This is a genomic window from Bradyrhizobium sp. WSM3983 (assembly GCF_000473045.1).
Lineage (GTDB): Bacteria > Pseudomonadota > Alphaproteobacteria > Rhizobiales > Xanthobacteraceae > Bradyrhizobium.
The window spans coordinates 1-55,492 of sequence record NZ_AXAY01000043.1 but is presented as its reverse complement, the minus strand read 5'-3'; the positions used below and the strand labels follow the sequence as shown (position 1 = coordinate 55,492).

Sequence of the window (55,492 nt, the reverse complement as noted above, 5' to 3'; positions counted from 1 at the left end):
TGTGGGCAGTGCGGAACGGCGTATCAGATCATGGCCATGCCGCCGTTGACGTGGATGGTCTGGCCGGTGACATAGGCTGCTTCGTTCGAACTCAGGTAGACGGCGGCTGCTGCAATGTCCTCGGGCGTCCCCAGACGGTTGGCCGGAACCTTGGTCAGAATCGTCTCGCGCTGCTTGTCGTTGAGCGCATCCGTCATCGGCGTCTTGATGAAGCCGGGCGCGATGCAGTTCGCGGTGACGCCGCGCTTGGCGTATTCGGCGCCCAGCGTCTTGATCATGCCGATCAGACCGGCCTTCGACGCGGTGTAATTGCCCTGCCCGGGATTGCCGGTGACGCCGACCACCGATGTGATGGCGATGATGCGGCCGAAGCGCTTGCGCATCATCAATTTGGTGGCGGCGCGCGCCAGGCGGAAGGTCGCGGTCAGATTGACGTTGATGACCTCGTCCCAATCCTCATCACGAAGCTGAACGAACAGATTGTCACGCGTGATGCCGGCGTTGGCGATGAGAATGTCGACCTGACCCATCGCAGCTTCCGCGGCCGGCACGAGCGCCTCGACCTCGTCGGCCTTGGAGAGATTGCAGGGCAGCACGAGGGCGCGCTCCCCAAGCTTGCCGGCCAGTTCGTCCAGCACTTCCTTGCGCGTTCCAGATATCGCAACGGTGGCGCCCTGCGCGTGCAGAGCCTGCGCGATCGCGCCGCCGATGCCGCCGGTCGCGCCGGTGACAAGCGCCTTTTTGCCAGTCAGATCGAACATCGAGTACTCCTCTACCCCTGCTTCGCAGCGGCCAATGCATCCTTGGCGGCGGCAATGTCGTTCGGACCGCCCACGGCAACGCCGATAGCGCCGTCCGCAATACGCTTGACGAGTCCGGTCAGCACCTTGCCCGCGCCAATCTCGAAGAAGCGGGTGACGCCCTGTCCCGCCATATAGGCAACCGACTCGCGCCAGCGCACGGTACCGGTAACCTGTTCAACCAGGCGGCGGCGGATTTCGTCGGGATCGGTGATGGCGCTTGCCAGCACGTTCGAGACCAGCGGCGCGGCCGGCGCCTTGATCGTGACCTTGGCCAGCGCCTCGGCCATGGCGTCGGCGGCGGGCTGCATCAGCTTGCAATGGAACGGCGCGGACACCGGCAGCAGCATGGCGCGCTTGGCGCCCTTGGTCTTGGCGATCTCGACGGCGCGGTCGACCGCGGCCTTGTCGCCGGAGACGACCACCTGCCCACCACCATTGTCATTGGCGGCCTGGCAGACCTCGCCCTGAGCCGCCTCCTTGGCGACCTCCATGGCCGCGTCGTAATCGAGGCCGAGCAACGCGGCCATGGCACCGGCGCCGACCGGCACGGCTTTTTGCATTGCGAGACCGCGGGTGCGAAGCAGCCGCGCGGTGTCAGAAATCGACAGGCTGCCGGCCGCAGCCAAGGCCGAATATTCACCGAGCGAGTGTCCGGCCACGAAGGCAGCGTCCCGCGCCACGGAAAACCCGGCTTCAGCCTCCAGCACGCGCAGGGTGGCCACAGACACGGCCATCAGGGCCGGCTGGGCGTTTTCGGTGAGCTGAAGGGTTTCGGCCGTACTACCCCAGATCGTGGCCGTCAGCTTCTCCCCAAGCGCGGCATCGACCTCGTCGAACACGGCACGCGCCGCCGGAAAGGCGTCGGCCAGGGCCTTGCCCATGCCAACCGCTTGGGAACCCTGCCCCGGAAATGTGAATGCTGCCGTCATCGGCGCTCCCTGGATCGCTCGAGCCGCGTGCTTCGAGAACCCGGCAGCCGTTGACGTCCGGCCCGAGCCTTGGTTCCCGACCATGCTCCGAAAGGGGCCGTAGACACTGTCCGGGCCCGGAATGTCAAGCCAAGATAGGAACTTCGGCCTGCATTCAACCAGGGATTTGGCCCTAGAATCCACCGTTGGTCTGGTTGGCGTCGACTGACGCTCCGGCCTGCGCGCGGCGCGCGCTGTTCACCAATTGGCCAGGACGATCATCCCGATCGGGTTTCGCCGTAGCAAGCCGCAGCACTGCGGCGTAGTTCGGCTGCACCTCCATCCGCTCGGCATGCCGGCTCTCGCTGAGCAGGCGATGAACTTTCGGCAGATTGTAGCAGGGTACGTAGAACAGCAGATGATGCTCGAGGTGGTAGTTCACGTAGTACGGCGCGATGAACAGGCGCTCGAGAAAATTGGCGTGCGTGGTGCGCGTGTTGCGCAAGGGATCGCTGCTGTCGGGCACGACGGCGTGCTCGGCGATGTTGCGGATGCGGGTGATGACCATCATCCAGGTCAAGAGCGGCACCAGCCATAGCAGCGGATAGGCCCACCACACGCCGGCCGACGTGAGCGCTGCGAACATCGCGGCGTTGACGAGGCATTGCGGGCCGAGCTTGTCCCGGAAATGCGCGGCGCGTTGCCGCCACGGCCAGTCCTTCGGACCGAGCGCGTTGAGCAATTGCGCCTTGCGCTGCTGGTAGCCGGTCTGCCCGGTGATGTCGCGAATGAACTTGCGGCGATAGCTCAGCCTGGTGATCGGAAACGGCGCCGACAGCACGAGATCAGGATCATCCTCCTGCTGGGTGCGTGCATGATGCTGCAAATGATAACGCCGATAGCTGCGCGTCTCCGCAAAGAGCGGATAGGCGCAAAGCCATTGGCTCAGGGCCAGATTGGTCTTCTCGTCCGCGGACAGGCAGCCATGCGCACCATCATGCATGAGGATCGCTAAGCCCAGCTGGCGCGAGCCGATGATGGCGACGGCGAGAATGTAGGTGATCGGATTGGGCCACCACGCGACCAAGGCGATGGCGCCAATGATAAGCGTCCAGGCGTGCGCGATCATCGCGACGCCCTTCCAGGTCACACGCTGGCGCACGTCAGCCAGTTGATCGTCGGTCAGGAAATCGCGGGCACGCATGCGAAGCGCGGTCATGACCTACCCCTCCTCGTTCGATTGACTTGATACGTCGCGCTCGTCGACGAGACGCAGGCGCGCAGTGTCGCCTGCGGATTTTGCCTGCTCGCCGAGCACACGCAGCATCTCGGCGCAGAGTACCTCTGGCGAGCGGCCCATGGCGTAGCCTTCGAGAATGATTCCGATGGCGACCGCCCAGAACCGTCGCGAGCTTTCGTCGGGCGCGCGCAGCGAGCGCCAGCGATGGCGGGCCACCTGACCCGCATAGGCGCGCGCGCCTTCGCCGTGCAGGCGCTCGATGGTGCGCTCGACCAATGGCGCCAGATCCTGGCGCCGCCGCGTCAGCGTCAGCGCCTCGGCGAAGAAGGGGATCGAATCGCTCGCGGTCACGGTCTCGGCCAGCGCGCGGGTGTATTCCCGCGGCGTGCGCGCTTTCAGCGCCGCCTGCTCGGTCGCGCGCGCCAGATACAGCAGATCGCGGCAGGCGCATTCGACGAACAGCGCCTCCTTGGTGCGGAAGTAATAGGTGATCTGGCTCGGGAACGCGTCCGCCGCGGCTGCGATATCGGCGATCGCGGTGCCCGACAGCCCCCGCTCCCGGAACAGCGGGCTGGCGGCATCCAGCAGCAGGGAACGCATCTTGCGTCCGGCCGAACGCGTTGCCCGCGCGGCATGTTTGGGGTCGCCAGCGGCCTCGATCGGCTCCTGGGTCGACTTTTCCACCATCGGATCCTTTCTCTGATTTATTTGTATGATATACAAACAAATAAATCAAGCCAGATATGGTATGGGAGGACTGGTCTCCACCCCTCCGGAGCCGCCCGGGCCGAAAACACGGCCCTCAAACCTTGCCAAGCCGGCCAAAATCCGTATAACGCGGGCATCCGCAGACCCCGGCCGGGAGCTGAACGGACGGTCTCAGCAAATCATTCTTGATTTTGGTGTGGCAGGGCCAGTCGGCCCGTCGTCCCGTGTTTCCGCCTTCTGAGCTTAATCCCAGAGTCCTTTCCGAAGGTCTCTTAAGGGCTTGACGCCGGGCAATGCGCTAACACGAGGAAAGGACGACAATGGCTCTCTATGAGCATGTTTTTCTCGCGCGCCAAGACGCGAGCACGCAGCAGGTCGAAGAGCTGACTGCGCAGATGACCGGCATCGTCGAAGGTCTCGGCGGAAAGGTCACCAAGACCGAGAATTGGGGCGTTCGCTCCCTCACCTACCGCATGAACAAGAACCGCAAGGCGCACTTCGTGCTGCTCAACATCGACGCGCCCTCCGCGGCGATCGCCGAGATCGAGCGCCAGGAGCGCATCAGCGAAGACGTGATCCGCTATCTCAGCGTCCGCGTCGAAGAGCTCGAGGAAGGTCCGTCTGCGATGATGCGCAAGGCCGATCGCGATCGCGAGCGTGATGACCGTGGCGGTGGATTCCGCGATCGTGAAGGCGGCGGCTTCCGTGGCGACCGCGAAGGTGGTTTCCGTGGTGGTGATCGCGACGGTGGTGGCTTCCGCGGCGATCGCGGCCCGCGCCGTCCGCGCGAAGACGCTGAAACCACGACGGATGGGGAGTAAGAACAATGGCTGAAGCTGGTGCACGCCGCCCGTTTTTCCGTCGTCGCAAGAGCTGCCCGTTCACGGGCGCGAATGCTCCGAAGATCGACTACAAGGACTCCAAGCTCTTGATGCGTTACGTCTCCGAGCGCGGCAAGATCGTGCCGAGCCGCATCACCGCGGTGTCCGCGAAGAAGCAGCGTGAGCTCGCCCGCGCCATCAAACGCGCGCGGTTCCTGGGCCTGCTGCCCTACGTCATTCGCTAGCACGACCAACTCGACCGGCGGCAGTCGAGCCGCCGGTCGTCATCCGAATTTCTGTCAGGCCACGCCGATACACGACGTCTCGATTTGGCCATGGCACCTCTCGATTCGCCGGCGCGGCCATCCCCGCCCACCGGCGGAGGATCGCAGCGTTGCGTGCGCCCTGATCTGCGTTGGCGAGATTTGAATCGGAGAGCCGCCGTTTGGGCGGCTTTTCTTTTGGAGGTTCGCCCAAACTCGATTCTACCGGTGGTCTCTGATCTCGCATCCCTGGCCTGCGTCGCTCCGCATGCGCCCGCCAGGCCGGCCTCGCCGGCACACCAACTCTTGTTGGATCATGGCCTGCGTGGGACTAACGGCGAGGGATTCGCAGGGGCCCTTGGGCTTTGCCAAGCGGGCAAAAGGCGGGTCAGGCCAGGGCAAGCTGCGATCCGCGAATTCGTCCTGCAGTCTCGCCTCGCTACTTGCGGCGCGGAAAGCAATGCTTCTGTCGCGCCGCGCAATTGACAGGAATTCCATCGACAAAAATACTGCGCATCTGGCCGATCTCGAGCCGACCAGATTGAATGGAGGCAGAATGCGCACCGGTTTTCTAGATGACGTCAGGATTTTCGCGACCAAGATTCTCACGGTTGCCTCGTTGAAACATGCGGCAACGACGTTGTTCATTTCGGCGATGCTGGTGAACGTATCTGCGTCACCGTCCACAGCCTCGACCTGGGACAACCAAACCCTGACCTTCAACTACTACTTTCCGAATTACGGAAATGTATTCCCGGGAAGCCCGATTACCTTTGTTGCCGACGGGTCACTACACCTGAGCACGTTCGCCAACCTTTTTCCGGCGACGTTCTCGGTCGTCGGGATTGGACCCGATGAGGTGCAGATCAGCTACGACTACCCGATAGCCAACTATCCGAATGGCGCGGGGCTGGGCGTCTTTCCGTTCAACGGATTCAACATTTCGGGTCCGAATGGACTGTCGCCGATCATCTCCGCGTTCGTGGATTCAAACAGCAACGTGACCGGTTTGACCGATTCCGATATCGGCTTCACGGCCAACTCGGTCTCGGTCAATCTGGCAGGAGTCGTCTTTCCGCCCGGCTCCGCAGGTCTCATCGACATCCAGTTTGCACGCGCGGTGCCGGAGCCGTCGACCTGGGCCATGATGATGCTCGGATTCTGTGGCTTCGGTTTTCTCCTCCATCGCCGCAGGAGCTCAGCGTTGGGCGCAGCCTGATCTTCGGCGCTCAACGCCAGCCAGCAGAGAGACCGCCTGCAGGCGGTCTTCCCCCGGGATCGCGGTGATTGGGCGTTGAACATCCGGACGAAAGCAGATAGAAGGCCGGCATTGGTTTGGGGCTCCCCGCGGGGAGCCTCATTCGTTTGCGACTGCCGCGAGGTAGTTCGCAGGGCTGAGCGAGCTGAGGTTTCTGCTACGGTTTCTGCTACAGAGCATTGACCGATCTGCATAAGCCACTGATAATACTAGCGGTTCCGCTGGTCTCGCTCTAACCGCTCGAAGGGAGCGGGACAGCTGATGATGGTATTTGGACTGATAGCCCTGATCGCCGGCGCTGCGTCGGCCCTGATGTTCGCCTCGATCGTGTCGGGCGCGCTGATCTCGCTCGTCCTGGTTTACCTCGCTCCGCTGCCGCTCATGCTCGCCGCCATCGCCTGGGGACCGCTCTGCGGCGCACTCGGTGGCCTCGTCGCGACGCTCGTCATCGCTGGCGCGCTCAGCCCGCCCCTCGCCCTCGGCTACGGTCTCGCGTTCGCGCTGCCGGCCTGGTGGCTTGGCCATCTCGCCATGCTGGGAAGACCCATGGCTGGCGGCATCGCGAGCACCGATGCTGCTTCGCCCCAGGTCGAATGGTATCCGCTTGGACGTATCCTGCTCTGGATTGCGGCGCTGGCGACGCTGCTGACCGCTGGATCTCTGTATTCGCTGGGAAGTGATGCATCGGCCATCAGCGACGCGATGCACCGCGGCTTCGCCAAAATTCTTTCACTGGTGAGCGAGACGACCGTTACGGAGAGTGATCCCCGCGTCGGCCTGATGGTCGCGGTCATTCCGGTTCTGGTCGCCGCATCGCAGATGGCGACGCTGACCTTGAATCTCTGGCTTGCCGCCAAGGTCGCAGCTGTTTCAGGTCGGCTGCATCGGCCCTGGCCGAACCTCAGCGGCACCAGCTTGCCGCCGATGACCCTGGTGGCACTCTGTGTTGCGCTTGCCTTCAGCTTCTTCAGCGGGATGATTGGCATTCTCGCCGTCGTCGTCACGACGGTTTTGATGATGGCCTATGCGCTGGTCGGCCTTGCCGTTCTGCACACCATCACGCGCGACCTCGCCAATCGTGGCATTTGGCTCGCTACCGCCTACGCCATCGTCTTCATGTTTAGCGTGAGCCTCATCCTGCTGACCGCCCTTGGGCTCGCGGACGCCGTGTTCGGCTTCCGCGAGCGCTTCCTGCGCAACCGGCAACCGCCGCCATTGCCGACATCTTAAGTCCAACCCGAAAACTCAAAACCCAGAGCACTTCAAAGGAGAACGAATATGGAAGTCATTTTGCTGGAACGCGTGAGCAAGCTCGGCCAGATGGGCGAAGTCGTGAAGGTTCGCGACGGCTATGCCCGCAATTTCCTGCTCAAGCGCGGCAAGGCGCTGCGCGCCACCGCCGACAACCGCGCCAAGTATGATGGCATGAAGGCCGACCTCGAGGCGCGCAACCTCGAGAGTAAGGGCGAGGCAGCCAAGGTTGCCGAGAAGATCGAAGGCAAGAACATCATCGTGATCCGGCAGGCCTCGGAAGCCGGTCAGCTGTTCGGGTCGGTCAATGTGCGTGACATCGTCATGGCGTTCGAAGCCGACGGCGTTTCACTGTCCCGCCCGCAAGTCCAACTCGACGCACCGATCAAAACCATCGGCAAGCGCAGCATCACGGTTGCCGTCCACCCCGAGGTCGAAGTCGAGATCACCGTCACCGTGGCGCGCAGCCAGGACGAGGCCGAGCGCATCAACCGCGGCGAGGACATCTCCACCCGCAACGAAGACCGCGACGCGGCCGCCGAGGCGATTGCCGCGGCCGGCGAGTTCTTCGATCCGGAAGCCCAGCACGACGAGGTCGAGCCGGCTCCGGCTGCGGAAGAGACCGAGAAATAAGCCTCGCCTTTACGCAGGCTGCGAAGCCCGGCTGCCTCAGGCAGCCGGGCTCTTCGTTTTTGCGCGGGATTATCGGCTTATCGCGAGATCGGCGGCGTCGGCGGACCGGAGGACTCGGCGGGTGCAGGTGACGGCGCCGTGGCGGGTGCCGACGGTGCCGGTTCTGCCGGCTTGGCCGCCGGTTCGGAGCCGGGCGCGGGCTCGGCCGGTTTGGAAACGGCCGCTTCCGCAGGCTTGGGCGCAGCCGGTTCAGCCGGCTTTGCGGCCGCCGGCGGGGCCGGCGTCACCTGCGGCACCGGATCGGGGCGCAGCGCCGGCGTCTCGCTGCCGCTGCTCGGCTCGACCTTGGCGCTCTCAGGCTTGGCCTCTGCCGGCTTCTCGGCCGGCTTAGCGCTGTCGGGCTTGGATTCGTCGCGACCGGAATCGACCTTGGCGCTCTCGCTCTTTGGTTCAGTCTTGGAATCGACCTTGGGCTCAACCTTCGGCGCGGCTGCGTCGTCCGTCTCCGGCTTGCCGCGCTTGCTCATGCGCTTGCCTTTGCGGCCCTGGAGCGGCTGTTCGGTAACGGCCTCGGGCTTTGCGCCTTCCCTGGCGCCCTCCTCGCTCGGCCGCGCCGCCCGCTTCTGGCGGCCTTCAGGCGCCGGGCTGGCAGCGCCCTCGCCCTCCGGCTTGGCGGCCTCCTGCGAGCGCTGGCGGCGACCCTGATGCTCTGACGACTGCCCGGGATTCGTGTTGGCGTCCTTCTCCTTGGCGCCGTCCTTCTTGTCCTTGCCGTCCTTGCCACCATCCTTGGACTGGTAGCGGGCGTCCGTGGCACCGTTGGAGATGAGGAACGAGGCCAGCACGCCGGCCATGTCCGGGCTGGTGGTGTAGTGCTGTCGCAGGAAGCCCGGCAGCGAGCCCGGTGCCACCGTCTTCAACAGACCTCGCGGGCTCTTGTGGCAGGCATTGCAGGTCTGCGCGAAGATCTGGGAAGGGGCCTTGCCGGCCTCGAGGTTCGTCGCCTGCGCGAGAGCGGCATCGGTGGCTCCGAAGCCAATCAGGAGCAGCACCGTGGCGAGGCTGAGCGCTCGGCTCGACATTCCCATCATCTCCATTGAAATCCGAAAGAGCAGCCGGCCTCCGGCGCGGCGCGGGTCACCTTTTAGCCGATTGCGCTGCGAATGGAAGCGCACTCGTCAAGCATGTGATCCCGCGATTTTCGAATATCGGGTTTGATCACAACGCATTAGCGGGACGGGAATAAGCTTCCTAGATTTACATGCGAACGCATGGGAACAATATCGTCTCCCAAGTGTGAATGTGTGACGGCCGGGTTGTTCGCTTCTTTTCGGGTTCGCTCGAGAGGTGTGTGTCGATGGACCGCTTGTTGCGTAAATTCTTGTCTCAATTCATCCGCCGCGGATCGATGACGGTGACCACGGCAGGCGGAACGAAGTTCACCGTCGGCGACGGCTCCGGCGAGCCGGTCGAAGTCCGCTTCGTCACTAACGACGCACAAAGGAGGGTCCTCATCAATCCCGAGCTCGGGCTTGGCGAGGCCTATATGAACGGCGAGTTCGTCGTCGAGCGGGGCAATATAGCTGATGCCCTCGCGATCGTGCTCGATCAACCCGACCTGTTGCCGCAATGGGCAAAACCATGGTGGCACCTGCGCTATCTCGTCCGGCACCTGCGGCAGTTCAATCCGCGGGGACGCGCGCGCAGCAACGTCGCGCATCACTATGATCTCGATGCGCGGCTCTATTCGCTCTTCCTGGACGCCGACAAGCAATATAGCTGCGCCTATTTCGAGACACAGGACGCCACACTCGACGACGCGCAACTGGCCAAGAAGCGCCACGTCGCCGCGAAGCTGCTGGTCAAGGGCGGAGAACGCGTGCTTGACATCGGCTCGGGCTGGGGCGGGCTCGGCCTCTATCTCGCCGAGATCGCAGGCGCCGACGTGACCGGCGTGACGCTGTCGACGGAGCAGTTGCAGATTGCGAACGCGCGTGCCGCCGAAAAAGGCCTGACGCGACAGGCGCGCTTCCTGCTCCAGGACTATCGCGACATCGAAGGCCCGTTCGACCGCATCGTCTCGGTCGGCATGTTCGAGCACGTCGGAGCCATATTCTACGACACTTACTTCAAGCGCTGCGCCGAACTGCTCAGCGATGACGGCGTAATGCTGCTGCACTCGATCGGCCGCTCGCAGGGGCCGGATTCGACCAATCCCTGGATCGCAAAATACATCTTCCCCGGCGGCTACATCCCGTCGCTATCGGAGGTATTGCCGGCGATCGAGGACGCAGGCCTCCTGGTCTGCGACATCGAGATACTGCGCCTGCATTATGCCGAGACGCTGAAGGCCTGGCGCGAGCGCTTCATGGCGCGGCGCGAGGAAGCCGTGCAGCTCTATGACGAGCGCTTCGCGCTGATGTGGGAGTTTTACCTCGCCGCCTGCGAGATGACGTTCCGCAAGCAGGGTATGATGAACTTCCAACTCCAGCTCACCAAGCGCCAGGGCGTGGTCCCCATGACCCGCGACTATATCGCGCACGAAGAGGCCCGGCTGCGCGCCCTCGAGGGCGGCGCCAGGCCGAAGCTGAAGCTTGCTGGTGAATGAGTTCTAATGACGCAGGGTCGAAATCGACGAGATCCGGCAAGACGCCGGTAACGCTAGCTGGGCCCGGAATGCCGCGAGGGTTTCAGGTGCGACCGGAAGACGCCTCTGCTCAGGCTGCGCGACATGCTCCATGGCGGCAATGAGCCCGGACAGCCAGAGCCGGCTACCGGCGTCGCTTCGCCAAACCTGTAGCCGCCGTTCTGGCCGCATCGCTTGCCTCGTCTCCCTAGTGGCAGATTACGGGAGACAATCCCCTACCCGCCAGTCCTGTTCCGGAGGTACCCCGAAAGAATCCGGGGAGATGTGATCTGCTTCACATTAAGTCTGGTCGGTCCTGGCCTAGACCGTCGCGATGAGCAAAGAGACCCAAACCTCATTCGACGTGCAGGACGACCTCCGCACCGATTACGCCCTGATCGCCACCGGCGTCGGCGCGGCCCTGGTTGCGCTGGTCTACCTCCTGCTGGTCTGAAACCCGCGCCGAAAGCGGCTAGCGTGCGTCATTTCGCGCGCTCTTTGATAGGTCTGCGCCTCAATCCATAAGGTTCACGGCGTCCGGATTTTTCCGTGGTACGGTCGCGGCCACTTCCAGCGCCGGGCGAGTTCCGCAAAAATCCGTCAAGCGCGGCGCATGCTGCGACCGCTAATCATCCACCATTTTTAATGATCGGTTGATAGCGACGAGCTTTTGCTTCCGCTTCGGGCTGCGTCGGCGCTTTATCCCGGCCCCGCATCCGCCCCAGAAAATTGCTATCGCTCGACCATGGCCCTGACTGATTCGAACGTCCTCAAACTTGCGCCCGAGCCCGGAACTCCCGCGTATCGGAGCGCGCCACACAATATCGAGGCGGAACAGAGCCTTCTGGGCGCAATCCTGGTCAACAACGATGCCTTCTACCGTGTCTCCGACTTCCTGGAGCCAAAGCATTATTTCGAGCCGTTGCATCAGACCATCTACGAGACCGCCGGCAGCTTGATCCGGATGGGCAAGATCGCCACGCCCGTCACGCTGAAGACGTTCCTGCCTGCCGACACCGACGTCGGTGGCATGACCATCGGCCAATACCTGGCGCGGCTCGCGGCTGAGGCGACCACCATCATCAACGCCCAGGACTATGGGCGTACCATCTACGATCTTGCGCTGCGTCGTGACCTCATCGGCATCGGCGAGGACATGGTCAATGTCGCCTATGACGCACCGGTCGATTTCGCGCCGCGGGCGCAGATCGAGGACGCCGAGCGCCGGCTCTACGAGCTCGCCGAGTCCGGCCGCTATGACGGCGGCTTCCAGAAATTCTCGCAGGCGTTGGCGGTCGCGGTCGACCTGGCAGCAAAGGCGTTCCAGCGTGACGGCAAGCTGTCCGGCATCTCGACGGGCATGCGCGACCTCGACACCAAGATGGGCGGCCTGCAGCACTCCGACCTCATCATCGTGGCCGGACGCCCCGGCATGGGCAAGACTTCGCTGGCGACCAACATCGCCTACAACGTCGCCAAGGCCTATGTCGGCGAGCTCCAGGCGGACGGCACCATGAAAGCCGCCAATGGCGGCGTGATCGGCTTCTTCTCCTGCGAAATGTCGGCCGACCAGCTCGCCACGCGTATCGTGGCCGAGCGCACCGGCATTTCCTCCTCCCACATCCGACGCGGCGGCATCTCGGAAGCCGATTTCGACAAGATCCGGGAGGTCTCGATCGAGCTGCAATCGCTGCCATTCTATGTCGACGCGACCGGCGGCCTGTCGATCGCGCAGCTGATGGCCCGCGCGCGCCGGCTGAAGCGACAGAAGGGCCTCGATCTCCTCGTGATCGACTACATCCAGCTGCTCTCCGGCTCAGGCAAGCGCGCCAGCGACAGCCGCGTGCAGGAAATCACGGAGATCACGACCAGCCTGAAGGCATTGGCCAAGGAGCTCAACGTCCCCGTGATCGCGCTGTCGCAGCTCTCGCGTCAGGTCGAATCCCGCGAGGACAAGCGGCCGCAGCTCTCCGACTTGCGTGAATCCGGATCAATCGAGCAGGACGCCGACGTCGTGCTGTTCGTTTACCGCGAGGAATATTACCTCGCAATGAAGGAGCCGCGCCCGGGCACGCCGGAGCACGAGAAATGGCGCCTTGACATGGACCTTGCGTACGGCAAGGCCGAAGTCATCATCGGCAAGCAGCGCCACGGCCCGACGGGCACCGTCGATTTGGCGTTCGAAGCCTCGGTCACGCGGTTCGGCGACCTCGCGCCGGACAGTCAGCTGCCGGCTCGCAGCGGCAACGACTACTGAGTTCCTTGAACCGGACCTGCCTCTTGCGTAAAACGGCGCCATGACAATGGCGTCCGACCCGAACATGATCCCGCAATCCGGCCTTCTCTCCGCGGAGGCCAATCAGGCTGCCGCGCTCACTGCTTACGGCGGCGTGCTCACCGTCGATCTCGACGCCATCATCGCCAACTGGCGCAAGCTCGAGAAGACCGCCGTGCCGGCCGAGTGCTCGGCGGTGATCAAGGCCGACGCTTACGGCTGTGGCACCGCGCAAGTCGCGCAGGCCCTGAACAAGGCCGGCTGCAAGACCTTCTTCGTCGCCACCATCGAGGAGGCACGCACCGCCCGCGCGGCGGTGCCGGACGCCACGATCTACGTGCTCGGCGGCTATTTCCAGAACACCGGCGAGCACTACGCCAAGATCAACTGCCGTCCCGTGATCGGCGATCTCAACGAGCTCGCCGAATGGGACGTGTTCTGCCGCCGCACCGGCTGGTCCGGCGGCGCCGCTATTCACATCGACACCGGCATGAACCGGCTCGGGCTGACGCTTGCCGAGGCGCAGGCCATCATCCCCCGCATCAATGCCGGCGATCACGGCATCACGCTGGTGATGAGCCATCTGGTCTCGGCCGAGCAGCTCAACAGCCAGATCAATGCAAAACAGCTGGCGGCCTTCCGCGGCATCGCCAGCGAATTCTCCGGCGTGCCGGCGGCGCTGGCGAATTCCTCGGGCATTTTCCTCGGCGCGCCCTTCCAGTTCGACCTGGTACGGCCGGGCGCCGCGCTCTACGGCGTCAATCCGACACCCGAGGCCGACAATCCGATGCAGCCGGTGGTCGATCTCAAGGCGCGCATCGTGCAGATCCGCACGATCGAGCGCGGCGAAACCGTCGGCTATGGCGGCACCTGGAGCGCACGTCGGCCGACCAAGCTCGCGATCGTCGCGGTCGGCTATGCCGACGGGTATTTCCGCGCCGCCAGTTCCAATGACGGCACCCGCGGCGCCGAGGTGATCGTTGCCGGCAAGCGCTGCCCGGTGGCGGGCCGCATCTCGATGGACCTGATGGCGATCGACATCACCGATCTGCCGCCGAACGCCGCGCGTCGCGGCCACATGGTGACGCTGCTCGGCGATGGCATCACCGTCGACGAGTTGGCACATCATTTCGGCACGATCGGCTATGAGGTGCTGACCAGCCTCGGCCACCGCTACGCCCGTGTCTACAAGGGCGGCAATGTGGTCGAGCCGCTGACGAAGCCGGAGCCCGCGCAGGCGGCCGAACAGCCGCACTCCCCGCCGCCGGTCGAGCAGCCGGCAAGTCCGCCGCCGCTACCGAGCTGAGCTGTCAGCCGCTTACTTCTTCTTCCTGCTGTCCAGCGCTGCCTTGCAGGTCGTGCTGAGCTGATCGCGCTTGCCGTTGAGGCAGGCCACGATGCCGCCGCCGGGCGCGATGCCGGTGCAGAATTTGTCGTAGTCCGCCTTGCATGCGCCGCGTGGATCGGCCGATTGTGCGGAAGTCGCCCCGGAGAGTGCGACGATGAAGGCGATAGCGGCAAAGCTCAACTTGGGCATTGTATCTCCGGTGTCGGGACGTACGAGGCGATCAGATCTACATGAAGATTGCGACATTCAACATCAACAACATCAACCGCCGCCTGCCCAATCTGCTCGCATGGATGCGCGCGGCCAAGCCGGATGTCGTCGCACTCCAGGAGTTGAAGGCAAGTGATGGCGAATTTCCGGCAGCGGCAATCGAAAAGGCCGGTTACGGCGCAGTCTGGCGCGGACAGAAGACCTGGAACGGCGTCGCAATTCTCGCCCGCAACGCCGAGCCCGTACTGACGCGCGACCGGCTGCCGGGACGACCCGACGATCACGAAGCCCGCTACATCGAGGCCGCCGTGCGCGGCGTCATCGTCGCCAGCATCTATCTGCCCAACGGCAATCCGCAGCCGGGACCGAAGTTCGACAACAAGCTGGACTGGCTTGCGCGGCTGAAGCGCCACGCGAAAACCTTCATCAAGCAGGACCTGCCCGTGGTGCTCGCCGGCGATTACAACGTCGCGCCGACACAGATCGACATCTACCCGACGCGCTCATGGGACAAGGATGCGCTGATCCAGCCGAAGAGCCGTGCAGCGTTCGCATCGCTCGTCGAGCAAGGCTGGTGCGATGCGATCCGCGAGTCGCACGGAGACAAGCGCATCTACACCTTCTGGGACTACAAGCGAAACCGATGGCCGCGCGATGCGGGCCTCAGGCTCGATCATCTGCTGCTCAGCCCCGCCCTCGCCTCACGCCTCGCCCAGGCCGGCGTCGACAAGGCTGCCCGAGGTGAGGACGGCGCCAGCGATCACGCGCCGGCGTGGGTGGTGCTGCGATAGATCAGTGCTCACCACAAGTTCTTGCCGTCGATCATGTTGACCGGCACGGCCTCCAGATCGAAATCGTCGAACAGGCGCGCGTTCACTGCGATCTTGGGCTTGTCGAAATCGGGCTTGCCTGTCGACCAGTCCGGCGACTCCGAATAGGTGCCGCAGCCGCAATTCGCGCAGAAATGATGTTTGACCGTGCGGCTCCCCCAGAGATAGGTCGCGACGTTGTCGGCGGGCGACAGCAGGCGAAACTGCGCCGGCTTGTAATAGGCCCATAGCGCGCCGCGCTTGGTGCAGAGCGAGCAGGTACAGCGCGTCACGCTCGAAGGCGCCTCTGTCACCTCGAATACCGTCTCACCGCAATGACAGCTTGCCTCGATCGGCATGACCCGCGCCCCGTTTTGTCAGGAGGTGGTCGTAGCCCTCCCCTGCTGCCAACATGCTGTCAGCAGCACGGCTACCCTTGCACTCCAGATGGCGCACGCTCTTGCGAGCGGGGCCAACAAACATGAAAACAACCCCATGCACAGTAGCCGACCTCTGTCAGATCAATACCTTATGCGGTTCCCGCGAAGGGCGATTTGACTCGTCGGGCAAGACAGCGGCACCCTACCCTGCCAGCACCCAAGAATCACATCTCGATCCCTTGGCCTTTCTCTTCGTCCTCAGCGTCGGCCTGATCGCAGGCACCATTTCCGGCATCGTCGGCACGGGCTCGTCGATCATGTTGATGCCGGTGCTGGTCTATGCCTATGGGCCGAAGGAGGCCGTGCCGATCATGGCGGTCGCCTCCGTGATGGCAAACTTTTCGCGCATCCTGGCGTGGTGGCGCGAGGTCCACTGGCGGGCCTGCCTGGCCTATTCGGTCACGGGCATTCCTGCTGCGGTGCTGGGCGCACGGACGCTGCTCGCCCTGCCCTCGCACGCCGTCGATCTCGCCATCGGCATCTTCCTGATCGCGATGGTGCCGGTGCGGCACTGGCTGGCGCGGCACGATCTCAAGGCCAATCTCTGGCATCTCGCGATCGGCGGGGCCATCATCGGCTATCTCACCGGCATCGTGGTCTCGACCGGCCCGCTCAGCGTGCCGCTGTTCCTGTTCTACGGCCTTTCCAAGGGGGCCTTCCTCGCGACGGAAGCGGCTTCCTCCCTCGGCCTCTACTTCGCGAAATCGGTGACCTTTGAACGCTTCGGCGCGCTGACGCAGGAGGTCTTCATCAAGGGTCTGGTCGCAGGCTCCTCGCTGATGGCCGGCGCATTTGTCGCCAAGCGCTTCCTGCTGCACCTGAAGCCGGAGATGTTCCGCCTGGTGATGGACGCGATCATGGTCGCGGCCGGGCTCTCCATGCTATGGAACGCCACGCAATCCTCCTGACACCGACTCACTTTCGATGGCCAAGAACACGCTTTCCTTCGTCTGCCAGAACTGCGGCGCGGCCTATAACCGCTGGCAGGGCAAGTGCGAGTCCTGCGGCGAGTGGAATACGCTTGCCGAGGAGGACACGAGCGGCAGCGTGCCGGTCTCGATCCGCTCCAAGCGCAAGGGGCGGACGTTTGCGCTCGAGAGCCTGTCCGGCAAAACCCAGGACGCCCCGCGCCTCTCGTCCGGCATGACCGAACTCGATCGCGTCACCGGCGGCGGCTTCGTTCGCGGCTCGGTGCTGCTGGTCGGCGGCGATCCCGGCATCGGCAAGTCGACACTGTTGACGCAGGCGACCAGTCTGATGGCGCGCGCCGGGCACCGCATCGTCTACATCTCCGGCGAAGAAGCCATCGCCCAGGTGCGGCTGCGCGCCGAGCGGCTCGGGCTGTCGGACGCGCCGGTACAACTCGCCGCCGAGACCTCGGTCGAGGATATCGTCTCGACATTGTCCGAAGGCGCGGTCCCCCGGCTGATCGTGATCGACTCGATCCAGACCATGTGGACCGACACGGTGGAATCTGCGCCCGGCACGGTCACGCAGGTGCGTGCCTCGGCGCAGGCGCTGATTCGTTTCGCCAAGAAGACGGGTGCGGCCATTATCCTGGTCGGCCACGTCACCAAGGACGGCCAGATCGCGGGCCCCCGCGTCGTCGAGCACATGGTCGATGCCGTGATGTCGTTCGAGGGCGAAGGCTCGCAGCAATTCCGCATCCTGCGCGCCGTGAAGAACCGCTTCGGTCCGACCGACGAGATCGGCGTGTTCGAAATGACCGGCCTCGGCCTGCGCGAGGTCACTAATCCGTCGGAGCTATTTCTATCCGAGCGCGATCTTGGCACGCCCGGCACCGCAGTCTTCGCAGGCATCGAGGGCACGCGGCCCGTTCTGGTCGAATTGCAGGCGCTGGTAGCGCCGACGTCGCTCGGGACCCCACGCCGGGCCGTGGTCGGCTGGGATCAGAGCCGGCTCTCGATGGTGCTGGCGGTGCTGGAAGCCCATTGCGGGGTCAAGCTCTCCGGCCACGACGTCTATCTGAATGTCGCCGGCGGCCTGCGTATCCACGAGCCGGCAGCCGATATGGCCGCCGCGGCCGCGCTGGTGTCCTCCCTGGTTAATGCGCAGTTGCCCACCGATGCGGTCTATTTTGGCGAGATTTCGCTTTCCGGCGTCATCCGCCCGGTGGCGCAGACCCCGGCGCGGCTCAAGGAAGCGGTCAAGCTCGGCTTCAAGCGCGCCGTGCTGCCCGAATCGGCCCGCGGCGGCGATGCTGGCGGTGACGCCGGACTGACCCTGAACGCGGTCAACAGCCTCACAACCCTGGTCGCTGAAATCGCCGCCAGGGGCTCCCGCCGCGGCGACTCGAGCGCGCCAGCGGAGAAAAATGCCACACCGGCAAGATTCCGCCGTGGAGAGGGGTAGCTGGAGGTGACGTCAAGCGTCCCCACCGCTATACAGCCGTCACAAAAGCAGCATGGGATTGCGTGGTTGCGGCCTTGCCGGAAGCACCGTCTGCCCCTCTTTTAGGGCGGCGGCCAAACACCGATTCGCTGAGCACCCTTTGAGAGTACGAGCGGACCAGACCAGCCGATGCCAGTAACACTCCTCGACCTGATCCTGCTCGGCGTGATGCTGATCTCGGGCCTGCTTGCCATGGTCCGCGGCTTCATGCGCGAAATCCTCTCGATCGCAGCCTGGGGCACGGCGGCGATCGTGACCCTGTACTCCTTCTCCAAGCTGCTGCCGACCGCCAAGACCTATTTCAACAACGACACCGTCGCCAGCGTGGTCGTGGTCGCCGGCGTGTTCGTCGGTACCCTGGTCGTGGTCTCCGTGATCACGGTCCGGATCTCCGACATGATCCTGGATTCGCGCATTGGCGCGCTGGACCGCACCCTTGGGTTCCTGTTCGGGTTGGCGCGCGGGCTCTTGATCGTCGTGGTGGCTTTCCTGTTCTTCACCTGGCTGGTGCCGGACAAGCAGCGCCCGGACTGGGTCACGGGGGCCAAGTCCCGCGTGGTGCTCCAGGGAACCGGCGATTGGCTGATGTCCCTCTTGCCGGATGATCCCGAGAACACCATCTTGAAGAGATTCAAGAAAAACAAACCAGATGATGATCAAGCTGATACCGAGCAGCAGCCTTCGGGCAGTGGCGACGGATACAGTAAACCTGCTCGTGACAGTCTGAAGAAGCTGATCGAGAAACCTGCGGCGCGTTGATTTAGCCCTAGAGAGAGGCGCGGACGAGATGCGACACCCTGACCAGGACGCCCACACTGAACTCGATCCCGGCTCCGCCGCGCTAGAGCTTCAGGACGACCTGGAGGGAGATACGCTGCGCGAGGAATGCGGCGTATTCGGCATCTACGGACACCCGGACGCCGCCGCCATCACGGCGCTCGGCCTCCACGCCCTTCAGCACCGCGGCCAGGAAGCTGCCGGCATCGTCTCCTACGACGGCAGCCGCTTCCACTCAGAACGCCGCCTCGGCCTTGTCGGCGATACCTTCTCCCGCCGCGAGGTGATCGATCGCCTGCCCGGCAACATGGCCGTCGGCCATGTCCGTTATTCCACCACTGGCGCGACCATCCTGCGCAATGTGCAGCCGCTGTTCGCCGAGCTCAATGCCGGCGGCCTCGCCGTCGCCCACAACGGCAACCTCACCAACGGCCTGACGCTGCGCCGCGAGCTCGTGAAGCACGGCGCGATGATGCAGTCGACCACCGACACCGAGGTGATCCTGCATTTGGTTGCACGCTCCAGGCGCGCCCGTTTCATCGAGCGCTATATCGACGCGCTGCGCGAGATCGAAGGTGCCTACGCGCTGGTCTCGCTGACCAACAAGAAGCTGGTCGGCGCGCGCGATCCGCGCGGCATCCGTCCGCTGGTGCTCGGCGAGCTCGACGGCTGCCCGATCCTGACCTCCGAGACCTGTGCGCTCGACATCATCGGCGCGCGCTTCGTGCGCGACATCGAGCCCGGCGAAGTCATCGTGTTCGACGAGAGCGGCCAGGACATCCACAAGCCGTTCCCGCCGATCGCGCCGCGGCCCTGCATCTTCGAGTACATCTATTTCTCCCGTCCAGACTCCATCGTCCATGGCCGCTCGGTCTACGAGGTGCGCAAGGCCTTCGGCGCGCAGCTCGCACGCGAGAGCCATGTTCCGGTCGACGTCGTCGTGCCGGTGCCGGATTCCGGCGTGCCCGCCGCGGTCGGCTACAGCCAGCATTCCGGCGTGCCGTTCGAGCTCGGCATCATCCGCAACCACTATGTCGGCCGCACCTTCATCCAGCCGACGCAGGCGATCCGCGAATCCGGCGTGCGCATGAAGCATTCGGCCAACCGCGCCGCGATCGAAGGCAAGCGCATCATCCTGATCGACGACTCCTTGGTGCGCGGCACCACGTCGAAGAAGATCGTGCGCATGATGCGCGATGCCGGCGCCAAGGAAGTCCACTTCCGCCTCGCCTCGCCGCCGATCCTCTATCCCGATTATTACGGCATCGACCTGCCCGATCGCGGCGGCCTTTTGGCCGCGACGCATTCGCTGGAAGAGATGCGCGAGATCATCGGCGCGGACTCGCTCGCGTTCCTGTCGATCGACGGCATGTACCGCGCCATGGGCGAGCCCGGCCGCGACCCGGCCAATCCGAAATTCTCGGATCACTGCTTCACCGGCGCCTATCCGACCCACCTCACCGACCAGACCCAGACCGAGCCGCAACCGCGGCAGCTGTCGCTGCTGGCGGAGGCGAGCTAGGCTGTCGTCCCGGCCTAGTGCGCAATTGCGCACGGGAGCCGGGACCCATAACCACAGGCTTGTGTGGTTCGAAGACGGTCGCCATGACTATCTTCATCCAATCACAACCGTCACGGCGTATGGGTCCCGGCCTTTGCCGGGACGACCCTGGATAAATCCGTTCTATGACATCTCCCCTCGCCAACCGCATCGCTCTCGTCACCGGCGCCTCGCGCGGCATCGGCTTTGCCACGGCACTCGCGCTGGCCAAGGCCGGTGCGCATATCGTTGCCACTGCGCGCACGCAAGGCGGCCTCGAGGAACTCGACGACGAGATCCGCAAAGTCGGCGGCAGCAACGCTACGCTGGTCCCGCTCAACCTCACCGATTCCGACGGCATCGCGCGGTTAGGGGCCGGCCTGCATGAGCGCTATGGCAAGCTCGACATCCTCGTCGGCAATGCCGGCGTGCTCGGCCCCTCCTCGCCGGTCGGCCATATCGAGCTCAAGACGTTCAACGACGTCATGACCGTCAACGTCTCCGCGAACTTCCAGCTGATCCGCTGCATGGAGCCGCTGCTGAAGCAGTCCGATGCCGGCCGCGCCGTCTTCATCACCTCGGGCGCCGCCAACAAGGCGACCGCCTATGTCAGCCCCTACGCCGCCTCGAAGGCCGCGCTGGAGACGCTGGCGCGCGCCTGGGCGCAGGAGACCGCGAACACGCCCCTGCGCGTCAATCTGTTCAACCCCGGCCCGGTCCGCACCCGCATGCGTGCCACACTGATGCCGGGCGAGGACCCGGCGACGCTGGACACGGCCGAGCAGGTCGCCGAGTTCATCGTCCCGCTCTGCGCGCCCGACTGGACCGAGACCGGCAAGTTCTACGACTACAAGACGCGCAGCCTGATGAGCTTCCGCGCGCCGGCATAGGTATCTCCCATCGTCGTCGCGCTGTGCGGCCCGATGACGCGTTGATGAAATTTGCATCAGTGCCGGGCTTGCCGGATTAACCGATCGCTCCGACCGCTACGATTAGCGCATTGCCGCAAGCCTTGAGACAGGCTATCGGGAATCCAAGATCGTGACCGATCGCGCCGATGGTCGAAGCCCCGTCCAAGAGGGCCGTCCCGGCATCAACAGGAGGGAAACACCATGAAGAACGCTCGGGCGTGGCGCTATGCCGCGCTGTTGACCTGTGCCGGCCTCGGCTTTGCCGGCTCCGCTTCCGCCCAAGACAAGACGGTGAAGATCGGCGTGTTGAACGACATGTCGAGCCTGTATGCCGACATCGGCGGCCCCAACTCGGTGGCTGCGGCCAAGATGGCGGTCGAAGATTCCGGCATGAAGGCGAAGGGCTGGACCATCGAGGTTCTCAGCGGCGACCACCAGAACAAGCCGGACATCGGGGTCAACATCGCCCGGCAATGGATCGACAACGACAAGGTTGACGCGATCGCCGACACGCCCACGTCCAGCGTCGCGCTTGCCGTCAGCAATATGGTGAAAGAGAAGAACTCGGTGCTGCTCAATTCTGGTGCGGCCACGGCTGATCTCACCGGCAAGGCCTGCACGCCGAACACGATCTCCTACACCTACGACACCTACATGCTCGCCAACGGCACCGGCAAGGCGCTGACCAAGGTCGGTGGCGACACCTGGTTCTTCCTGACCGCAGACTATGCCTTCGGCCATGCGCTCGAGCGCGACACCAGTGCCGTGGTCACGGCGAACGGCGGCAAGGTGCTCGGCGGCGTCAAGCATCCGCTCAACACTTCCGACTTCTCGTCCTTCCTGCTGCAGGCGCAGTCGTCGAAGGCCAAGGTGATCGGGCTTGCGAATGCCGGCGGCGACACGACCAATGCCATCAAGCAGGCTTCCGAATTCGGCATCGTCCAGGGCGGCCAGAAGCTCGCGGCGCTCCTCCTCTTCATCAGCGATGTCCATTCGCTTGGGCTGAAGACCGCTCAGGGGCTGACTTTTACCGAGTCGTTCTATTGGGACATGAACAACCAGACCCGGGAATGGTCCAAGCGCTTTGTCAAACTGTCGCCGAAAGGCACAATGCCTTCGATGGATGCGGCAGGCGTGTACGGAGTCGTGCTGCATTACCTCAAGGCGATGGAAGCCCTCGGCGGCAATCCGCATGACGGCGCCAAGGTCGTCGCCAAGATGAAGGAGATCCCGACCGACGATCCGGTATTCGGCAAGGGCACCCTCCGCATCGACGGTCGCCACATCATCCCGGCCTATCTGTTCGAAGTGAAGAAGCCGGAGGAGTCGAAGGGACCGTGGGACTATTACAAGCTCGTCGCCACAATCCCGGCGGAAGATGCCGCCAAGCCGCTCAAGGACAGCGAGTGCCCGCTGGTGAAGAAGTAAGCCAGTCGACGCTGCCGTAGGGTGGGCAAAGGTGCGCGCTTGCGCGCCGTGCCCACCATCTCTCCGCAAACGAAGAGGCGGTGGGCACGCTTCGCTTTGCCCACCCTACGAGACCGTCGTCGTCGCCAGCGTCCGCCCCGCGCCGGACCGGCGCAGCGCCTTGCGCTATCGCCTCGCCGGCCTCCCCGCTTACGACGGCCGCTTGCGCTTGTGCGCGAAGGGATTGGCCTTCTCGCGCAGGGTGATGCGTACCGGCGTCCCCGGCAGCTCAAACGTCTCGCGCATGGAGTTGGTGAGGTAGCGCAAATAGGACTGCGGCACGGCGTCCGCGCGCGAACAGAACAGCACGAAGCTTGGCGGACGCGCTTTGGTCTGCGTGATGTAGTTCAACTTCAGCCGGCGGCCAGATACGGCCGGCGGCGGATTGGCCTGGACCGCCTGCTCGAACCAGCGGTTCAGCGCCGAGGTCGAGACACGCCTGTTCCAGAGTGCATAGGCGTCCTGAATCGCCTGCATCAGACGATCGATGCCCTCGCCCATCAGGCCGGAGACGGCGACGATCGGCACGCCCTTGACCTGGGGCAGCCAATGGTCGGCGTCACGGCGCAGGCTCGAGATCGCACCGCCGCCCTTGGTCTCCATCAGGTCCCATTTGTTGACGGCGAGCACCATCGCCCGGCCCTCGCGCTCGATCAAATCGGCGATGCGCAGATCCTGCTCCTCGAAGCGGTTCTGCGAGTCCATCATCATCACGACGACTTCAGCAAAGCGCACCGCGCGCAGCGCGTCGGCAACCGACAGCTTTTCCAGCTTCTCCTCGATGCGCGAACGGCGGCGCAGGCCCGCCGTATCGAACACACGAAATTCGCGGCCCTTCCAGTCGATCTCGACCGCAATGGAATCGCGAGTCGTGCCGGCCTCCGGACTTGTCAGCAGGCGTTCCTCGCCGAGCAGATAGTTGATCATCGTCGACTTGCCGGCATTGGGCCGGCCGACAATGGCGACCCGGATCGGGCGCGTCGCGGCCTCTTCCTCGGTGAGCGGCTCGTCGACCTCGGCCTCATCCTCGTCGACGGGCTCCGGCATCAGCTTGGCGAGTTCGTCATAAAGCTCGCCCATGCCCTCGCCATGCTCGGCCGAGATCTGAATGGGATCGCCGAGGCCAAGCGCAAAGGACTCCATCGCGCCGGCATCGCCATGCTTGCCCTCGCTCTTGTTGGCGACCAGCAGCACCGGCTTATTGGCGCGGCGAGCGAAATCGGCAAAGGCGCGGTCGGTCGGCGTGAGGCCGATGCGGGCATCGATGACGAAGAACAGCGCGTCGGCCTGTGCGATCGCGGCCTCGGTCTGCTCCTGCATCCGCGCGGTCAGCGAGCCCTTGGCGCCCTCGTCGAGACCGGCGGTGTCGATGATGGTGAATTCGAGATCGCCGAGCCTGGCCTCGCCCTCGCGGCGGTCGCGGGTGACGCCGGGCAGATCATCGACAAGCGCGAGCTTCTGTCCGACCAGGCGGTTAAACAGCGTCGACTTGCCGACATTGGGCCGGCCGATAATAGCGATCGTAAAGGACATTGGTCATTCGTGCGCCGCGGAGGTGGCGACTGTCAATTCTGTGAAAAATATCAGCGCGAGAAACTGCCACTGGGCATCGGCGCCGGGAAGGCCCCCTGCGACTGCTGTTGCTGGGTGGTCTGCGTTGATTGCGCCGGCTGTGCGGTTTGGTCAGGCGGCGGCGCAGTGGTGCGCTTGCGGACGATCTTTTGCTTCGGCGGCGGGGCTGCCGGCGCTGGCGCCGCCTCGGGCTGGACCTCGCCGTCAACCTCGCCGGCCGGCGCTTCAGCCGGTGCTGCCGCGGTCGCGGCCGGCTGCTTGGTCTTCTTGCCCTTGGCGGATTTCGACGGTTTCGCAGGCTCAGCGGGCGGGGGCTCGGCCGGGAGCGCGGCAATGGCTGGCGCATCCTGCTGTTGCTGCGCGCCCTTGTACATGTCCTTCGGCACGCCCTGCTCGAGACCCGGCACGCCCTCGGGGAACACCGGCTTGCGGTCGCCCGGCAGCTTCTTCTTGGTATCGAGGAAGTCGAGCAGATCGCTCGGATCGAATCCGCCGCTGGAGCAGCCGCCCAGCAGGCCCGTAAAGGCGATCAGGACAGCGGCTGCGATCAAACGTGGCGTACGGCGCATATCGATATCTCGTCTCAGCTCTCGGGACCGTCAGCTTTTAGCGACGGGCGGCAGCAAGGCCTGGAGCGCTTCGGCGCGCGAGCGCAGGCCCGGCGGCGTTTCGCCGTCCTCGGCGATCGCGTCGACCCATTTGCGGGCCGCAGTCATGTCGTTATTGCGCCAAGCCGACAGTGCCAGGATCTCGCGGGCGCTGTGGCGGAAGGTCGATTTGGGTTCGGCCGAGGTTTCCAGCCGCTGCTGGATGTCGGCGTAGCTCGCGCTGTCCACCAGCAAACCGGCGGCGCGAATCTTGGCAAGATCCCGCCACTCGCTGCCGACGCCGCTGTCAGCGGCGATGTCGTCGTACATCTTGGCCGCAGCCTTGGGATCGCGGGCCGATGCCTCGGCCGCGGCGCGGAGCCGCGCCAGGGTGCGGTAGCCAGACGGGGCCTTGGCAGCGAGATCGGCAAAGGCGGTCTCGGCCTCGGCGTGCTTGCCCTGCTCCGACAGCTCAACGGCCTTCTCGAAGATCGCGCCAGCCTCGGCGGCCTTCTGGGCCTCGAGGTACTGGTAGCCGCGCCAGCCGCCCACCGCCGCCACGACCAGCACCATCAGGGCGATGAAGTAGAGCGAATATTTGTCCCACAGCTTTTTGAGCTGCTCGCGACGTACTTCCTCGTCGACTTCGTCAAATAATTCAGACACTTATGCTAATCCCATGCCCGGCCGGGAGCGCGCGCCAGATCGCGCGCGTCTAAAGCCCGTCCCACGTCGCGGCGGCGATACCCTATCGATATGGCGGAGGCAAGGCAAAGCAAGGCCGATCAAGGCGTTAACGCGCGATTCGGGATATCCCGGTGCCGCACCCGGCCCCATTCAGGCCACGACGAGCAGCTCCCTCAGCTGGCGCTTCACCACCTTGCCGTTGGCGTTGCGCGGGAGGGGCTCCGCCGTGACCGTCACGGTCTCCGGCACCTTGTAATCGGACAGCCGCTCGGTGCACCAGGCCCGCAGATCGTCGCTGCCAACCTGGACGCGCGTGACCACGACGGCATGGACGCGCTCGCCCAGCACCGGGCATGGCTTTGCGATGATCGCGCTTTCGACCACGGCCGGGTGGGCCGCCAGCACGGATTCGACCTCGGCCGAATAGATCTTCAGGCCGCCGCGGTTGATCATGTCCTTCTGCCGGTCGAACACGCGGACGAAACCCTCGGCATCGACCGAGCCGAGATCGCCGGAATGCCAGAAGCCGGCAGTGAAACTCTCGACCGTGGCGCTCGGGTTATTCCAGTAGCCCTTGATGACGGAGGCGCTCTGGATCCAGAGCTCGCCAATCTCGCCGGGCGGCAATTCGCGCCCATCAGTCCCCATCGCGATGATCCGCGCACCCGGACACGGCAAGCCGACGCTGTCGATATGGCTTGCTGTCAACTCGCCCGGCATGATGGTGGACGGCGACGTCGTCTCGGTCGAGCCGTAGCAATTGGCAAGCTTCAGGCCGGCGATCGTCGCCTTGAGCTTCTCGATGGTCGCGACCGGCATCGGCGCGCCACCGAAGCCGCCGATGCGCCAGCTCGACAGATCGTAGCTGTCGAAATCCGGCTGCAGCAGGCAGAGATTGTACATCGCCGGCACCATCACCGTGTAGGTGACGCGCTCGCGCGCGGCGAGCTCGAGATAATCGGCGGCCCTGAACTCCGGCATGATGATCAGCGCGCCACCGCAGCGGATCATCGTCGTGATGTTGGCAACGACACCCGTAACGTGCCCGAGCGGCACGGCTGCAATCGAGCGGTCGGCGGCCGTCAGTTGCAGGCAGGACACGAACACCATCGAGGAATGCACGATGTTGCAATGGGCGAGCATCGCGCCCTTTGGCTTGCCTGTGGTGCCCGAGGTGTAGAGGATCATCGCTGTATCCTCCTCGCTCACATCGACCGGTGCCGGGACCGGCGCGTTGTCGGCGAGCACCGCGAAGCGAGACAGAGCCGGATCGCTATCGATGGCGATGCGGTGGATCACATCGGGCACATCCTGCGCATCGGGCAGCCGTTCGGCGAGCGCCGCTTCGTGGATCAGGATCCTGGCGCCGCAATCGCCGAGCACATAGGCGATCTCCGGCCTTTGCTGACGCGTGCTGAGCAGCACCGTGACCAGCCCCTCATGCGCCGCGGCGAACAGCAGCAGCGGAAATTCGATGCGGTTGCCGAGCAGGATCGCAACGCGGTCGCCGCGTTGCAGGCCGAGCTTGCGAAAGCCCGATGCAATCCGCGCGGCCCGCTCCACCGCCTGGCGCCAGCTCAGCCGGACATTGCCGCAGACGAGCGCTTCGCCATCGCCGTTGCGCGCGGAAGCCTCCGCGATCATCGCCCAGAGACTTGACGGTCGATCGGTGAAGGCCGGGACCACCCGATCGCCAAAACGCGCCTCGAACCGCAACGGCGGGATCTGAGATTGCGACCAGTCCATCGGAGGGCCCTCGGCTTGTTGCTTTTGTCACCTTCCGCGCATGGGCACGCGGCTGCTGTTTTGCGCCGATCGGCTAGCCACCCATGACGGGAACGCCGATCACGACAGGATGGAACGCAAACGCCAGCGCCAGATAGGCGACGACGCCGACCGCGACCGCGATCAGATCGTTGGTGACGCCGCCTACGGGAATCGGCGGACCGCCGCTATCGGTGCGGTGCTTCAGCGTGATGCGGTCATACACCGCCCAGCCCAGGAACGAGCCGAACAGGATGATGGAGCCGAGATCGCCATTGGCGAGCAGATGCGCCGCCGCCCAGAGCTTGACGCCGGCAAGCATCGGATGCTTCAGCGTCGCATAGATGCGCCCGCGCAAATATGACGCGACGACCAGGATGACGGCGGGCAGCATCAGCGCGACCGTGATGTGCTTCATCGCCTTCGGCGGATACCAGACATCGATCCAGCCGGTTGCGCGATAATGGCTAAAGCCCCAGACGATCAGTGCCAGACCAGCGAGCGAGACCACAGAATAGAGGATCTTGTAGGTCCCCTCGCCCAACCACGCGATCGCCTGCGCGCGCGCGTCACGTTTCGTTGTGAAAACATGGGCGGCGAAAAACAGCACCAGCCCCAGGACCATGACCAGCAGACCCACGACATCCTCCCCTCAACCAGCGCCCCGCTTATGGCGTATCATCGATTGGCCGCCGGTCGCAACTGATGCGCTACTTGCCAGTTTCGCGATTATCGACGTACCGAATCGCGATCGGACGCCCGGCGAGGGCACCACCGAGGCCTCTGGTAAACTTCAGCGGCAGACAGGCGTTCAGCGATGAATTGATCGCGTTGAGATAGGTCGTCCTTGTATCGGCCGGGACGCCTGCGGTCGCGTATGTCAGGCGCGGCGGGCCGATCAGGCCGCCGGTCTTGTTGAAGCTGAAGCGCACCGACATCTGCATCCCCGTCCGCGCATTGTCAGATGGCGGCGACCAGCAGGTGCGCAGCTCGGCGAAGAGGTCGCCGATCGTATCGAGATCGTGATCCGGCTTCTCGTATTTGGCGCGGTCGGCGTCCGATGGGACGCTTTCAATCGTGAGCTGGAGATTCTCCCCGTAGGGATAGTCGATCTCGGGAATACAGGGACCGTGATCGAGCGGGCTGCAGTAGGACGGTGTGCAAGGACGATTATCGAGTACGCTGCACGGCTCATGCGCAAACGGGATCGGATTGATCTGGCGGCGCTGCGCGTCGGCCGCGATCGTCGAGACCGCCAGCAGAACAAGAACGAGAATGCCGCGCCACATGCTTTGAACTCACCATGTCACGTCAGTGAAACGTGGCACCGTCCGCGAAAGGGTCAAGCCCGCGAGCGTTCACATGCTCGCGCTTAAGCCGCGGGGGCGCGCCCTACCCCTTCTTCTTGACGTCCTTGACGTTGGTGAACGCGATGCCCTCGGCGCGTTCCCTGGTGTAGCCGAGATAGAACTCGTTCCGGGCCAGATACACGGGATCGCCGTCGACGTCGTCGGCGATGCTCGAGGTATTTGCCGCGAGGAACGCATCGAGCTTCTTGCGATCCTCCGAGGAGACCCAGCGCGCGAGCTGGAACTCGCTCACCTCGAACTCGACCGGCAGCGAATATTCCGCCTCAAGTCGTGCCTTGAGCACGTCAAGCTGCAGCGCGCCGACCACGCCGACCAGCGCCGGCGCACCGTCGCGCGGACGGAACACCTGGACGACGCCCTCTTCCGACATCTGCTGAAGCGCTTCCTTCAGCTTCTTCGCCTTCATCGCGTCGGTGAGTCGGACGCGGCGGACGATTTCAGGAGCGAAGCTCGGCACGCCGACGAAATTGAAATCCTCGCCCTCGGTCAGCGTATCGCCGATCCGCAGCGTCCCGTGATTGGGAATGCCAACAACGTCACCGGCAAAGGCCTCGTCCGCCACCGAACGGTCCTGGGCAAAGAAGAATTGCGGGCTCGACAGTGGCATGCTCTTGCCGGTGCGCACCAGCTTCGCCTTCATGCCGCGGCTGAGCTTGCCGGAGCAGAGCCGCGCAAACGCGATGCGGTCGCGGTGGTTCGGATCCATGTTGGCCTGGATCTTGAACACGAAAGCGCTCATGCGCGGATCGGTCGCTTCGACCCTGCGCTGGTCGCTGTCCTGCGCGCGCGGTTCGGGCGCGAACTTGCCGAGGCCTTCCAGCAGATCGCCGACGCCGAAATTGCGCAGCGCGCTGCCGAAATAGACCGGCGTCAGATGCCCCTCGCGAAACGCTTCGAGCTCGAACGGTTTTGAGGCCTCGGTGACGAGCTCAAGCTCATCCTTCACCGCGCTGACGTCGAGATTGGCGTTGAGCTTGGCAAGCTCGGCGATCTCGATCTGCTGTGCAGCACCTGTCTTGGCGCCGCCGCCTTCGAGCAGGCGCACGCCGCCATCGGCGACATCATAGGTGCCGAGGAAATCGCGGCCGCGGCCGACCGGCCAGGTCATCGGCGTGGTGTCGAGCGCCAGCGTCTTCTCGATCTCGTCGAGCAGCTCGAAAACGTCGCGACTCTCGCGATCCATTTTATTGATGAAAGTGATGATCGGGATGTCGCGCAGGCGGCAGACCTCGAACAGCTTTCGGGTCCGCGCCTCGATGCCCTTGGCGGCGTCGATCACCATGACTGCGGAATCGACCGCCGTGAGCGTGCGATAGGTGTCTTCCGAAAAGTCTTCGTGGCCCGGCGTGTCCAGGAGGTTGAAGACGAGGCCCTCGAACTCGAAGGTCATCACCGAGGTCACCACCGAGATCCCGCGCTCGCGCTCGATCTTCATCCAGTCCGAACGGGTGTTGCGCCGTTCGCCCTTGGCCTTGACCTGGCCGGCCAGATTGATGGCGCCGCCGAACAGGAGGAGCTTTTCGGTCAGCGTGGTCTTACCGGCGTCCGGATGCGAAATGATCGCAAAAGTGCGCCGCCGCGACACTTCAGCGGCAAGCGGGGAACGGGCCGGCGATTCGGCTGTGGTGGCGATGTCGGACATGGCGGGAGCGTTTGGCAGGGAAAATGGGCCTGATCAAGCCTCATTTGGTGATTGCGGAGCCCTTCGGCCAGCCCCATATCGGCTCTGATCAGACAGGTTTTGGGGGGGAAGACGACCTTCCCGCTCATCAGCATATCAGCCTGCGGGGACGACCCTGCCTTGAATGGAGGGTCGTCATGGCTTGGAGCATCCTGTTCGTCGCCGGTCTTCTCGAGATCACATGGGCGATCGGCCTGAAATATACCGAGGGCTTTACCAGGCTAGTTCCGTCCCTCGTCACGCTCGGGGCCATGGCCGGCAGCGTGATCCTGCTCGGACTCGCTCTCAAATCACTGCCGGTCGGAACCGCCTATGCGGTCTGGACCGGCATCGGGGCGGTCGGCATCGGGGCGGTCGGCACCGCGACGCTCGGCATTATTCTGTTCGGCGAGCCCGCCACCGCGCTTCGCCTCGCGAGCATCGGGCTGATCGTGGCCGGCATTGTCGGGTTGAAGCTCGTTACCTGAAGATCTGGACCGCCCACCAGCTCAGCGCCGCCACGATGGCCGAGGCCGGGATCGTGATCACCCAGGCATAGACGATCGAGCTCGCCACGTTCCAGCGCACCGCCGAGACGCGGCGGGCGGCACCGACGCCGACGATGGCGCCGGTGATGGTGTGGGTGGTCGAGACGGGAACGCCGAGGAAGGTTGCCATGAACAGGGTCGCTGCTCCCCCGGTCTCGGCGCAAAAGCCCTGCATCGGCGTCAGTTTGGTGATGCGCAGGCCCATGGTGCGGACGATGCGCCATCCGCCCATCAGCGTACCCAGCGCCATCGCGGCCTGGCACGACAGAACCGCCCAGAACGGCACCGTGAATTCGCCGCCGAGATGGCCCTGCGAATAGAGCAGCACGGCGATGATGCCCATCGTCTTCTGCGCATCATTGCCGCCATGACCGAGCGAATAGAGCGAGGCGGAGGCGAATTGCAGGATGCGGAAGGCGCGGTCGACCGCGAACGGCGTCGAGCGCACCGAGGCCCAGGACACGATCGCGACCAGCATCATCGCGAGCAGGAAGCCGACCAGCGGCGACAGCACGATCGCCAGCACCGCCTTGGACAGGCCGCTCCAGACCGCCGCCGAGATTCCGGCCTTGGCCATGCCGCCGCCGACGAGGCCGCCGATCAGCGCGTGCGAGGACGAGGACGGAATGCCGAGACCCCAGGTCACGAGGTTCCAAACGATGGCCCCGACCAGGGCCGCAAAGATCACCTGGGCATCGACGATCGAGGGATCGATGATGCCGGTGCCGATGGTCTGGGCGACGTGTAGCCCGAACACCATGAAGGCGACGAAATTGAAGAACGCGGCCCAGATCACCGCGAATTGCGGCCGCAGCACGCGGGTCGAGACGATGGTCGCGATCGAATTGGCGGCGTCGTGCAGGCCGTTCAGGAAGTCGAACAGCAGCGCGACGGCGATCAGTCCGATCAGGACGGGTAGACCCAACGCAGCATCCACGGCGCGGCCCTGCCCTAAACCTGTTCAATGACGATACTGTTGATTTCGTTCGCCACGTCGTCGAAGCGATCGGCCACCTTTTCGAGATGGTCGTAGATCTCGACGCCGACGATGAAGTCCATCGCGCTGCCGTCGCGGTGTTTGAGGAACAGCTCCTTCAGACCGATGTCGTGGAGATCGTCGACGCGGCCCTCCAGTTTGGTCAGCTCTTCCGTGATCGCGGTCAGCATCGCGACGTTCGGGCCGATCGACTGCATCAGCGGCAACGCACGTCCCACCAGGTTGGCGCATTCGATCAGCAGCGCGCCGATCTCGCGCATCGGCGGCTCGAAGGTGCGGACCTCGAACAGCATCACGGCCTTCGCGGTCTGTTGCATCTGGTCGATGGCATCATCCATCGACGTAATCAGGTTCTTGATGTCGCCGCGGTCGAACGGCGTGATGAAGGTGCGGCGCACCGCCGTTAGCACCTCACGGGTGATGCTATCGGCATCGTTCTCGAACTGGTTGACGCGCTGACAGTAGACCGGCGTCTCCTCGCCGCCATTCAGCACGTCCTGAAGCGCGATCGCGCCCTGGATCACGGTCTGGGCGTGGCGGTCGAACAGGTCGAAGAACCGTTCTTCCTTGGGCAGGAAGGCGCGAAACCATCGCATCATGGGGATAGGCTACCGGTTGGAAATGGCCCGGCCCGAGCGAGCCGTCACAAAACTGTCATAGACCATTTTCGATCCGCGCGCGTGCCACCTCACGCCCGCAGAGCCGGATCATCCACCGCTTTCGCGCACCAATAAATTGGCGCGATATCAATGATTTAGAGCGAACGCCGGAAGTAATGGGCAACTTCGCCAACGACGCCCCGGCGGAAGGTGAGCACGCAGATCACGAAGATCGAGCCCTGGATCACCGTCACCCATTGGCCGAAGCCGGCCAGATATTGCTGCATGGCGATGATCGCGAAGGCGCCGACCACGGGACCAAAAATGGTGCCGAGACCGCCGACCAGCGTCATCAGCACGACTTCGCCCGACATCGTCCAGTGCACGTCTGTGAGCGAGGCGTTCTGCGCCACGAACACTTTCAGCGCGCCGGCAAAGCCTGCCAGCGTCCCCGACAGCACGAACGCCAGGAATTTGTACTGATCGGTCCGGTAGCCGAGCGAGATCGCGCGCGGCTCGTTCTCGCGGATCGACTTCAGAACCTCGCCGAACGGCGAGTTGATGATGCGGTAGATCAGCAGGAAGCCCGCGAGGAAGCCGACCAGCACGACATAGTAGAGCACGGTCGGCTTGGACAGGTCGAGCACGCCGAACATGTGCCCCTGCGGAATGCCCTGGATGCCGTCCTCACCATGGGTGAACGGCGCCTGGAGATAGATGAAGTACAGGAGCTGCGACAGCGCCAGCGTGATCATCGAGAAATAGATCCCCTGGCGGCGGATCGAGATGAACCCTGTGATGAGCGACAGCCCGAATGCCGCGGCGATGCCGACGAGAATGCCGAGCTCGGGCGGCAGCGCCCATACTTTCAGCGCGTGCGCGCTGCAATAGCCGGCGGTGCCCATGAACATCGCGTGGCCGAACGACAACAGGCCGCCATAGCCGATCAGAAGGTTGAAGGCGCAGGCGAGCAGTGCGAAGCACAGGGCCTGCATCACGAAGAACGGATAGACTCCGGTAAAGGGCACCGACGCCAGCAGCAGCGCCATCACCGCGAACACGATCATCTCGTCACGCATCGCGCGCGGGGTCATCGGCACCGTGTCGTCCGTCAAGGCTGTCATATCAGGCTGCCCTTCCCGTCAATCCCGTTGGCTTCACCAAGAGCACCAGCACCATCAGCACGAACACGACGGTGTTGGAGGCCTCGGGGTAAAAATATTTGGTCAGGCCCTCGATCACACCGAGAGCGAAGCCGGTGATGATGGAGCCCATGATCGATCCCATGCCCCCGATCACCACCACCGCGAACACCACGATGATGAGGTCGGCGCCCATCAGCGGCCGGACCTGGTTGATCGGCGCCGAGAGCACGCCCGCGAGCGCGGCCAGGCCGACGCCGAGGCCGTAGGTCAACGTGATCATGCGCGGCACGTTGATACCGAAGGCACGCACCAGCGTCGGATTTTCAGTGGCGGCGCGCAGGTAAGCGCCGAGCCGCGTCTTCTCGATCAGGAACCAGGTCGCAATGCACACGACCAGCGAGAAGATGACGACCCAGCCGCGGTAGACGGGTAAGAACATGAAGCCAAGATTCATGCCGCCCTTGAGCTGGTCCGGAATGGCGTAAGGCATGCCGGAGGAGCCAAAGTAGTTCTGGAACACGCCCTGCACGATCAGTGCGATGCCGAAGGTCAGCAGCAGGCCGTAGAGATGATCGAGCCCGGTCAGCCATTGCAGCATGGTCCGCTCCAGGATCATGCCGAAGATGCCGACGATGATCGGCGCCAGCAGCAGCGCCCACCAATAATTGATGCCGCCGAGGTTCAGCAGGAAATAGGCGACGAAGGCGCCCATCATGTAGAGCGCGCCATGGGCGAAATTGATGATGTTCAGCATGCCGAAGATCACGGCGAGCCCGAGACTGAGCAGCGCGTAGAACGAGCCGTTGATCAGTCCCACCAGTAGCTGTGCGTAGAGAGCCTGCATCGATCCAGCACCCAGTCCCTTCGGCGTTCCCAAAGTAGCGCCCGCCGGCTCGCCGCCGGCGGGCTGTTGGTCTTACTTCTTGAGCAGCGCGCACTTGCTCTCGGAGAGCGGCGTGAAGGCCTGGTCGCCCGACACCGTGCCGACGAGCTTATAGAAGTCCCACGGTCCCTTGGACTCGGAGGGCTTCTTCACCTCGAACAGATAGGCATTGTGGATGGTGCGGCCGTTCGGCTGGATCTCGCCCTTGCCGAACAGATCGTCCTCGGTCGGCATCGACTTCATCTTCTCGACGATCTTGGCGCCGTCATGAGGATTGCCGCCGAGCGCGTCCAGCGCCTTGAGATAGTGGCGCACGCCTGCATAGACACCCGCCTGCACCATGGTCGGCGGCGCGCTGTTCTTCATGCGCGCGGAAAAGCGCTTGGAGAACGCCCGGGTCTGGTCGTTCATGTCCCAGTAAAACGTCTCGGTGAAGTTGAGGCCCTGCGCGGTTTCCAGACCGATCGCCTTGACGTCGGTGAGGAACAAGAGCAGCGCCGCGAGCTTCTGGCCGCCCTTGACGATGCCGAACTCGGCCGCCTGCTTGATCGTGTTGGTGGTGTCGCCGCCGGCATTGGCAAGCCCGATGATCTTGGCCTTGGAGGCCTGTGCCTGGAGCAGGAAGGACGAGAAGTCCGGCGTGTTGAGCGGATGCTTGACGCCGCCGAGGACCTTGCCGCCGTTGGCAGTGATGACGGCGGTGGTGTCACGCTCAAGCGCCGCACCGAAGGCGTAGTCCGCGGTCAGGAAGAACCAGGTGTCACCACCGGCCTTCACCAGCGCCTGCCCCGTGGTATGGGCCAGCATGTAGGTGTCGTAGGTCCAGTGCACGGTGTTGGGCGAGCACTGCGCGTTGGTGAGGTCGGAGGTCGCGGCACCCGAATTGATGTAGACGCCGTTCTTTTCCTTCACGATGTTGTTGACGGCGAGCGCCACGCCGGAATTCGGCACGTCGACGATGATGTCGACCTTGTCGACGTCGAACCACTGCCGCGCGATCGCGGTGCCGATATCCGGCTTGTTCTGGTGATCGCCCGAGATGATGTCGATCTTCCAGCCCTTCGCGGCGAGGCCGGAATCTTCAACCGCCATCTGGGCTGCGAGCGTCGAGCCCGGACCGCCGAGGTCGGCATACAGACCGGACTGATCGGACAGTGCACCGATCTTGACCGTCTTATCCTGCGCAAAGGATGCGCCTGCGGCAGTAACGGCCAACGCCGTGCCGAGCAACAACGATGCAATCGACTTTTTCATGCTACTTCCCTCGTGAATTTTCTCGTGGCTGTCCGACCCTTTTGGCCGTACTAGACGCCGAGATAGGTGTGAAGCTTGTCCATGTTGGCGGCCAGCTCCGCATTGGAAAATCCGTCAATAATCTTGCCGTGCTCGACAACGTAATAGCGGTCGGCGACGGTGGATGCGAAGCGGAAGTTCTGCTCGACAAGGAGGATCGTGAAGCCTTCCTTCTTCAGCCGCGCAATGGTGTGGCCGATCTGCTGAATGATGACAGGCGCAAGACCTTCGGTCGGCTCGTCCAGCATCAGGAAGCTCGCGCCTGTGCGCAGGATGCGCGCGATCGCGAGCATCTGCTGCTCGCCGCCAGACAGCTTGGTGCCCTGGCTCCTGAGCCGCTCCTTCAGGTTCGGAAACAGGTCGAAGATCTGCTCGAGCGGCAACCCGCCTGCGCGGACCACCGGCGGCAGCAACAGGTTCTCCCGCACGTCGAGACTGGAGAAGATTCCGCGCTCCTCCGGGCAGAACGCGATACCCATCCGCGCGATCTTGTCGGAGGTCGCGCGAATGATCTCCTGGTTGTCGAATTTGATCGAGCCAGCGCGTTTGCTGATAATGCCCATGATCGACTTCAGCGTGGTCGTCTTGCCTGCGCCGTTGCGCCCCAGCAGCGTGACGACCTCGCCCGCATTCACGTCGAAATTGATCCCGTGCAGGATGTGGGATTCGCCGTACCAGGCTTCGAGGTTGCGCACCTGGAGGATATTACCGCCGGTTGCGGCCTTCGCCGGAGCCTCGGCCATTGCAGTCTCAGGCATGACCGGCTCCCAGATAGGCTTCCTTGACGCGCTCGTCCTTGGTGAGCTCGCTGTAATGGCCTTGCGCGAGCACCTGCCCGCGCGTCAGCACGGTGATGATGTCGGACAGATTGGCCACCACGCTCAGATTATGCTCGACCATCAGGATGGTATATTTCGCCGAGATCCGCTTGATCAGCGCCGCGATCTTGTCGATGTCCTCGTGGCCCATGCCGGCCATTGGCTCGTCCAGAAGCATCATCTCCGGGTCAAGTGCCAGCGTGGTCGCGATCTCGAGCGCACGCTTGCGGCCATAAGCCATCTCGACTGCCGGCGTATTGGCAAACTCGCTGAGACCCACATCGTTCAACAACTCACGTGCACGGTCGTTGAATTGGTTGAGCACCGACTTGGAGCGCCAAAAATCAAAGGAACTGCCGTGCTGGCGCTGGAGCGCGACACGGACGTTTTCCAGTGCAGTCATATGCGGAAACACCGCCGAGATCTGGAATGACCGCACCAGTCCCAAGCGCGCCACATCGGCCGGCGCCATCGCGGTGATATCCTGCCCCTTGTACAGGATTTTTCCAGCAGACGGTTTGAGGAACTTGGTCAGAAGGTTGAAGCACGTCGTCTTCCCGGCCCCGTTCGGGCCGATCAACGCGTGAATACTCCCACGGCGAACCTTGAGCGCAACGTCGCGGACGGCGAAGAAGCCCGCAAACTCCTTGGTCAAGCCTTCCGTTTCGAGAATGAACTCATCGGCCAAACAGATTTCCCCCTGCCCGCACAATGCGCGTGGCTGTCCTTGTTACTTCGGCTTTCCGGAGGCCTTGGAGCCTTCCCGAAACGCCGCCTCCGGGCGCGGAATATGCCGGAGGTGACGGGGGTTAGGCAAGGCGGAAAGCTGAGCAGGTCAGGCCTCCGGCCGGGAGTCTTATGCTCCCTTAGTTGGAGGTTTTGTGATGTCACCTGCCGGCCTTCCGGTTCGCAAGACACCGGTCATCAAGCCGTCGTTAACGGTCTTTGGTCCCGCGCGCCAGCCTTCATCAAAAATTTTCCCGCAGCGGCTATGCGCGGGTTTCATTCGCCGGGAATATTGTCTTGGATTTCGCCAGCTCCACTCCCTCCGTCGTCAAGTCGATCAAGCAGCGTGACCTGCTCAACACGTGGCTGCGACTTTATGCGCGCCAGCAGACTGCGCCGGCGATCTGGGAGTATCAGCCCGCGCGACTCGAGGAAGAGCTGTCCGATCTCATCTACTACACGGTGGACAATTCGACGCCGACGCCGCGCCTGACCATTCAGAGCGAGGGCACACGGATCTCGCGCGCCTATGGCCATACCGGCAAGGGAATCCTGCTGGAGGATTATGTCGGCCCGCGGCTCGCGCCGTTCGTCATGCCGGTCTATCACAAATGCGTCGCGCGCGGGCTTCCGGTCTATAGCGTAGCCGACGTCGACGATATCTCTGGCCGCGTCGTCGCCTATGAACGGCTGCTGCTGCCTTTTCTGACCGACGAGAAGGTCAGCCACGTCATCGCCTCGCTCAAGACCTTCTGCGAAGACGGCGGCTTCGAGATCAAGAATCTGCTGCGCGGAAATGACGCGCTGCCGCGGCCGAAACTGTGCACGGTGATCGATCGCGATCTGTTTCACCGCGCGCCCGGACGTATCGCGGCGGCTGACGTCGTCGAATTCGTCGATCAGCCCGGCGGTCCGAGCGTCACCGCCGAGATCATCGAGCTGAACTAGCTCTCTTGATTAGCTCTTCCGCGATTTGGCGCCGACTTCCTTGTTATAAATGTCCGGCTTGAAGCCTATCAGGAGCTTGCCGCCGATTTCGAGCACCGGCCGCTTGATCATCGATGGTTGCGCTAGCATCAGCGCCAGGGCCTTCCTCTCGGTCAGGCCTTCCTTATCGGCCTCGGGCAGCTTCTTGAAGGTGGTGCCAGCACGATTGAGGAGCGTCTCCCAGCCGAGCTTGTCGCTCCATTGCTTGAGCTTGTCCTTCTCCACGCCGACGGCCTTGTAATCGTGGAACTCGTAGGCGATGCCATGGGTGTCGAGCCAGGCGCGCGCCTTCTTCATGGTGTCGCAGTTCTTGATGCCGTAGATGATGTTGGGCAAGACGGTCCTCGCGCATGCGTCGTGACGTGCTGTGGCGTTGTACGCAACTCCGCTTCGCGCGACAATATTGCGAACGTCGCTTTCGACCTCTTCCGAATGGACACTCCATGCACGTCACCCACGATCCCGCCGCATCCATCTCGCCCACGATCGACTTCAACACGTTCCTTGCAGTCGATATCCGCGTCGGCACCATCGTCGATGCAAAACCGTTTCCCGAGGCGCGCAAGCCGGCCTGGCGGCTGTGGATCGACTTCGGCCCGGCCATCGGCGTTCGCAAGAGTTCGGCGCAGATCACCGAAAACCATCCGCTCGAGACGCTGGTGGGACAGCAGGTCGCCGCCGTCGTCAATTTCCCGCCGCGCCAGATCGGACCTGTTGTCTCGGAGGTGCTGACGCTCGGCTTTCCCGATGCCGATGGCAAGGTCGTGCTGATGCAGCCGAGCAAACCGGTGCCGAACGGCGGGCGGCTGTTCTAGCCTCATGCCCGCTTCGGAATGTCCAGCCCGCGCTGCACAGCCGGACGTGCAAGCCCGCGTTCGAGCCACGCCGCGACCGACTTGAACTGGGTGAATTCGACGAGATCGCCGGCACCATAGAAGCCGACGAGGTTGCGCACCCAGCCGAGCATGGAAATGTCGGCGATGGTGTACTCGTCATCCATGAACCATTGCCGGCCGGCAAGATGCGTGTCCATCACGCCAAGCAGGCGTTTGGCCTCGCTGACGTAGCGATCCCGCGGCCGCTTGTCCTCAAAATCCTTGCCGGCGAATTTGTGGAAGAAGCCGACCTGGCCGAACATCGGCCCGATGCCGCCCATCTGGAAGTGCACCCACTGGATGGTCTGGTAGCGCCGCGCAGCATCGTGCGGCAACAGCTTGCCGGTCTTCTCCGCGAGATATTGCAGGATCGCACCGGACTCGAACAGCGGCAGCGGTCTGCCGCCGGGACCGTTGGGATCGACGATCGCCGGGATCTTGCCATTCGGATTGAGCGAGAGAAATTCGGGCGTGTTCTGGTCGTCCTTGCCGAAGTCCACGAGATGGACTTCGTAAGGCAGTCCGATCTCCTCCAGCATGATCGAAACCTTGACGCCGTTCGGCGTCGGCAAGGAATAGAGCTGCAGCAACTCCGGATGCTTGGCAGGCCAGCGCCTGGTGATCGGAAAGACGGACAAATCAGACATCGGGACCCCGGCTGCTTGCGTGAGATGCCGCTTAATCTAGACGAGCCATCTAAGGGCGCAAGGCCGGGTCGTTCAGCCGAATTACAACGGCCGCAGCAGATAATTTGTGGCGTAGACCACGTCGCGTTGAGCGCGCTGCTCGACGAAGAGCTGCGCGGTGACGAGCAATGCTGCGGCAAAGACGAGCGCGAGCATCGCTGTCGCGAACTGACTGGCATCATTCATCGCACGAGCTTCTCTCAATTCTGTTCGGACGGGGAACGCGGCCGGCCATCGCCAGTTCCTGCATGATTCAAATAATTTGCCTGTTTTTCCCGGACGCGGGGCTGCCAGCCACCGCCTCAGTAATGGATCTCCATCCGCAGGCCGCGCGGATCGATCTCATCTCCGCCCACACGCTGCGTACTGTCCCGCGCCGCGACTGCGCAGGCGCAGGCATCGATGAGATCGTCGCGGCCGATGCCGGTGCTGTGGCGCAGCGTCAGCCATTTCGGCAAGCGCGTGAAGCCGCGTTGCGCCAATAGCGCGATGCGTAGCTCGCGGCCTTCCGCCGATGTCTTCTTCGCGAGCCGGACTCGCCCCGCGAGATTCCAGAGGATCAATTCCGGATGTGCCTCGCCGATCGTCGCTTGCCGTTCCGGCGTCATGATCTCGTCGACCTCCCTGATCTTGCCGGAGATATTCCAGAGCTGGGCCGAGACACCCCTGCCCTTGCCTTCGTGCTCCCAATAGTGCCGGTTGGCCGCCGCCATGTCGGGAAATATCCAGAGATCGCGGCGGGCCCCGAGGAATACAGCGGGGCCCACCATTTCACGCGCACGCAGGTCACATCTTCGATAACCTTCGGTCTTCAACCCAATCGGCATGTCGATCATCGCACGCGCATGCGGCATCGCGAGCAGACGCGTGAGGCCCGGAGAATAGTCGAATCCGTGATCGCCGCGATCATCGATCCACGCTGCAACCCAGCCGAAGCGAAATCCATCGAGACCGAGATAATTCGGCACGCCGGCCGTCAGCCTCCGGCCGCCTGGTAGGCCAGACGCTTGAACTCGAAGAAGAACGGATTCCAGAAGCCCAGGTGGCGCTGGGCCATCAGGACGCCGGCGGTATTGGCCTCAGGGCAAATCCACCAATGGGTGCCGGCGAGCCCGCCCCACTGGAATTCGCCGGTGGAATTCGGAGGATCGAACTGCGTCGGCGCGAAGGTCACGGCGCCGCCGAGGCCAAATCCCTTGCCGGGCATCGGCCCCAGATTGGCGAAGCGGATGGTCTGGCCTTCCGGCAACTGGTTGGTCATCATCAGCCGCAACGTCTCCGGCTTCAGCAGCGCATCCGGACCGGGTACCAGGGCGCGCACCAGCGCGAGCATGTCCGGCAGGGTCGAGACCAATCCGCCGCCCCCCGACAGCCGCGGGAACGGCCGTCGATAGGCCTGCGGATACGGCAGATGATCGGCGCGCGTCAGGCCCGGCTTCGTGGGATCGAGCACGTCGGCACCGATATAGTGCGCAACCAGCCTGCCCTGCTGCGCTTCAGGCACGGAGAAGCCGGTATCGGTCATGCCGAGCGGATCGAGGATACGGGCCTTGAAGACGACGTCGAGCGGCTTGCCCGAGACGACCTCCACGACGCGGCCGAGCACGTCGGTCGCCACCGAATATTCCCAGCTCGTGCCGGGATGATAGGACAGCGGCAGATCAGCGAGCTTGTCGATCATGTCGGTCAACGGCGTCAGCGGGTTGAGCACGCCCGCGGCGTTGTAGCCTTTGAACAGCACTGTGCCGGGATCGAAGATGCCGTAGCTGAGACCCGACGTGTGGGTCAGCAACTGACGGATCGTGATTTGGCTTTTCGCCGGCTCGACATCGGCGAGGCTCGAAGCGCCCTGCTTCAGCACCTTGCGATTGCCAAGCTGCGGCAGGAATTTCTCGATTGGGTCATCGAGCCCGATCCGGCCCTCCTCGACCAGCAGCATGATCGCGGAGGTGACGAAGATCTTGGTGTTGGAGAACGCGCGGAAAATGTGGTCCGGCCGGAGCGCCGTCTTCGCCTCGCGATCGGCAAAGCCAACGCATTGCTGGTCGACCACTTCGCGTCCACGCAGCACGACCCAGGACACGCCGGGGATGATCTCCTGATCGACATAGCGCTGCATCGCCGTCCGTGCTGCGGAAAAATCTGGTGTCCTGGCGTCCATAAATAGGCTCCTCCCCGAATTGATCGCGATGGATATAGCAACGAATCGGCCACGGGGAAGCCCGTTCGACCTCCTCGTCCCGGCGTGCAGCGCCAGGCCGTCATTCCTGCTTCATGAAGGCCGTCACGTGCAGACGACGGCGGATGCGCATGTCCTGGCGCTGATAGAGCGCAATGGCGGATGTGTTGTTCGAAAACACGTGCAGGAAGGGAATCTCGCCGCGCGCTTCGATCTGGCGCGCGACCGCCGCGAGCAGCGCTTGCGCGTAGCCGCGCCCGCGAAAGTCGGGATGGACGCAGACCGCCGTCATCTCGACGAACTTGCCCGGCTTCATGCGCTCGCCCGTCATCGCGACCAGCTCTCCGCCAGCGCGAATGCCGAGGAACGTGCCGAGCTCATGCGTTCGCAACGCGAACGGCCCGGGCTTGGTCAGCGCCGTCAGCGCCATCATCGCCGGAACGTCGGGCTCACCGAGCCTCACGATCTCCACGCCACGCAACGGACTGTCGGCGGGCGAGCCGATCATCTGCTCGCCGGTCTCGGCCAGCACGACCTTGAAGCCGGCCGGCACATCAACCGGCTCCGGCGTAAACAGCGCGGCAACTTGCGAGCCCGACATGAGATCACCGAGCGCGACAAAGCTTGCCGCGGACATGTCGGCCATATCGGCGAATGGCGTCATGTCCACGGGATAGCGCAGCGCCCGCGGGCCGCCTTCGGCCAGATGCTTATGGCTCGTCGTCAGCGCGCTCCAGATCGGACGATCCAGTAGCCTCAGATCGCTGTCGGACACCGGCCTAATCCTTGTCGAAGCTGACGATGACAGCGGCGTTGGCGATGAGGATGGGGTCGTTGGCCTGCTCCGTGGCCGATGGAATCTCCAGCCCGCCCTTGACGGCGTTGACGGTCACGGTGCCATAGGGAAGCTCCTTGGCAACCGCCTCCTTGTCGACGGCCTCGGGATTGGGCACGCCGATGGTGACGTCGACGAACATGTCGTTCGCGGTCTTGCCGATCATCCGGAAGAAACCGAGGCTCGAATGCCGGATCGCATCCGACACCGCCCGCTTCGCCGCCTTGGTGGCGTCCCTGCCGTGAACGTCGACGCCCATGCCCATCTCGGTGATACAGCGAACGCGAGTCATATCTTATTCCTGTTTTTGGTTGGATGATGGTCAGTGTCGTTGATTGGGGAGCACGAGACAAGCTCCTCTCGTGTCCCGGACGCGCTGCAACGCTTTAGCGTTGCTGCGCAGAGCCGGGACCCAGGAAGCCATCGAGTTCGCTGATGCGTGGGCGCCGGCTCTGCAGCGCACCGCTGAAGAAGCGCTGCGCTGCGTCCGGGGCACGAGACCGTAGTTCTCACCCCTTCGACTTCTCATGCGCCCGCAGCTCGTCGACCAGCACGCGCACGTTCTCCGAATAGTCGATCGGGATCACGACCAGATGCACGCCGCCCTCCTTGAAGGCTGCATCGAGCGTCGGGCCAAAGCTGTCGATGCTTGCGACACGATGGCCCTTGGCGCCATAAGCCTTGGCGTAGAGCACAAAATCGGGGTTGCCAAAGGTCATGCCGTAATCAGCAAAATGGTCAACGGCCTGCTTCCAGCGGATCATGCCGTAGGCGTTGTCTTCCAGCACCAGCACGACCAGATTGAGCTTGAGGCGAACGGCGGTCTCCATCTCCTGGCTGTTCATCATGAAGCCGCCGTCGCCGGCGACCGCGAGCACGCGGCAGTCGGGATAGAGCATCGCGGCCATCATCGCCGATGGCAGGCCGGCGCCCATCGTCGCCAGCGCATTGTCGAGCAGCAGCGTGTTGGCGACGCGCGTGCGGTAGTTGCGCGCGAACCAGATCTTGTACATGCCGTTGTCGAGCGCGACGATGCCGTTCTCGGGGATGACCTGGCGGATGTCGTGCACGATGCGCTGTGGCGTCGGCGGCCAGCGCGTCTCGGTGGCGCGGTCGGCGATGTGGCTGAGGATCTCTTCGCGCAACGGCAACAGCGCCGCCGCCTGCGGCAGCTTGCCTTCGAGCCGGTCGGCCAGAAGCTCCAGGCTCGGGCCGACGTCGCCGACGACCTCGGCATCGGGAAAATACACCTGCTCGACGCTGGCCGAGGTGTAGCTGACGTGAATGACTTTCGGCCCGGACGGCCCCATGATGAAGGGCGGCTTCTCGATCGCATCATGACCGATCGCGACGATCAGATCGGCGGCGTCAATGGCGTCGTGGACATAGTCGCGCTCGGACAGCGCCGCGGTGCCCATGTAGAGATTGGTGCCGCCGGGCACGGTGCCCTTGCCCATCTGCGTGGTGAAGAACGGAATGCCGGTCCGCCGTACGAAGCTCGCGATGCCGTGCGTCGAGCGCGGCCGGCTGGTCGCGGCGCCCATCATCACCAGCGGACGCTTTGCGGACAGAATCATTTCGGCGGCACGGTCGAGCGCGGCGCGGTGGGCGACCGGGATATCGATCGGGTGGATCGGGATCACAGGAACGGCCGGCACCTTGTCGCCGGCGATGTCTTCGGGCAATTCGAGATGCACCGGTCCCGGCCGCTCCTCCATTGCCACGCGAAAGGCGTCGCGCACCACGGTGGGAATCGAGGAGGCGTTGATGATCTGCCGGGACAATTTCGTCAGCGGCTTCATGGTCGCGACCACGTCCACGATCTGGAAGCGCGCCTGCCGGCTGCTCATGATCGGCTTCTGGCTGGTGATGAGGATCATCGGCATCGCGCCGAGATGCGCATAGGCAGCGCCGGTCGACAGGTTGAGCGCGCCGGGCCCAAGCGTGGAGAGACAAACGCCGGGCTTGCCCGTCAGCCTTCCATGGGTCGCGGCCATGAAGGCGGCGGCCTGCTCATGACGGGTCAGGATCAATTGGATTTTGGAAGTGCGCAGCGATTCGACGAGGTCGAGGGTTTCTTCGCCGGGCACGCCGAAGATGCGGTCAACGCCTTCGTTCTCCAGCGCCGCAACGAACAGGTCGGATCCTTTGACTTTATGGTCCCGCTCGCTCATGTCGCCTCCGCTCGCTGCTGGCTCCCGTGTTCCGGGGCGGCCCATGGTAACGGTCTGAGGCGCATGTACAACTCACAAAGCACGGTGCGGAGGCGCGCAATGCCCGTTCCGTTATCCTGAGGTGCGAGGCGTACGATGCGAACGCATCGTACGCGGAGCCTCGAAGGATGAACGGCCGAGATGCAGCTGGGCCGTCGCCCTTCGAGGCCTCCGCTTCGCTCCGGCGCCTCAGGATGACGGTGATCCATTGGCGCTGCGGTAACGTTCGGACAGATGTTCAAACCGCAGACACGCCCTCGCAGTCCACTGTGCGACAATTGCGCTATAGAAGCTGCACAGCGGCATACAGATGAAGCCCAACACACGGCCTTCCCTGCGCAGTGGTTTGACGGCTTATGACGTGCTGGGAGCGATGCACTATTGCCCCCATCGCCTCGCAGATGGCTGATGGGCGGATCCGGTTGGACCACACATCACCGCGAGACTTGGCGCACAGGCTCCGGGCGCCAGGACCACACGATTTTGCCGTACGCAGATCACACCGGTCGTGTGCGCGACGGTTTCGCTCACGGTTGCCCGCCCTGCAAAACCCGTCGCGCCGATGTGGCCTGCGTCCACCACCGTCCGGCCCGCGTTCGAAAATCGAGGAGCAAATCACGGATCCGTGATCGCGCACTGAGCCGCATCCTGTGCTACCTCGCGGTCGCGACCGCATGACTCCCAGAACATTCGAAGCACGCTGCCTGCGCCTGCCCGCTGCCAACAAGGTGGTGCAGTGGGAAGGCACCTCCGTGTTCAAGGTCGGCGGCAAGATGTTCGCGCTCAGCGGCGGCTTTACGGCCAGCTACATGTTCAAGACTACGGACATGGCCTACGCGATGCTGATCGAGCACGGTGTTGCGCGGCCGGCGCCGTATCTGGCGCGAGCCAAATGGGTGCAGCTCGTCAGCAACAACGCGCTGCTGGATGCGGAACTGACGGCCTATCTCGCGCAAGCCCATGCCCTGATCGCGGCAAGGCTCACGCGCAAGTCGCGCAGGGAGCTTGGCCTCGACTAGAGCTTCGCCTCGCCAAAAATGCGCCCCACCCAGTCGAGGAAGACGCGCAGCCGCAGCGTGAGCTGGCGGTTTTGCGGATAGAGCGCCGACAGCGGCGTCGGTGACGGCGGATGGTTTTGCAGCACCTCGACCAGCGCGCCGCTGGCGAGGTCGTCCGCAAAGCGATAGCGCGGCGCCTGCACCAGGCCGAAGCCGAGCCGCGCCAGATCCGCCATCGTGTCCGAATTGTTCACCCTGATCCGGCTCGGCAGCACGATGTTGCGCAAGCCGCCGTTGACTGAAAACTCGAGCGGCAGCACGTCGCCGGTCCGCGACGAGATGAAGCCGACCATCTGATGCCCGTCGAGTTCATCGGGTGATGCGGGCGTGCCCTGCACGGCCAGATAAGCCGGGCTCGCCACCGTGACTTCCGCAATCGAGCCGAGACGGCGCTGGATCATGCCGCTGTCGTCCGGCTGGCCCGAGCGGATGACGCAGTCGACTCCCTCGCGCACGAGATCGACGAGACGATCGCCCTGCCCGATCTGCAGCTCGATCAGCGGATGGCGTGCCAGGAACTCGGGCAGTTTTGGCAGAATGAAGGTGCGCGTCAGCAGCGGATGCGCATCGAACCGCAACAGCCCGCGCGGCTGGGCGTCGCGCATCGCGCTCTCCGCCTCCTCTACCTCCGCCAGGATCGCGACGCAGCGGCGATAATATTCCTCACCGTCGAGCGTCGGCGTAACATGCCGCGTGGTGCGTTCGAGCAGGCGCACACCGAGATGGGCCTCGAGGCCGCGCAGGACTTCGCTTGCGGTGGAACGCGGCAGACCGAGATCGACCGCTGCAGCGGTGAAGCTGCGCCTTTCCACAAGGCGGACGAACAGGCGCATGGTCTCGAAGCGGTCCATGGCCCGATTGTTCAACATAGCCGACAGGTGATGGCAAGGGTGGCCGGATTATCCGCCGCAGACGATCGGGTATCTCCCGCGCAGGCGACACCGGATGACCGGCCATCGCGTTCACGGAGACTGATCATGCCTTTTGCCAACATCAAGGTGTCGCAGGCCGCGCTGTCGACCGCGCAAAAAGAGGAGATCGTGCATCGCGTGACCGCGATGTTCGTCGATTATTTCAGCGAAGCGGGTCGAGGGCTTATCGATCTTCCAACAGTGGTGTGGTCAGTCATGCTGTCCCGCCGCGCAATGTACTGGCCAACGCAGAGAGTACGTCGGCCAGACGGCTCGCGGTCTCCGGAGAGGGGAGCGGGATCCTGAGGCTTTGCGAACCATTGCCAGGGTCGCGCTCGATTCGGGGACGAGCAGGCGAGCCGGCACCATTTGCCGCAGCGATGGCGCCGATGAACTGCGCTCCCATTTCAGCCAGCGCCAACCACGGATCGGACGGCACGTCACGGGACGCCGTAGCGGCTTCCTCGGCGGCTTGTACGACGGAGACTTCCCCTGCGGAATCGCCCAAGGATTCGGCATCGCCGGCGCCATCGGCCGGCCCGCCCTCCTCCGTCGCAGTGACCGCCTCGCCGCTTCCCATGCTCCCGGTCACACTCTCGACATCCTTCATGAAGCGGGTCAGCCGCGATCCGCCCAACGAGACCTCATTGCTGCCTCCGTCGAGAATGCCTTCCGCCAGCGAGCGCTTAAACGCCAGGACCGATAGCATGCCTTCTTCGATGGTCCCCTTCGCGACGAAATTGACGATCTGGACCGGCCGAGCCTGGCCGAGGCGATGAACGCGCGCGATGCGTTGCTCGAGAACGGCGGGATTCCACGGCAGGTCCATATTCACCAGGGTCGAGGCGTGCTGTAGATTGAGACCCGTGCTGCCGGCGTCGGTCGACAGGAACACGCGACAGGCCGGATCGTCCCGGAAGCGCCGGATCAGCTCCGGCCGCTTCTCCGACGGCACGCCACCATGGAAACTGACATAGCCGATCCCGCGCGCCTCCAGGCGGCGGATGACGATCTCGTGGGTCCGCGTCCACTGTGAGAACACCACGGCCTTGGCGTCCGGCTCGGCGAACAACTGATCGAGCAACGCGGCAACCTCGTCGGCCTTGACACCGTGGTCGGTCTCCTGATCCAGCAAATAGGTGCTGTTGCAGGACATCCGCATGTTCTGAAGAGCGCACATTAGCTGCCGCTGATCCCTGTCGGACAGAAATCTGGACTTGCGCCACCGGTGCACGATCTTTGCCACGTGATCGGCATTTTCCCGATGATAGTCCATCTGCGGCTCGGTCATCGGCACCAGCATGGTCTGGTCGGTCCGGCTCGGCAGTTGCCGCAGCACCTCGGATTTGCGCCGGCGGATCATGACCGGCGCCAGGGTCTCACCGATCTTGTCCAACCCGCGGTAGCCTGTGACACGGCCGCTCTCGTCCTTGAGCTGATGTTCATGCAGCAGCTTCCAGGTCGGGCCCAACCGGTGCTGATCGACGAACTGGACGATGGAGATCAGTTCTTCCAGCTTGTTCTCCAAGGGCGTTCCCGTGAGCACCATCGCATAAGGACTGTCGATGCGCTTCAGCGCTCGCGCGGCGACCGTATTCCAGTTCTTGACGCGCTGGGCCTCATCGACGATGACCAGTTCGGGTGCCCATGCGGCGATCAGGTCGAGATCGGGCTGGAGCTTCTCGTAGTTCGTGATCTTGCAGAAATCGTCCAGCGCGTAGTCCTTCTCCCGTTGCGGGCGGCCACCGCTGATGACGCGCGCCCCGCGCTTGTCACGCCGCCCCGAAAACCGCGCCAGTTCGCTTTGCCACTGGTATTTGAGCGAGGTCGGACAAACGATCAGAACCCTGGACACGCCGAAGTGACCGGCGAGGATCTCCGTCGCAGCGATCGCCTGGATGGTCTTGCCCAATCCCATGTCGTCGCCAATCAGCGCACGGCCGGTGCTCACGGCAAAGAGTGCACCTTCGGCCTGATAGGGATAAAGCGGTATCTTCAGCAGCCCCCGCAGCTCGCGGTCAGCCGCGCCGCGTGGAAACAACTGGCGGAGCTTTGCGTCGCGGCGGTCGGCATCCCGCCGTCCCGCAACGAAGTCGAGCGCATCGTCGTAGGCGCGCAGCTCATGACCGCTCTTCGAGACCAGACGAATGAAATCATCGAGCTCGCCGAGACGATCGTCCGGCAGGAAACCGTCGCGCTCCAGGTCGAACAGACGCGCTGCGGCCTTCTGCAATTGGGGCGGGCAATCCGTGCCGGCACGAAAATGCACGCTGCGCCGACCCTGATTGGTCAGATAAAGCTCGGAAAACGCCGGCCGGTAGCCGCGCGCGAATGCCGCTTTGGCGCCGCGCTTCTTTTCGAGTTTGGCGAGCGTGAATTCGAGGTGCTTGCAAGTGCCCAGCTCGTTGGTGGCGTAATCCGGGCATGAGCAGAAATTGCCGCCGGGTCCGAGCCCGCGGACGACCACCCGATAGTTCGATTTCGAAACCGGGTTGGTGACCCGGAACTCCGAGAAGAACGGCTCGCCGCCCAAGTTCTCCAAGAGGAAGCTCTGCTCCCGGCCGAATTGACGGCGCAATCCGCGTTGCCATTCGACCGGCGACAGGTCGATTGGCGCGTGCGTGCGCAAAAGCTTGGCTGGTTTGCGCGGCGTCGCAGGACGGCGGGCTGTTGCAGATGTCATTTTACGGGCTCTCGGTCTGGCGGGCGAGTTTTGCTGCGGTCCATATTAGCGTGTGCGCAACCGCGGCATAACCAGCCCGCACCGAAATCCACTGTCATTACAATGAGCGGCACTCCGTGGTCACGAGACGTACCATCCGTTCCCTGCCATCCGTTCCCTGGAGCGCACCCATGCGAGGCGAGATTGACAGGCCATTGTATCTGACTAAAGTCAGACAATGCTCGATCCCGTCTCCCGCGTCCGCCGCTTCAACCGTGCCGTGACCTCCGCTGTCGGCGCGCTCGATACGTCTTTCCTCGGGCGCGGCCGGCCGCTGGGGGCGGCCCGCGTGCTCAATGCGATCGGACACGGACGCTCCGACGTCAGCGAGGTCCGCGACTATCTCGGCCTCGATTCCGGGCTAATGAGCCGGCTGTTGCGCAGCCTGGAAGATGAAGGCCTGATCGAGACTCAAGCGCATGAGGACGATGCGCGGCGCCGCGTGGCCAGCCTGACGCGTGCAGGCAAGCGCGAATTCGCGGCCTATGAGACGCTGTCGAATACGCAGGCCGAAAGCCTTCTCGCCCGGAATGCGCAAGCCGAGGCGCTGCTCGCGGCGATGGATCTGATCGCGTCCGCGCTGACGCGCGACCGTATCGCGCTGACCGAGAGGGATCCGCGAAGCGACGAGGCACGCTATTGCCTCAGGGAATATTACGCCGAGCTCGGCCGCCGCTTCAAACAGGGGTTTGACGTCTCGCTGTCGCGCGATCCCGATGCCAAGGACATGCGCCGGCCGCGCGGCAGCTTCATCGTGGCGATGTCGGACACGCTGCCGATCGGCTGCATCGGCCTGAAGGGAACGGACCACGGCTATGCCGAGATCAAGCGGCTGTGGGTTGCCCCCTCCGCGCGCGGATTGGGGCTCGGCAAGCGCTTGATGGATGAAGCGGAGGATGCCGCACGCACGCTCGACATCGCGCTGCTGCGGCTCGACACCAACAGCGCGCTGCCGGAAGCCGGCCAGCTCTACCGCACCACCGGCTGGCGCGAGATCCCGCGCTTCAACGACGACCCGTATCCAGATCTGTTCTTCGAAAAACGCCTGTGAACGGCGCGCCGATTCCCCTGCTCCCGCGTTAGGCTGGGAGCCGCAGGAATATCGCCATGACCGGAGCCGAACTCGCCAGCCTCTATCGCGACTACATCGCCTGCCTGAACCGGCGGGATTGGCCTATGCTCGGCCAGTTCGTGCACGACGAGGTCGCCCACAATGCGCGGCCGCTTGGGCTCGCGGGCTATCGCGCGATGCTGGAGCAGGATTTTCGCGAGATTCCGGATCTGCGTTTCGACATTGAGCTGCTGATCTCCGAACCGCCACGTATTGGCGCCCGGCTCAAATTTGATTGCGCGCCGGTCGGGACATTCCTGGGCCTCGCCGTGAACGGCCGCCGTGTGTCCTTCTGCGAAAACGTGTTCTACGAATTCGACGATGGAAAAATCCGTCAGGTGTGGTCTGTCATCGACAAGGCGGCGATTGAGGCGCAGCTCTGAGGCAGCGCCTCAATCTCGTCATGCCGCCACTGGCGCCGGCTCGGCTCGCGGCTTCGGGAACGGGCGGAACGTCATCGCCATCAGGAACGCGCCGAGACCCATCGCCCAGGAGCCGATATAAAGCCAGGCATAGCTGGAGAACGCGTCGTAGATCAGGCCGCCGGCGAGCGGCCCCGTCGCCATGCCGAGGCTGCCGGCCATCGCCGTGCCGCCGATCACGGTGCCCATCATCTTGAGCGGAAAGTTTTCGCGGATGATCACGGCATAGAGCGGCATGGTGCCGGCATAGATGAAGCCGAACACCATCGCGACCATGTAGAAGGTCGTGAGCTCACGGGCGAAGACATAAGCGAGTGCGCCGAAGGCTTGCGCCAGCAGGCCCGAGACCAGCACGCGCTTGGCGCCGAGACGGTCGCCCATCAGGCCGAAGGCGATGCGTCCGCCGAGGCCGGCCAGTCCCTCGACGCTGTAGATCGTCACCGCCGAGATCAGGGGAATGCCGCAGCTCACGGCATAGCTGACGGTGTGGATGATCGGGCCGGAATGGGTGGCGCAGCAGAAGAAATTGGTGGCGAGCAGGATGATGAATTGCGGCGAGCGCAGCGCTTCGCCCACCGACATCTCGGCTTGCGGGCCGCCCTGGCGTGCTGCTGCGGCTGGCGGATGCGCGAGCGCCGGCGGCCGGCGCACCAGGAGCGCGACCGGGATCATGATCACAGCGACCACGAGCGCCACGATCTGCATCGCGGTGCGCCAGTCATGGTTGGAGACGAGCCAGGCCGCGAATGGCGCCATCGTCATCGGCGCCACGCCCATGCCGGCCGACACCAGCGACACCGCGAGGCCGCGATGGGTGTCGAACCAGCCAGTGACGGTGGCCATCATCGGCGCGAAGATCGCGGCGCAGGAGGCACCGACCAGCAGGCCGAAGACGAACTGGAACACAATGAGCGAGGTCGCATGGCTCGCAGCAAACAGGCTCAGCGCCAGCACGATTGATCCGGTCAGCACCACCGGCAGCGGACCAAACTTGTCCGTCAACGTGCCCCAGACCATGCTGGTGAACGCCATCGCCAGGAAGCCGATCGTCATCGCGCTGGAGATGCCGGTCACCGACCAGCCGGTGTCCTTGGCGATCGGCTGCAGGAACACCGGTAGCGAAAACATGCCGCCGATCGCGACGCAGCCAAGCAAGCCGCCGGCGGCGACGATCACCCAGCGATAAGAGGAAGCAGTCATCTTTGTCTCCCGTCAGGTCTGTCTGGGTGGAAGACGATTGGGAACGGCGAACGCAGACAGGGCGACCCCACATTATTTTACGGCCGTCGCGACCGCTGCCAACCGCTGCCAACGCGTGTTCCACGGCTGGCACCTCTGGTGCGCCTGCCCGCGCTGCATACGTGCTGGCGGCAGATTTCAGGAAGGTCCCGCATGCCAAAAATCGACGTCGCTGCCGTCCCGGCCCGCAAGGGCTCCGGCTATCCCGCGCCCTTCGACGCCCCTTGCGCGGAACGCATCCGCAAGCGGCTCGGCAATGCCGGGGGCCTCTCCGATTTCGGCGTCAATCTGATGCGCCTGCCGCCGGGCAACTGGTCGAGCCAGCGGCACTGGCACTCGCACGAGGACGAATTCGTGTATGTGCTCGAAGGCGAAGTGATCCTCGTCGAAGACGACGGCGAAACCGTGCTGCGCGCCGGCGAATGCGCCGCCTTCCCGAAAGGCAGCGGCAACGGCCATCACATGATCAACCGGTCGGATGCGATCGCCGTTTACCTCGAGGTCGGCTCGCGCTGGCCCGACGACCTCACCACCTGCTCCGACATCGACATGATGAGCGCCAACTCCGACGGACGATTCGTGCACAAGGACGGCACGCCCTATCCAGGCGAATGAACGGCACCTGGGATGCCTCACGAGGCCGCACGCTGACGCCAGTCGCTGACGGTGAGCCACACGGCCGAGACGAAGAAGTAGAGCGCGCCGACCGCGGCATAGCCCGCGACATTCGCGATCGACGGAGACAGCGGCGTCGTAGCCTGAAAGATAAAGAAGCCGCCTGCGAGCGCCGACTGGCCACCGCTGAGCACCATGGCCCATTGCGCGCCAAAACTCTTCCAGCGCCGGACCGCGGTCCCCAGCTGGAGCAAACCGGACAGGATCGCCCAGGCTCCGAAGATGCCGAGCACCCAGTTCATGCTCGTTTGCAAGGCAACGATGACCGCAACGGTCGTCGCCAGGCTGACCACAACGTTCAGCGCCTGCGTGCGGTTTTGAGTGAGGCCGCCGCTACGCAAGGCGTCAACGAAATTGGCCGCGGCGTCCCATGCCGGATAGAGCACGAGCAAGGCTCCGGCGATTGCCGGAGAAGATGGTGCGACGGCAAACGCGGCAACGACCCAGGCGACGGAGAACGCCGCGCGGATGAAGTAGTATTGTTTGAGCCATTGCTCGCGATCGTCACGCACGAGATCCATTTGATAGTGAGCCATTGCCTTCGTTCCTTTACCTACTAGTTGGTAGTCTGTACGCGCGACGACATGCCTTCACCCCGTTGCCTGCGGGTGTCGTTGTCGTCGCCGATGTCAGTGTTTCGTCGACAGCCGATCCAGCAGCGGAGCGGTGATCACACCGAACATTTTGGGATCGCCGTAGGCACGCGCCGACAGCATCGCGCCATGAATGGTCGCCATGAATCCTTCAGCCTCGACCCGGGCCGTACCGGAGAGCTTGAGCTGTCCCTTCCGCTTGCCGCGCTCTATCACCGACGTCAGCCAGGACGCCAGCGAGCGGAAGTGCGAGCGGACTTCGAGCGCCACCTCCTCCGGCAGGATCGGAAGCTCGCTGGCCAGCAGCGCGCAGACGCAGAAGGGCGCCGTGGCGTCGCCGATGCACGCCTCCCAATACCCGACATAGCTTTTGAGCTGCTCGCGAGGGTCCGGAATGTTGCGCTCGAGCGTCGCCAGTCCCGCCTCGGCCTCTTCGCGATAGCGCGACACCAGCGTGCGGACCAGGTCGACCTTGCTCGCGAAATGATGGTGGATGCTCGGCTTGCGGATGCCGACGATTTCAGCAACGTCGGCATAGCTGAAGCCGTTGTAGCCGCCCGCGATGATCAGCGTGCAGGCGCAGGCCAGAATGTCGTCGGCAGTCGTGGAAACATTGGTCATGGAAGCTAACTACCTTCCAGTTGGTAGGTAGTCAAGAACGAGTGCTTCAACCATCCGTGAGTGGTAGGAGCCTGCATGACCATTCGTCCCATCGTCCGCTATCCCGACCGCCGGCTCGCCATGCCGGCCCGCCCCGTCACCGCCTTCGACGACGGCTTGCGCGAGCTTGCAGCCGATCTGCTGGAAACGATGCGCGCAGCGCCCGGAATCGGCATCACCGCGCCGCATATCGGTGTGCCCCTTCGCGTCGTCGTGCTCGAGCTCGACGCCAGGATTGGCGCGCAGACCTACGTCAATCCGCAAGTTGAATGGGCCTCGCCGGAGATGATCCTGCACCGGGAAGGCAGCGTCTCGATGCCCGGCGTCAATGACGAGGTGCAGCGCCACGCGCGCGTGCGGATCAGCTATCGGGATCTCGACGGCGACACGCGAGCTGAGGAATCGGACGGCTTGCGCGCCGTCTGCCACCAGCACGAGATCGACCAGCTCGACGGCCTGTTCTGGATCCAGCGGCTGTCGCGGCTCAAGCGCGAGCGGCTGGTGAAGAAGTTCGAGAAGGTGGCGCGATCGTAGGCGGATTAGCCGAAGGCGTAATCCGCCAATCTCATCGCGCCGCACGAAGGTGGCGGATTACGCTTCGCTAACCAATCCGCCCTACGAGCTAATCTAATTAGCCCGCGGCTGCGCGAAGCGCAGTCCGCTGGCGTAATCCGCCGAACTTTGCCGGACCAAGATGGCGGATTACGCCTTGCGGCTAATCTTACTGAGTCATTCGGTCGCGGCCGCGGTGGGCGGAGAATCAAATATTTGAGGAGATTCAATATTTGGCATGCGGAGGGCCAGATGGATCTCAATCAGGGTGAAAGCAGCGGGGCACGGTTTGCGGCCTATGTAGCTGGGCTTGGAAGTGTGATCGGTCAGGCAGTGCGGATGAGGCCGCTGCGTGACTATTGCACCGGCTTGATATTGCCGGGCGAACGTAAGAGCGTCGAGCCGATGGCTGCGCGGACGGCTCC

General features: G+C 63.9%; 57 protein-coding genes and 2 pseudogenes. 25 read left to right on the top strand and 34 right to left on the bottom strand.

The window, feature by feature from the left end; translation table 11 throughout:
• Window positions 1-23 precede the first annotated feature (23 nt).
• From fabG to YUA_RS0137330, 4 genes are all read right to left on the bottom strand, one after another.
• A complete protein-coding gene (gene fabG, locus YUA_RS0137345) occupies window positions 24-761 on the bottom strand; it encodes a 3-oxoacyl-[acyl-carrier-protein] reductase (RefSeq protein WP_027535227.1) in 738 nt (245 codons plus the stop codon).
• An 11-nt stretch (window positions 762-772) separates the two neighbouring features.
• A complete protein-coding gene (gene fabD / locus YUA_RS0137340) occupies window positions 773-1,732 on the bottom strand; it encodes an ACP S-malonyltransferase (RefSeq protein ID WP_027535226.1) in 960 nt (319 codons plus the stop codon).
• 172 nt (window positions 1,733-1,904) lie between these two features.
• Window positions 1,905-2,930 (bottom strand): fatty acid desaturase family protein, encoded by a 1,026-nt coding sequence (locus YUA_RS0137335; protein WP_027535225.1) that lies wholly within the window; start codon window positions 2,928-2,930, stop codon window positions 1,905-1,907.
• Between the two features lie 3 nt (window positions 2,931-2,933).
• Window positions 2,934-3,638 (bottom strand): TetR/AcrR family transcriptional regulator C-terminal domain-containing protein, encoded by a 705-nt coding sequence (locus YUA_RS0137330; RefSeq protein ID WP_027535224.1) that lies wholly within the window; start codon window positions 3,636-3,638, stop codon window positions 2,934-2,936.
• Between the two features lie 341 nt (window positions 3,639-3,979).
• Here YUA_RS0137330 and rpsF point away from each other — a divergent pair, with 341 nt between their 5' ends.
• From rpsF to rplI, 5 genes are all read left to right on the top strand, one after another.
• On the top strand, window positions 3,980-4,480 hold the full coding sequence (rpsF, locus tag YUA_RS0137325; protein ID WP_027535223.1) for a 30S ribosomal protein S6: 501 nt from the start codon (window positions 3,980-3,982) through the stop codon (window positions 4,478-4,480).
• Window positions 4,481-4,485: 5 nt separating this feature from the next.
• The gene (gene rpsR, locus YUA_RS0137320; RefSeq protein ID WP_007592020.1) at window positions 4,486-4,725 is read left to right on the top strand and encodes a 30S ribosomal protein S18; all 240 of its coding nucleotides are present in this window, start codon (window positions 4,486-4,488) and stop codon (window positions 4,723-4,725) included.
• Between the two features lie 376 nt (window positions 4,726-5,101).
• Complete coding sequence (locus tag YUA_RS0137315) at window positions 5,102-5,962, top strand: PEP-CTERM sorting domain-containing protein (protein ID WP_027535222.1); 861 nt, start codon at window positions 5,102-5,104, stop codon at window positions 5,960-5,962.
• Between the two features lie 300 nt (window positions 5,963-6,262).
• Complete coding sequence (locus YUA_RS0137310) at window positions 6,263-7,231, top strand: DUF2232 domain-containing protein (RefSeq protein ID WP_027535221.1); 969 nt, start codon at window positions 6,263-6,265, stop codon at window positions 7,229-7,231.
• Between the two features lie 48 nt (window positions 7,232-7,279).
• On the top strand, window positions 7,280-7,885 hold the full coding sequence (gene rplI, locus YUA_RS0137305; RefSeq protein WP_027535220.1) for a 50S ribosomal protein L9: 606 nt from the start codon (window positions 7,280-7,282) through the stop codon (window positions 7,883-7,885).
• Window positions 7,886-7,962: 77 nt separating this feature from the next.
• On the opposite strand, the gene YUA_RS0137300 is transcribed toward rplI, so the two are convergent.
• Entirely contained in the window at window positions 7,963-8,967 is a 1,005-nt protein-coding gene (locus YUA_RS0137300; protein WP_027535219.1) for a hypothetical protein, read from the bottom strand.
• Between the two features lie 275 nt (window positions 8,968-9,242).
• Here YUA_RS0137300 and YUA_RS0137295 point away from each other — a divergent pair, with 275 nt between their 5' ends.
• From YUA_RS0137295 to alr, 3 genes are all read left to right on the top strand, one after another.
• Entirely contained in the window at window positions 9,243-10,493 is a 1,251-nt protein-coding gene (locus tag YUA_RS0137295; RefSeq protein ID WP_027535218.1) for a cyclopropane-fatty-acyl-phospholipid synthase family protein, read from the top strand.
• 763 nt (window positions 10,494-11,256) lie between these two features.
• Window positions 11,257-12,768: a replicative DNA helicase gene (locus YUA_RS0137285; protein ID WP_027535217.1), complete on the top strand. Its 1,512-nt coding sequence runs from the start codon at window positions 11,257-11,259 to the stop codon at window positions 12,766-12,768.
• A gap of 46 nt (window positions 12,769-12,814) precedes the next feature.
• Entirely contained in the window at window positions 12,815-14,092 is a 1,278-nt protein-coding gene (alr, locus tag YUA_RS0137280; RefSeq protein WP_027535216.1) for an alanine racemase, read from the top strand.
• A gap of 12 nt (window positions 14,093-14,104) precedes the next feature.
• On the opposite strand, the gene YUA_RS0137275 is transcribed toward alr, so the two are convergent.
• A complete protein-coding gene (locus tag YUA_RS0137275) occupies window positions 14,105-14,323 on the bottom strand; it encodes a hypothetical protein (protein ID WP_027535215.1) in 219 nt (72 codons plus the stop codon).
• Between the two features lie 41 nt (window positions 14,324-14,364).
• Between YUA_RS0137275 and YUA_RS0137270 the strand changes: the two genes are divergently transcribed.
• Window positions 14,365-15,135 carry an exodeoxyribonuclease III gene (locus tag YUA_RS0137270; RefSeq protein ID WP_027535214.1) on the top strand — a complete coding sequence of 257 codons (771 nt, stop codon included), beginning with the start codon at window positions 14,365-14,367 and terminating at the stop codon, window positions 15,133-15,135.
• Window positions 15,136-15,143: 8 nt separating this feature from the next.
• On the opposite strand, the gene YUA_RS0137265 is transcribed toward YUA_RS0137270, so the two are convergent.
• On the bottom strand, window positions 15,144-15,512 hold the full coding sequence (locus tag YUA_RS0137265; protein ID WP_027535213.1) for a GFA family protein: 369 nt from the start codon (window positions 15,510-15,512) through the stop codon (window positions 15,144-15,146).
• A 260-nt stretch (window positions 15,513-15,772) separates the two neighbouring features.
• Between YUA_RS0137265 and YUA_RS0137260 the strand changes: the two genes are divergently transcribed.
• The 6 genes from YUA_RS0137260 to YUA_RS0137235 all read left to right on the top strand — a co-directional run bounded on the left by YUA_RS0137260 (window position 15,773) and on the right by YUA_RS0137235 (window position 22,661).
• A complete protein-coding gene (locus tag YUA_RS0137260) occupies window positions 15,773-16,501 on the top strand; it encodes a sulfite exporter TauE/SafE family protein (protein WP_027535212.1) in 729 nt (242 codons plus the stop codon).
• Between the two features lie 16 nt (window positions 16,502-16,517).
• A complete protein-coding gene (gene radA, locus YUA_RS0137255) occupies window positions 16,518-17,966 on the top strand; it encodes a DNA repair protein RadA (protein WP_027535211.1) in 1,449 nt (482 codons plus the stop codon).
• 168 nt (window positions 17,967-18,134) lie between these two features.
• Complete coding sequence (locus YUA_RS0137250; RefSeq protein WP_027535210.1) at window positions 18,135-18,764, top strand: CvpA family protein; 630 nt, start codon at window positions 18,135-18,137, stop codon at window positions 18,762-18,764.
• A gap of 28 nt (window positions 18,765-18,792) precedes the next feature.
• Window positions 18,793-20,304 (top strand): amidophosphoribosyltransferase, encoded by a 1,512-nt coding sequence (purF, locus tag YUA_RS0137245; protein WP_027535209.1) that lies wholly within the window; start codon window positions 18,793-18,795, stop codon window positions 20,302-20,304.
• Between the two features lie 164 nt (window positions 20,305-20,468).
• Window positions 20,469-21,212, top strand: coding sequence for an SDR family NAD(P)-dependent oxidoreductase (locus tag YUA_RS0137240; RefSeq protein ID WP_027535208.1), 744 nt, complete (start codon window positions 20,469-20,471; stop codon window positions 21,210-21,212).
• Window positions 21,213-21,434: 222 nt separating this feature from the next.
• Window positions 21,435-22,661, top strand: a complete 1,227-nt coding sequence (locus YUA_RS0137235; RefSeq protein WP_027535207.1) for an ABC transporter substrate-binding protein — start codon at window positions 21,435-21,437, stop codon at window positions 22,659-22,661.
• A gap of 189 nt (window positions 22,662-22,850) precedes the next feature.
• Here the strand turns inward: YUA_RS0137235 and der are convergent, their stop codons facing one another.
• The 7 genes from der to YUA_RS0137200 all read right to left on the bottom strand — a co-directional run bounded on the left by der (window position 22,851) and on the right by YUA_RS0137200 (window position 30,322).
• A complete protein-coding gene (gene der / locus YUA_RS0137230; protein ID WP_027535206.1) occupies window positions 22,851-24,233 on the bottom strand; it encodes a ribosome biogenesis GTPase Der in 1,383 nt (460 codons plus the stop codon).
• A gap of 50 nt (window positions 24,234-24,283) precedes the next feature.
• Entirely contained in the window at window positions 24,284-24,841 is a 558-nt protein-coding gene (locus tag YUA_RS0137225; RefSeq protein WP_027535205.1) for a hypothetical protein, read from the bottom strand.
• Between the two features lie 30 nt (window positions 24,842-24,871).
• Window positions 24,872-25,525 (bottom strand): tetratricopeptide repeat protein, encoded by a 654-nt coding sequence (locus YUA_RS0137220; protein ID WP_027535204.1) that lies wholly within the window; start codon window positions 25,523-25,525, stop codon window positions 24,872-24,874.
• Window positions 25,526-25,696: 171 nt separating this feature from the next.
• The gene (locus tag YUA_RS0137215; protein WP_027535203.1) at window positions 25,697-27,292 is read right to left on the bottom strand and encodes a class I adenylate-forming enzyme family protein; all 1,596 of its coding nucleotides are present in this window, start codon (window positions 27,290-27,292) and stop codon (window positions 25,697-25,699) included.
• A gap of 73 nt (window positions 27,293-27,365) precedes the next feature.
• On the bottom strand, window positions 27,366-27,950 hold the full coding sequence (locus YUA_RS0137210; RefSeq protein WP_027535202.1) for an NnrU family protein: 585 nt from the start codon (window positions 27,948-27,950) through the stop codon (window positions 27,366-27,368).
• Between the two features lie 70 nt (window positions 27,951-28,020).
• On the bottom strand, window positions 28,021-28,599 hold the full coding sequence (locus tag YUA_RS0137205; protein ID WP_027535201.1) for a hypothetical protein: 579 nt from the start codon (window positions 28,597-28,599) through the stop codon (window positions 28,021-28,023).
• A gap of 103 nt (window positions 28,600-28,702) precedes the next feature.
• Entirely contained in the window at window positions 28,703-30,322 is a 1,620-nt protein-coding gene (locus YUA_RS0137200; RefSeq protein WP_027535200.1) for a peptide chain release factor 3, read from the bottom strand.
• A gap of 176 nt (window positions 30,323-30,498) precedes the next feature.
• Between YUA_RS0137200 and sugE the strand changes: the two genes are divergently transcribed.
• The gene (sugE, locus tag YUA_RS0137195; protein WP_027535199.1) at window positions 30,499-30,828 is read left to right on the top strand and encodes a quaternary ammonium compound efflux SMR transporter SugE; all 330 of its coding nucleotides are present in this window, start codon (window positions 30,499-30,501) and stop codon (window positions 30,826-30,828) included.
• On the opposite strand, the gene YUA_RS0137190 is transcribed toward sugE, so the two are convergent.
• The 7 genes from YUA_RS0137190 to YUA_RS0137160 form a co-directional block, all read right to left on the bottom strand.
• Window positions 30,821-31,825 carry an inorganic phosphate transporter gene (locus YUA_RS0137190; RefSeq protein ID WP_027535198.1) on the bottom strand — a complete coding sequence of 335 codons (1,005 nt, stop codon included), beginning with the start codon at window positions 31,823-31,825 and terminating at the stop codon, window positions 30,821-30,823. The genes sugE and YUA_RS0137190 overlap by 8 nt on opposite strands.
• A gap of 14 nt (window positions 31,826-31,839) precedes the next feature.
• Window positions 31,840-32,484, bottom strand: a complete 645-nt coding sequence (locus tag YUA_RS0137185; protein WP_027535197.1) for a DUF47 domain-containing protein — start codon at window positions 32,482-32,484, stop codon at window positions 31,840-31,842.
• Window positions 32,485-32,639: 155 nt separating this feature from the next.
• The gene (locus YUA_RS0137180) at window positions 32,640-33,608 is read right to left on the bottom strand and encodes a branched-chain amino acid ABC transporter permease (protein ID WP_027535196.1); all 969 of its coding nucleotides are present in this window, start codon (window positions 33,606-33,608) and stop codon (window positions 32,640-32,642) included.
• 1 nt (window position 33,609) lies between these two features.
• A complete protein-coding gene (locus YUA_RS0137175) occupies window positions 33,610-34,473 on the bottom strand; it encodes a branched-chain amino acid ABC transporter permease (protein WP_027535195.1) in 864 nt (287 codons plus the stop codon).
• Between the two features lie 72 nt (window positions 34,474-34,545).
• The gene (locus YUA_RS0137170; protein ID WP_027535194.1) at window positions 34,546-35,766 is read right to left on the bottom strand and encodes an ABC transporter substrate-binding protein; all 1,221 of its coding nucleotides are present in this window, start codon (window positions 35,764-35,766) and stop codon (window positions 34,546-34,548) included.
• A 50-nt stretch (window positions 35,767-35,816) separates the two neighbouring features.
• On the bottom strand, window positions 35,817-36,563 hold the full coding sequence (locus tag YUA_RS0137165; protein ID WP_027535193.1) for an ABC transporter ATP-binding protein: 747 nt from the start codon (window positions 36,561-36,563) through the stop codon (window positions 35,817-35,819).
• The gene (locus YUA_RS0137160; protein WP_027535192.1) at window positions 36,556-37,311 is read right to left on the bottom strand and encodes an ABC transporter ATP-binding protein; all 756 of its coding nucleotides are present in this window, start codon (window positions 37,309-37,311) and stop codon (window positions 36,556-36,558) included. The genes YUA_RS0137165 and YUA_RS0137160 overlap by 8 nt, the downstream gene beginning before the upstream one ends.
• A gap of 335 nt (window positions 37,312-37,646) precedes the next feature.
• Here YUA_RS0137160 and YUA_RS0137155 point away from each other — a divergent pair, with 335 nt between their 5' ends.
• Window positions 37,647-38,297 carry a PAS domain-containing protein gene (locus tag YUA_RS0137155; protein ID WP_051383602.1) on the top strand — a complete coding sequence of 217 codons (651 nt, stop codon included), beginning with the start codon at window positions 37,647-37,649 and terminating at the stop codon, window positions 38,295-38,297.
• Between the two features lie 9 nt (window positions 38,298-38,306).
• On the opposite strand, the gene YUA_RS0137150 is transcribed toward YUA_RS0137155, so the two are convergent.
• Window positions 38,307-38,672, bottom strand: coding sequence for an ArsC family reductase (locus YUA_RS0137150; protein ID WP_027535190.1), 366 nt, complete (start codon window positions 38,670-38,672; stop codon window positions 38,307-38,309).
• A gap of 107 nt (window positions 38,673-38,779) precedes the next feature.
• On the opposite strand from YUA_RS0137150, the gene YUA_RS0137145 reads away from it, so the two are divergent.
• On the top strand, window positions 38,780-39,151 hold the full coding sequence (locus tag YUA_RS0137145; protein WP_027535189.1) for a tRNA-binding protein: 372 nt from the start codon (window positions 38,780-38,782) through the stop codon (window positions 39,149-39,151).
• Between the two features lie 2 nt (window positions 39,152-39,153).
• Here YUA_RS0137145 and YUA_RS0137140 read toward each other — a convergent pair whose 3' ends face one another.
• The 7 genes from YUA_RS0137140 to YUA_RS0137110 form a co-directional block, all read right to left on the bottom strand.
• Window positions 39,154-39,858: a glutathione S-transferase family protein gene (locus tag YUA_RS0137140; protein WP_027535188.1), complete on the bottom strand. Its 705-nt coding sequence runs from the start codon at window positions 39,856-39,858 to the stop codon at window positions 39,154-39,156.
• A gap of 81 nt (window positions 39,859-39,939) precedes the next feature.
• On the bottom strand, window positions 39,940-40,083 hold the full coding sequence (locus YUA_RS51365) for a hypothetical protein (protein ID WP_198029574.1): 144 nt from the start codon (window positions 40,081-40,083) through the stop codon (window positions 39,940-39,942).
• Window positions 40,084-40,199: 116 nt separating this feature from the next.
• Window positions 40,200-40,865: a DUF429 domain-containing protein gene (locus YUA_RS0137130; protein ID WP_027535187.1), complete on the bottom strand. Its 666-nt coding sequence runs from the start codon at window positions 40,863-40,865 to the stop codon at window positions 40,200-40,202.
• A gap of 8 nt (window positions 40,866-40,873) precedes the next feature.
• Window positions 40,874-42,058 (bottom strand): serine hydrolase, encoded by a 1,185-nt coding sequence (locus tag YUA_RS0137125; RefSeq protein WP_027535186.1) that lies wholly within the window; start codon window positions 42,056-42,058, stop codon window positions 40,874-40,876.
• Window positions 42,059-42,158: 100 nt separating this feature from the next.
• A complete protein-coding gene (locus YUA_RS0137120) occupies window positions 42,159-42,851 on the bottom strand; it encodes a GNAT family N-acetyltransferase (protein WP_027535185.1) in 693 nt (230 codons plus the stop codon).
• Between the two features lie 4 nt (window positions 42,852-42,855).
• Complete coding sequence (locus tag YUA_RS0137115) at window positions 42,856-43,203, bottom strand: Lin0512 family protein (protein ID WP_027535184.1); 348 nt, start codon at window positions 43,201-43,203, stop codon at window positions 42,856-42,858.
• A 217-nt stretch (window positions 43,204-43,420) separates the two neighbouring features.
• Entirely contained in the window at window positions 43,421-45,085 is a 1,665-nt protein-coding gene (locus tag YUA_RS0137110) for an acetolactate synthase large subunit (protein WP_027535183.1), read from the bottom strand.
• 713 nt (window positions 45,086-45,798) lie between these two features.
• Here YUA_RS0137110 and YUA_RS0137105 point away from each other — a divergent pair.
• Window positions 45,799-46,143, top strand: a complete 345-nt coding sequence (locus YUA_RS0137105) for an MmcQ/YjbR family DNA-binding protein (RefSeq protein WP_027535182.1) — start codon at window positions 45,799-45,801, stop codon at window positions 46,141-46,143.
• Here YUA_RS0137105 and YUA_RS0137100 read toward each other — a convergent pair.
• Window positions 46,140-47,033: a LysR family transcriptional regulator gene (locus YUA_RS0137100; protein ID WP_027535181.1), complete on the bottom strand. Its 894-nt coding sequence runs from the start codon at window positions 47,031-47,033 to the stop codon at window positions 46,140-46,142. The genes YUA_RS0137105 and YUA_RS0137100 overlap by 4 nt on opposite strands.
• Window positions 47,034-47,159: 126 nt before the next feature.
• Between YUA_RS0137100 and YUA_RS49310 the strand changes: the two are divergent.
• Window positions 47,160-47,273: pseudogene (locus tag YUA_RS49310) on the top strand (4-oxalocrotonate tautomerase family protein); the annotation flags it as partial.
• A 34-nt stretch (window positions 47,274-47,307) separates the two neighbouring features.
• On the opposite strand, the gene YUA_RS0137095 reads toward YUA_RS49310, so the two are convergent.
• The gene (locus tag YUA_RS0137095) at window positions 47,308-49,776 is read right to left on the bottom strand and encodes a DEAD/DEAH box helicase (protein ID WP_027535180.1); all 2,469 of its coding nucleotides are present in this window, start codon (window positions 49,774-49,776) and stop codon (window positions 47,308-47,310) included.
• 217 nt (window positions 49,777-49,993) lie between these two features.
• Between YUA_RS0137095 and YUA_RS0137090 the strand changes: the two genes are divergently transcribed.
• Together YUA_RS0137090 and YUA_RS0137085 are read left to right on the top strand one after the other, a co-directional pair.
• The gene (locus YUA_RS0137090) at window positions 49,994-50,866 is read left to right on the top strand and encodes a bifunctional helix-turn-helix transcriptional regulator/GNAT family N-acetyltransferase (RefSeq protein ID WP_027535179.1); all 873 of its coding nucleotides are present in this window, start codon (window positions 49,994-49,996) and stop codon (window positions 50,864-50,866) included.
• 56 nt (window positions 50,867-50,922) lie between these two features.
• Window positions 50,923-51,309 (top strand): ester cyclase, encoded by a 387-nt coding sequence (locus tag YUA_RS0137085; protein WP_027535178.1) that lies wholly within the window; start codon window positions 50,923-50,925, stop codon window positions 51,307-51,309.
• Window positions 51,310-51,327: 18 nt separating this feature from the next.
• Here the strand turns inward: YUA_RS0137085 and YUA_RS0137080 are convergent, their stop codons facing one another.
• On the bottom strand, window positions 51,328-52,548 hold the full coding sequence (locus tag YUA_RS0137080) for an MFS transporter (protein ID WP_027535177.1): 1,221 nt from the start codon (window positions 52,546-52,548) through the stop codon (window positions 51,328-51,330).
• 192 nt (window positions 52,549-52,740) lie between these two features.
• Here YUA_RS0137080 and YUA_RS0137075 point away from each other — a divergent pair, with 192 nt between their 5' ends.
• Complete coding sequence (locus tag YUA_RS0137075; RefSeq protein ID WP_027535176.1) at window positions 52,741-53,202, top strand: cupin domain-containing protein; 462 nt, start codon at window positions 52,741-52,743, stop codon at window positions 53,200-53,202.
• A gap of 17 nt (window positions 53,203-53,219) precedes the next feature.
• Here the strand turns inward: YUA_RS0137075 and YUA_RS0137070 are convergent, their stop codons facing one another.
• Complete coding sequence (locus tag YUA_RS0137070) at window positions 53,220-53,798, bottom strand: DUF308 domain-containing protein (protein WP_027535175.1); 579 nt, start codon at window positions 53,796-53,798, stop codon at window positions 53,220-53,222.
• Between the two features lie 93 nt (window positions 53,799-53,891).
• Window positions 53,892-54,476 (bottom strand): TetR/AcrR family transcriptional regulator, encoded by a 585-nt coding sequence (locus YUA_RS0137065; RefSeq protein ID WP_027535174.1) that lies wholly within the window; start codon window positions 54,474-54,476, stop codon window positions 53,892-53,894.
• A gap of 75 nt (window positions 54,477-54,551) precedes the next feature.
• Here YUA_RS0137065 and YUA_RS0137060 point away from each other — a divergent pair, with 75 nt between their 5' ends.
• A complete protein-coding gene (locus tag YUA_RS0137060) occupies window positions 54,552-55,049 on the top strand; it encodes a peptide deformylase (protein ID WP_027535173.1) in 498 nt (165 codons plus the stop codon).
• Window positions 55,050-55,319: 270 nt separating this feature from the next.
• Window positions 55,320-55,492 (top strand): annotated as a pseudogene (locus YUA_RS50640) (IS701 family transposase); the annotation flags it as partial.

Excerpts from the sequence above, each read along its gene's own strand:
- YUA_RS0137330 (WP_027535224.1), bottom strand. The coding sequence starts at position 3,638 with ATGGTGGAAAAGTCGACCCAGGAGCCGATCGAGGCCGCTGGCGACCCC.
- fabD (WP_027535226.1), bottom strand. The coding sequence starts at position 1,732 with ATGACGGCAGCATTCACATTTCCGGGGCAGGGTTCCCAAGCGGTTGGC.
- rpsR (WP_007592020.1), top strand. The coding sequence starts at position 4,486 with ATGGCTGAAGCTGGTGCACGCCGCCCGTTTTTCCGTCGTCGCAAGAGC.
- YUA_RS0137085 (WP_027535178.1), top strand. The coding sequence starts at position 50,923 with ATGACCGGAGCCGAACTCGCCAGCCTCTATCGCGACTACATCGCCTGC.
- fabG (WP_027535227.1), bottom strand. The coding sequence starts at position 761 with ATGTTCGATCTGACTGGCAAAAAGGCGCTTGTCACCGGCGCGACCGGC.
- YUA_RS0137215 (WP_027535203.1), bottom strand. The coding sequence starts at position 27,292 with ATGGACTGGTCGCAATCTCAGATCCCGCCGTTGCGGTTCGAGGCGCGT.
- YUA_RS0137240 (WP_027535208.1), top strand. The coding sequence starts at position 20,469 with ATGACATCTCCCCTCGCCAACCGCATCGCTCTCGTCACCGGCGCCTCG.
- YUA_RS0137065 (WP_027535174.1), bottom strand. The coding sequence starts at position 54,476 with ATGACCAATGTTTCCACGACTGCCGACGACATTCTGGCCTGCGCCTGC.
- YUA_RS0137075 (WP_027535176.1), top strand. The coding sequence starts at position 52,741 with ATGCCAAAAATCGACGTCGCTGCCGTCCCGGCCCGCAAGGGCTCCGGC.
- YUA_RS0137105 (WP_027535182.1), top strand. The coding sequence starts at position 45,799 with ATGACTCCCAGAACATTCGAAGCACGCTGCCTGCGCCTGCCCGCTGCC.
- YUA_RS0137250 (WP_027535210.1), top strand. The coding sequence starts at position 18,135 with ATGCCAGTAACACTCCTCGACCTGATCCTGCTCGGCGTGATGCTGATC.
- YUA_RS0137080 (WP_027535177.1), bottom strand. The coding sequence starts at position 52,548 with ATGACTGCTTCCTCTTATCGCTGGGTGATCGTCGCCGCCGGCGGCTTG.
- rplI (WP_027535220.1), top strand. The coding sequence starts at position 7,280 with ATGGAAGTCATTTTGCTGGAACGCGTGAGCAAGCTCGGCCAGATGGGC.
- YUA_RS0137205 (WP_027535201.1), bottom strand. The coding sequence starts at position 28,599 with ATGTGGCGCGGCATTCTCGTTCTTGTTCTGCTGGCGGTCTCGACGATC.
- YUA_RS0137275 (WP_027535215.1), bottom strand. The coding sequence starts at position 14,323 with ATGCCCAAGTTGAGCTTTGCCGCTATCGCCTTCATCGTCGCACTCTCC.
- YUA_RS51365 (WP_198029574.1), bottom strand. The coding sequence starts at position 40,083 with ATGAATGATGCCAGTCAGTTCGCGACAGCGATGCTCGCGCTCGTCTTT.
- YUA_RS0137115 (WP_027535184.1), bottom strand. The coding sequence starts at position 43,203 with ATGACTCGCGTTCGCTGTATCACCGAGATGGGCATGGGCGTCGACGTT.
- YUA_RS0137225 (WP_027535205.1), bottom strand. The coding sequence starts at position 24,841 with ATGCGCCGTACGCCACGTTTGATCGCAGCCGCTGTCCTGATCGCCTTT.
- YUA_RS0137265 (WP_027535213.1), bottom strand. The coding sequence starts at position 15,512 with ATGCCGATCGAGGCAAGCTGTCATTGCGGTGAGACGGTATTCGAGGTG.
- YUA_RS0137180 (WP_027535196.1), bottom strand. The coding sequence starts at position 33,608 with ATGACAGCCTTGACGGACGACACGGTGCCGATGACCCCGCGCGCGATG.
- YUA_RS0137270 (WP_027535214.1), top strand. The coding sequence starts at position 14,365 with ATGAAGATTGCGACATTCAACATCAACAACATCAACCGCCGCCTGCCC.
- YUA_RS0137145 (WP_027535189.1), top strand. The coding sequence starts at position 38,780 with ATGCACGTCACCCACGATCCCGCCGCATCCATCTCGCCCACGATCGAC.
- YUA_RS0137090 (WP_027535179.1), top strand. The coding sequence starts at position 49,994 with ATGCTCGATCCCGTCTCCCGCGTCCGCCGCTTCAACCGTGCCGTGACC.
- YUA_RS0137335 (WP_027535225.1), bottom strand. The coding sequence starts at position 2,930 with ATGACCGCGCTTCGCATGCGTGCCCGCGATTTCCTGACCGACGATCAA.
- YUA_RS0137285 (WP_027535217.1), top strand. The coding sequence starts at position 11,257 with ATGGCCCTGACTGATTCGAACGTCCTCAAACTTGCGCCCGAGCCCGGA.
- YUA_RS0137060 (WP_027535173.1), top strand. The coding sequence starts at position 54,552 with ATGACCATTCGTCCCATCGTCCGCTATCCCGACCGCCGGCTCGCCATG.
- YUA_RS0137295 (WP_027535218.1), top strand. The coding sequence starts at position 9,243 with ATGGACCGCTTGTTGCGTAAATTCTTGTCTCAATTCATCCGCCGCGGA.
- YUA_RS0137125 (WP_027535186.1), bottom strand. The coding sequence starts at position 42,058 with ATGGACGCCAGGACACCAGATTTTTCCGCAGCACGGACGGCGATGCAG.
- radA (WP_027535211.1), top strand. The coding sequence starts at position 16,518 with ATGGCCAAGAACACGCTTTCCTTCGTCTGCCAGAACTGCGGCGCGGCC.
- YUA_RS0137175 (WP_027535195.1), bottom strand. The coding sequence starts at position 34,473 with ATGCAGGCTCTCTACGCACAGCTACTGGTGGGACTGATCAACGGCTCG.
- sugE (WP_027535199.1), top strand. The coding sequence starts at position 30,499 with ATGGCTTGGAGCATCCTGTTCGTCGCCGGTCTTCTCGAGATCACATGG.
- rpsF (WP_027535223.1), top strand. The coding sequence starts at position 3,980 with ATGGCTCTCTATGAGCATGTTTTTCTCGCGCGCCAAGACGCGAGCACG.
- YUA_RS0137070 (WP_027535175.1), bottom strand. The coding sequence starts at position 53,798 with ATGGCTCACTATCAAATGGATCTCGTGCGTGACGATCGCGAGCAATGG.
- YUA_RS0137235 (WP_027535207.1), top strand. The coding sequence starts at position 21,435 with ATGAAGAACGCTCGGGCGTGGCGCTATGCCGCGCTGTTGACCTGTGCC.
- YUA_RS0137300 (WP_027535219.1), bottom strand. The coding sequence starts at position 8,967 with ATGTCGAGCCGAGCGCTCAGCCTCGCCACGGTGCTGCTCCTGATTGGC.
- YUA_RS0137095 (WP_027535180.1), bottom strand. The coding sequence starts at position 49,776 with ATGACATCTGCAACAGCCCGCCGTCCTGCGACGCCGCGCAAACCAGCC.
- YUA_RS0137140 (WP_027535188.1), bottom strand. The coding sequence starts at position 39,858 with ATGTCTGATTTGTCCGTCTTTCCGATCACCAGGCGCTGGCCTGCCAAG.
- purF (WP_027535209.1), top strand. The coding sequence starts at position 18,793 with ATGCGACACCCTGACCAGGACGCCCACACTGAACTCGATCCCGGCTCC.
- YUA_RS0137200 (WP_027535200.1), bottom strand. The coding sequence starts at position 30,322 with ATGTCCGACATCGCCACCACAGCCGAATCGCCGGCCCGTTCCCCGCTT.
- alr (WP_027535216.1), top strand. The coding sequence starts at position 12,815 with ATGGCGTCCGACCCGAACATGATCCCGCAATCCGGCCTTCTCTCCGCG.
- YUA_RS0137185 (WP_027535197.1), bottom strand. The coding sequence starts at position 32,484 with ATGATGCGATGGTTTCGCGCCTTCCTGCCCAAGGAAGAACGGTTCTTC.
- der (WP_027535206.1), bottom strand. The coding sequence starts at position 24,233 with ATGTCCTTTACGATCGCTATTATCGGCCGGCCCAATGTCGGCAAGTCG.
- YUA_RS0137110 (WP_027535183.1), bottom strand. The coding sequence starts at position 45,085 with ATGAGCGAGCGGGACCATAAAGTCAAAGGATCCGACCTGTTCGTTGCG.
- YUA_RS0137170 (WP_027535194.1), bottom strand. The coding sequence starts at position 35,766 with ATGAAAAAGTCGATTGCATCGTTGTTGCTCGGCACGGCGTTGGCCGTT.
- YUA_RS0137100 (WP_027535181.1), bottom strand. The coding sequence starts at position 47,033 with ATGGACCGCTTCGAGACCATGCGCCTGTTCGTCCGCCTTGTGGAAAGG.
- YUA_RS0137310 (WP_027535221.1), top strand. The coding sequence starts at position 6,263 with ATGATGGTATTTGGACTGATAGCCCTGATCGCCGGCGCTGCGTCGGCC.
- YUA_RS0137165 (WP_027535193.1), bottom strand. The coding sequence starts at position 36,563 with ATGCCTGAGACTGCAATGGCCGAGGCTCCGGCGAAGGCCGCAACCGGC.